The organism is Proteiniphilum saccharofermentans (assembly GCF_900095135.1).
Taxonomy (GTDB): Bacteria; Bacteroidota; Bacteroidia; order Bacteroidales; family Dysgonomonadaceae; genus Proteiniphilum; species Proteiniphilum saccharofermentans.
This window is the reverse complement of the sequence record NZ_LT605205.1, coordinates 1499454-1557124: the sequence shown is the minus strand read 5'-3', so window position 1 is coordinate 1557124 and position 57671 is coordinate 1499454. Positions and strand designations below refer to the sequence as shown.

The following is a 57671-nucleotide window of genomic DNA, read 5'->3' as shown; positions in this document are numbered from 1 at the left end:
TCGTTAAGAATATATAAATCGGAGATTTTTGATAAAAATAACCCGGTTTTATACGATGACAATAATAGTATTTTTACTACTTTTGAAGTATCGAGCAATAAGTAATTGCAACGATATATGAAAAAATACAAAGTAAAAGACGTGATAGATTAAAATGATTATCCGCAATAGTTCCTATTGTAAATTCTTGACTTGAAATCAGGAGCATACGTTACAGCGGCTATCAACAGTCTTTCAAACTGGTTTTCCCCGAAGTAACGCCTGTTGAATTTATAACAGAACTGGTTGAGATAATATTGCAAGTATTCCGGTTTTATCTTGTAATACACGCCCAAGAGCTGTCGTTTGGCATTGCTGATCGCGGTATGGACCCAGGGCAGCACATTGGAAAGATCCTCGTGTGGAATAACGGATGCCGTATGTGAATGGACATGCTCTTTCAATTTAGTGTAAGAAGTTGAGTCATCGGTGGTCAGGTCCGCCGTGCTTTCAACGTGCTCTTTGACATTCCTTGTAATTGTACCGGCTTTCAAGTCGTTGATGACTTTCATCTTCAGGTATCTGACCTTCTTGGGTTTCTTACCCGGTTTGGGGTTTTCAACGGTTTTGCTTTCAGCCATTACCAGCACTTTGGTCTTTTTTTGGCTCCCGCGGCCGCGCTTCAACGGTTTGTCCCTCTCTTGAAGGGATATTTCGGTGGAAAAGAAGGCGTCGTCCAACTCGATGGCTCCCTCAAGGGTGTACTCATCATCGCGTTTGCCCATCACGTCACGCAGTTTATTGACCATTTCCCATATGGGCTGGTAACGCTTGTGCCCCAGCTGGCGCTGCAGCTCCGCCGCGGAAAAGGAGCCCTTGGTCGCCGTGAGCAGGTGCATGGCCACGAACCAGTAACGGTAAGGCAGGTTGGAGTGCTGCATGACGGTGCCTGAACGCAAGGTTTGGCGTGCGCGACAACGCTTGCATTCATAGGTCTGCTTGTTTTCCAGCCAATAATGTTCTTTACAATTGCAATGCCGACAGGTTACTCCCATTTGGTCTCTTTGTTCTTTGAATTTTTTCCAACAGGATTCCTCATCGGGGTAATTTATAGCAAAATCCAGGATATTCATAGCTTGAATCTTTATATCGTTAGCGATGTAAATATAATGAATATCAGTGAATTGAACAAGTATTTTTGAAACTTATTTATAACTTTTTCCCGCTAAATTCTTTAGGAATAACTGCGGATAATCATATTAGACTATTCTTCGCCATGGCATAGCTCAAGCAAGCTTGGCTCTGCTCATTTGGATAAATAACTCATGCTCAGCAATGTTCAAGCAAGCTTGACGCTGCACTCGCTTACTCGTTATTTTGGCTTGACAGAATAGTTGATATCTTATGATATTAGGACACAAAGGTAGAAAAAATATAGAAACCGCGCAATGGCCCGGTATGAAAAAAAGTAGGCGATGAACGTGTTCGCGATACTACCGGCCGCGAGCAGAAGAGGAATTGGTTTGTTTTTGTCGGCTTTTTTCCTTATATTGGTGATCGCTTATTACAATATGAACTGTTCTGTTAAGCAATATGAGCAGCACCGAACTTGTTCGAGGGATGCCATTGCGCAGAAATAGTCTAAGTTTATTGAATCTTTGTGGTTTTTTAACGAAATCAAATCAATTTAGAATGTTTAATTAGGTATAATCCGTGGTCTATGGTGACGGCGGGTTATCGTGTAACTTTTTTAGCCAAAAAATATGAATAAGATCGCGTTGATTGGGAACTATCCTCCCCGTAAATGTGGTATTGCCACTTTTACAAAGGATTTGAATGACGGAATGAAGGAGAACGGCATCGACGCCGTGGTGGTGGCGATGAACGACGGGTTAAACCGCTACGATTACCCCGCCAAGGTGGTGTTCGAGGTTGAGCAAAACGTGATGGCATCGTACATCAACGCCGCGGAGTACCTGAACTCGAATAACTACGATGCGGTGATCCTGCAACACGAGTTCGGCATTTTTGGTGGCACCGACGGTATCCACATCCTTCAACTGCTCAAGCGATTGCGGATGCCCGTGGTGACTACCCTGCACACCATCGTGGACGATCCCACGGAGAACCAACGCCACGTGGTGACCGAGCTGGCCCGCCTCTCGCAAAAGCTCGTCAGCATATCGCATAAAGGAATCGAACTGCTCGCTTCCGTGTACGGGATCCCTGAATCCAAGTGCGTGCATATCCATCACGGGGTGCACCCGATCGGTGAGGTAGATACCGAAAGATTAAAAATGAAACTGGGCGTAACGGGAAAAAAGGTACTGCTTACTTTCGGGCTGCTTTCACGGAATAAATCCATCGAGGTGGTTATTAACGCGTTGCCGGAGGTGGTGAAGAAGCATCCCGACGTGGTCTATATCGTGTTGGGAGCCACGCACCCGCACGTGATAAAGCACGAGGGGGAAGATTATCGCCATTCGCTATTTCGATTGGTCAACAAGCTGAAGCTAGAGAAGAACGTGCTGTTTGTCAATCGTTTCGTGAGCAACGAGGAACTTTTTAGCTACCTGAAGATGTGCGATATCTACGTGATCCCCTACTTGGGGAAGAAGCAGATCTCGTCGGGTACGCTCATCTATACCATGGGCGCGGGCAAGCCCATTATATCCACTCCTTTCTGGTACGCGGAGGAGATGCTGGCAGACAACCGGGGCATGCTCTTCGATTTCAAGGACTCCCCCCAGCTGAGTCGCCGCGTTAACGAGTTGCTGGGCGACGAGGCGAAGCGACAGGCCATTGGGCGAAACGCGTACGACCTGGCCAAAGAGTGCTACTGGCCGAATATTGGAAAACAGTATTACGACCTGCTGGATAAAATGATCGCGGAAGTGGGAGTCCCTGCTCTCGAGGAAGGCGATGAGCCGGGTGATACGCCGTACGCCATCCCTCCGATCAAGCTGGATCACCTGCACGCGCTCACCGATTACACCGGTATCTTGCAGCACGCGAAATACAACGTGCCCGATCGGAGCCATGGCTACTGTACCGACGACAACGCGCGGGCATTGTTGCTTGCGGTGATGCTTCAAAACGAGGTGCAGAACGTGGACGAGGTGAACCAGCTCACCAGTATCTACCTATCGTTCCTTGATTACGCGTACAACGCCCAAAACGGGAAGTTTCGTAATTTCATGAACTACGAGCGCCAATGGCTCGAGAAAGAGGGATCGGAAGACAGCATTGGTAGGGCTATATGGGCACTGGGATACACGGCAGCGTATACCAACGTGTGCAATTTTCACCATCATTCCAACCACCTGTTCATGCAAGCGCTCGGGAGCGCGGAGGAGCTCACGCATCCCCGGTCTATCTCGTACGCTCTTCTGGGGCTGGTGCATCATAGCAAGGTACACGGTGATCCCCGGGTAATGGAGCGCGTCCGAAGCTTGTCGGGAAAACTTTTCTCGTTCTTTAACGAGACGATAGCGAACAAGTGGCCTTGGTTCGAAGGTAAAGTATCGTACGCCAACAGCCGCATCCCCCACGCGATGCTCTTCGCGGGGATGTACCTGAAAGACGACGCGATGATACACCGGGGATTGAGAATCCTGGATTGGCTTATCGAGCAACAGTTCACGGACGGCATCTTCTCCCCGATTGGCAACGAGGGGTGGCTCACCCCCGAACATAAGGCCCGGTACGACCAGCAGCCCCTCGAGGCGCACGGCATGATCGACGCCTGCCTCCAGGCCGAAGAGTTCACCAACGACAGCATGTATGCCGATTATGCCCTCAAGGCTTTTCACTGGTTTACCGGCGAGAACGACAGTTCTCAGCCGGTGTATGATTTCGCGACGGGCGGCTGTCGCGACGGGATCCACCCCCAGGGGGTGAACCTGAACCAAGGCGCCGAATCCACCTTGTCGTGGCTCATTTCACTTTTGGATATTTCATTCTATCTACGCAATAAAAACAGGTTACTTGTATGATTCAAATGAACCGATTACCCATTAAAATCCTGCCTTCGTCGCGACGGACGCTCGTCCGTCCTTTCGTGCCAAGCAGCGATTCCCAGGTGGAGCACATCCTGTTCCGCGTCTTCTCCACGTCGAAGGAAGATCGAAACCGTATCCTCGAAAGCATCTACGACCGGATCGAAGTGCCGCTGGAAATGACAAAGAATATTTTCAGGAGGCATTACGAACACGTCAAGCACCGGATACCTACCAATCTGGAGATGACGGACGAGGATAAGCAGTTCATCGGTGCCTTCTTCACCCAGCAATACTCGCTGGAATCGACCGCGCTGTTTAATCCTTCCATCGTTCCGCATCCCGTGCAGGACAAGGAGGGAGCCTTGCGGTTTATCATCAGCCTGCGGGCCATCGGCGAGGGGCACATCTCTTCCATCACCTTCATGGAAGGAGAGGTGGATGCCCGGTATAATATTACGCTTGCCGATAACTCCCCCGTGATTCACGAGCCGGAGCGAACGGAGCATCTTTACGATAGGGAGGTGGTCCTGAAGAAGTCCCACGAGCTGGGCATCCTCACCAACTTGAACCGGCCGTTGTTTGATATGCTGCCCGACGAGTTCTCGTTTGAAGACCTCACCGTGGCCATGCACAAGATCGTGCGCGGGAACACGTTCACCAGCCGGGAAGAACTGCAGGTTTCGTTGAACAACGTGCAGACACTGGTGCTCTCGAATTTCACGCTCCACTTCACGTCCGACGACATCACCGAGCGGGCTATCTACCCGGCGTCGCCCTCGCAAAGCAACGGCTTGGAAGATGCCCGCTTCGTGCAGTTCACGCGAGACGATGGCAGCAAGGTCTATTACGCGACCTTTACCGCCTACAACGGGAAGACCATCATGCCGGAGATGCTGGAGACCGAGGACTTCAAAGAGTTCAAGGTCTCCACCCTGAGCGGGCCGGCCGTAAAGAACAAGGGGATGGCGCTCTTTCCCCGCAAGGTGAACGGACACTACATGATGCTGGGGCGCCAAGACAACGAGTCGCTCTATATCATGAAATCCGACAACCTCTACTTCTGGTACGATTACCAGCCATTGTTGAAGCCCACCTACGACTGGGAACTGATCCAGATCGGGAACTGTGGTTCGCCCATCGAGATTGATGAAGGGTGGCTGGTATTGACCCACGGCGTGGGACCAGTCCGGACCTATTCCCTCGGCGCGGTGTTGCTGGATAAGGAGGATCCCCGCGTGGTGACGAGGCGGCTCAAGGAACCGCTGCTCACCCCGGCGAAGGAGGAACGGTCGGGCTACGTGCCCAACGTGATCTACACGTGCGGCGCGATGGTGGTAAACCGCACGCTGATACTCCCCTATGCCATCGCGGACGTGGTTACCACCTTTGCCACGGTCAGCGTGGATGAATTAATGGATAAAATGATTGAAATAAAATAAACAAGATGAAAATTGCAATGCTCTCCCCGATCGCCTGGCGGACACCCCCGGTGCACTACGGGCCATGGGAGCTGGTAACGTCGCTCCTCACCGAGGAGCTGGTAAAAAACGGGGTGGACGTCACCCTATTCGCCACGGGCGATTCAATCACCCAAGGCAAGTTGACCGCGGTAACTCCCCGGGGCTACGAGGAAGATCGCGCGATTGACCCCAAGGTGTGGGAATGCCTGCATATCTCGGAATGTTTCGAGCGTGCCGACGAGTTCGACATCATCCATAACCAGTTCGATTTTTTACCCCTCACCTACTCGGGGCTGGTGAAGACGCCGGTGGTCACCACCATCCATGGTTTCTCGTCCCCGCGCATCCTTCCTGTATACAAGAAGTACAACCCACATACCCGCTATGTCTCGATAAGCGATGCTGACCGGTCGCCCGAGCTCGATTACATCGCCACGGTATACCACGGGATCGATACCGGCAACTTCACGTTCAATCCAGACCCGGCGGGCGACTACCTGCTCTATTACGGGCGCATTCATCCCGACAAGGGAACCCGGGAGGCAGTGCAGATTGCCAAAGCATTGGATACCCGGCTTGTCATCGCCGGCATCATCCAGGATCAAGGGTATTTTGACCGGCACGTGAAGCCGTTCCTCGAAGAGGGTAAGGTAGAATATATCGGCAGCGTGGGTGCCGACCGGCGCGACCAATTGTTGGGCAATGCCCGCGTGCTGCTCCACCCGATCTCCTTCAGCGAGCCGTTCGGGCTCTCGGTGGTGGAAGCGATGGCGTGTGGCACGCCCGTGGTTGCCTTCAACAAGGGAAGCATGCCGGAGTTGATCGTTAACGGGAGGAATGGTTACCTCGCGCAAAACGTGGAAGAAGCCATCGAACAGGTGCGGAACGTGACGAACATCAACCGGCATTCTTGCCGGGAAAACGTGGAGCAGCACTTCACCAAGGAGGTGATGGCTCGCCGCTACATTGACGTGTATAAAACAATGCTAAACCAATAACGTTATGTCGATTATAAAACGATACCCGGGCAACCCCATCCTCACCCGCGAGCAGGTGCCCTACCCGGTTGCCACCGTGCACAACGCGGGGGTTACCCGTTTCAACGAAGAGTATATCATGCTGTTCCGGTCTCACCGGATGAACGGGAGGAGCATCCTCGGGCTGGCGCGTAGCAGCGACGGCTACCGGTTCACGGTAGACCCTGAGCCGTTCATGGTTCCCGCGCGGGAGGAACCATTTGCCGAGTACGAGGAGTACGGGGTGGAAGACCCGCGGATCACCTTTATCGACGGGGAGTTCTTAATCACCTACTCCGCCTACTCGCGACACGGGGTCCGGATCGGGCTGGCTAAAACCCGGGACTGGAAGGAGGTAGAGCGTGTCTCGCTCATCACCCAGGCAGACTACCGCAACACGGTCATCTTCCCCGAGAAGTTCAACGGCCTGTATGCCCGGCTGGATCGGCCCCACTCCGAGATCAGCCCGTGGTCCCTATGGATCAGCTACTCGCCCGACCTGCGGTACTGGGGCGACTCGAAAGTGATCATGAAGCCGGAAAAATACCACTGGGACGAGATGAAGATCGGCCCCGGAGCTCCACCCGTAAAGACCGATGAAGGGTGGTTGAATATCTACCACGGCGTTTTTCCCACCATGGACGGAAGCGTGTATCGATTGGGGGCGGCATTGCACGACTTGGAAGACCCCTCTCGCGTGATTGGCGTGGGTGACGACTGGATACTGCAGCCCGAGGAGCCCCACGAGATTACCGGCTATGTCCACAACGTGGTATTCACGTGCGGCGCGCTAAAGACAGGGGACGATACTATCCGGGTTTACTGGGGAGGAGCCGACACGGTGATGTGCGCCGGCGAAGCCTCCATCGCCGAGTTGCTGGACCTATGCCTGCACCGCGGCCGAAAACCGATGTAGGCGCGCGTTAAACCTTTTGCCGGGTAAATTGTTCATTTACATTAAACATTTTCTCGCAACGACATAATCCAAGTAAACTTGTCTTCTGTTCGTATTGCTTAACGAAAATGTTAAATAGCAACATCAATTGACGCAATAGCGGAAGTTTTAAAAAATTAAAATGATTATCCGCAATAGTTCCTATTGTAAATTCTTGACTTGAAATCAGGAGCATACGTTACAGCGGCTATCAACAGTCTTTCAAACTGGTTTTCCCCGAAGTAACGCCTGTTGAATTTATAACAGAACTGGTTGAGATAATATTGCAAGTATTCCGGTTTTATCTTGTAATACACGCCCAAGAGCTGTCGTTTGGCATTGCTGATCGCGGTATGGACCCAGGGCAGCACATTGGAAAGATCCTCGTGTGGAATAACGGATGCCGTATGTGAATGGACATGCTCTTTCAATTTAGTGTAAGAAGTTGAGTCATCGGTGGTCAGGTCCGCCGTGCTTTCAACGTGCTCTTTGACATTCCTTGTAATTGTACCGGCTTTCAAGTCGTTGATGACTTTCATCTTCAGGTATCTGACCTTCTTGGGTTTCTTACCCGGTTTGGGGTTTTCAACGGTTTTGCTTTCAGCCATTACCAGCACTTTGGTCTTTTTTTGGCTCCCGCGGCCGCGCTTCAACGGTTTGTCCCTCTCTTGAAGGGATATTTCGGTGGAAAAGAAGGCGTCGTCCAACTCGATGGCTCCCTCAAGGGTGTACTCATCATCGCGTTTGCCCATCACGTCACGCAGTTTATTGACCATTTCCCATATGGGCTGGTAACGCTTGTGCCCCAGCTGGCGCTGCAGCTCCGCCGCGGAAAAGGAGCCCTTGGTCGCCGTGAGCAGGTGCATGGCCACGAACCAGTAACGGTAAGGCAGGTTGGAGTGCTGCATGACGGTGCCTGAACGCAAGGTTTGGCGTGCGCGACAACGCTTGCATTCATAGGCCTGCTTGTTTTCCAGCCAATAATGTTCTTTACAATTGCAATGCCGACAGGTTACTCCCATTTGGTCTCTTTGTTCTTTGAATTTTTTCCGACAGGATTCCTCATCGGGGTAATTTATAGCAAAATCCAGGATATTCATAGCTTGAATCTTTATATCGTTATCGATGTAAATATAATGAATATCAGTGAATTGTATAAGTATTTTTGAAACTTATTTATAACTTTTTCCCGCTAAATTCTTTAGGAATAACTGCGGATAATCATATAGATTTATTATTGGAAGATGGCTGGTATGTCGCAAGGAAAAAGGGAAGTCACAGGCAATTTAAGCATAACGTAAAAAAGGGGACAGTGACTGTAAACGGAAAACCTAACGAGGTATTGGATCAATTTCTTTTAAATAGTATTTGGAAACAGGCAGGGTGGAGATAGTCTCCTGCATAAAATAACGACAAAATGGAAAAACTCATCGCCAGAATTGGATATGCTGAACATAATTATAGTGCCTTGGTTGAACTGCCGGACGAAGTGGTAGTGGTCACTCATAAAACATTTGAGGGTCTTAAAGAGGCTATTATTGAATCCCTCGAATTCTCTAAAGAGGGTCACTTGGAAGGTAATGAGCCTGCACCTGACTGGGTAAAAAATGGGTATGAGATTGAGTTTAGAATGGAGATTTCGGCTCTCTTGCAATATTTTGATGGCATTCTTACCCGCTCGGCACTCTCCCGGATAACTGGCATCAATGAACGCCAGTTGGGACATTATGCTACCGGATATCGCAAACCCAGACAAAAGCAACGTGAGAAAATCATAGAAGGGTTCCATAAATTAGGTAAGGAATTTTCATCCGTTGTGTTATTTTAATGATGTAAAGATAGTTGTGATTGGCTCTCAAAAGTTTGTACCTTTGGTATCTGGAACAACACCTGCATACCAGCAACGGTGTCATAATAAGTTGTGATTGGCTCTCAAAAGTTTGTACCTTTGGTATCTGGAACAACTGATGCAGTAAAGGTCGTTCGGTTGTGTCGTTGTGATTGGCTCTCAAAAGTTTGTACCTTTGGTATCTGGAACAACTAGGGTGACTGGGGCGAATGGCCGGAAGCAGTTGTGATTGGCTCTCAAAAGTTTGTACCTTTGGTATCTGGAACAACGAAGAACGATTAAACGTATTAAACACAGCCGTTGTGATTGGCTCTCAAAAGTTTGTACCTTTGGTATCTGGAACAACGTGGCGGTTATTCCTCCGCACCATCAATGGTTGTGATTGGCTCTCAAAAGTTTGTACCTTTGGTATCTGGAACAACGCTGTGTCTGCATTTCCAGATAACGCTCCTGTTGTGATTGGCTCTCAAAAGTTTGTACCTTTGGTATCTGGAACAACGATGACGGATTGGAGTATATGATGTGGCATGTTGTGATTGGCTCTCAAAAGTTTGTACCTTTGGTATCTGGAACAACGCTTGGAGTTGGGAGATGGCCTTCAGGTCGGTTGTGATTGGCTCTCAAAAGTTTGTACCTTTGGTATCTGGAACAACTCAACAATGGCTAACGAAAACTGCTTATCTGTTGTGATTGGCTCTCAAAAGTTTGTACCTTTGGTATCTGGAACAACACCTGCGATCCCCTGACTTAATCCAATCCGGTTGTGATTGGCTCTCAAAAGTTTGTACCTTTGGTATCTGGAACAACATAATGAAAAATCAAACATAGCTAAAGGGAGTTGTGATTGGCTCTCAAAAGTTTGTACCTTTGGTATCTGGAACAACTTATTCTGCGGATGGACGTAAGATGTTTCAGTTGTGATTGGCTCTCAAAAGTTTGTACCTTTGGTATCTGGAACAACGTTTTTCTGGTTGTCGAATGGGGATAAGTAGTTGTGATTGGCTCTCAAAAGTTTGTACCTTTGGTATCTGGAACAACAGTGTTCACATCCTTCGTTGTAAAGCAACTGTTGTGATTGGCTCTCAAAAGTTTGTACCTTTGGTATCTGGAACAACCAAAGCAGACAATGCCACAACCACAATTATGTTGTGATTGGCTCTCAAAAGTTTGTACCTTTGGTATCTGGAACAACCCAGTTTCCCGTCAGGATTTGTGCAGATTTGTTGTGATTGGCTCTCAAAAGTTTGTACCTTTGGTATCTGGAACAACTTTTGTCTGTTCGTCAAACCCCGCCCCATTGTTGTGATTGGCTCTCAAAAGTTTGTACCTTTGGTATCTGGAACAACTAATTGCCGATGCAATTTCCGCTATGTGCTGTTGTGATTGGCTCTCAAAAGTTTGTACCTTTGGTATCTGGAACAACTATGAAGTCGTTGTTTACTCTGTGGACTATGTTGTGATTGGCTCTCAAAAGTTTGTACCTTTGGTATCTGGAACAACTGCCGACGATAAACGCCAATGATCCATAACGTTGTGATTGGCTCTCAAAAGTTTGTACCTTTGGTATCTGGAACAACCTCCAGGCACAACTCAACAGGGTTGAAGAAGTTGTGATTGGCTCTCAAAAGTTTGTACCTTTGGTATCTGGAACAACCGTCCATGCTTGCATCACTTTCTGGATACTGTTGTGATTGGCTCTCAAAAGTTTGTACCTTTGGTATCTGGAACAACAGTTTCAGATTCCTGACCACAAGCGCAAACGTTGTGATTGGCTCTCAAAAGTTTGTACCTTTGGTATCTGGAACAACCTCTTGAAGAGAAATTACGTAGACTTAATCGTTGTGATTGGCTCTCAAAAGTTTGTACCTTTGGTATCTGGAACAACTAGATATTGTATTTCATAATGCGGCTTTCGGTTGTGATTGGCTCTCAAAAGTTTGTACCTTTGGTATCTGGAACAACCTTTAATCAAGAGTCTTCTCTGTATTTACAGTTGTGATTGGCTCTCAAAAGTTTGTACCTTTGGTATCTGGAACAACGCGAAGTTTCTTTCGTACGGTAAACATACTGTTGTGATTGGCTCTCAAAAGTTTGTACCTTTGGTATCTGGAACAACGGGTAGCATCGCCACCACAAGGTTATTCGGTTGTGATTGGCTCTCAAAAGTTTGTACCTTTGGTATCTGGAACAACTTTTGTTTCAATCTTTGTTTTCCAATCACTGTTGTGATTGGCTCTCAAAAGTTTGTACCTTTGGTATCTGGAACAACTAGTAATTTTTGATAAAACACTACAAGGTGTTGTGATTGGCTCTCAAAAGTTTGTACCTTTGGTATCTGGAACAACCTTGACAAACTTGGAGCTTTATTGGTAATAGTTGTGATTGGCTCTCAAAAGTTTGTACCTTTGGTATCTGGAACAACTTGCAGTTAAAGATAGGTTGGAGCAAGTCTGTTGTGATTGGCTCTCAAAAGTTTGTACCTTTGGTATCTGGAACAACCAAACAGAGACGCAAAAACGGAAGTATAGGTTGTGATTGGCTCTCAAAAGTTTGTACCTTTGGTATCTGGAACAACCGACCATCTCAATAGCCATCACGTCGAAGTGTTGTGATTGGCTCTCAAAAGTTTGTACCTTTGGTATCTGGAACAACTGACTCTAAGTTTAATATTCTCGCTCTCCAGTTGTGATTGGCTCTCAAAAGTTTGTACCTTTGGTATCTGGAACAACTTCTTCGTCGTCTTCATTTTGATTGTTGTTGTTGTGATTGGCTCTCAAAAGTTTGTACCTTTGGTATCTGGAACAACAGCCGCTTTACCAAAGCCAATTGGCTGATCGTTGTGATTGGCTCTCAAAAGTTTGTACCTTTGGTATCTGGAACAACTTTTTTACAAAGTTTAAAATTAATATTTTTGTTGTGATTGGCTCTCAAAAGTTTGTACCTTTGGTATCTGGAACAACTGGATTTGAACATTTCGCTATTTTCCAGTGGTTTATACCGAAAATTACAATTAAAAAAAGACGTTGTTCCGAACATGGAATCCTGCCGGTAAGGCGGGATTTCTATTTTCTAAAACAGTTCTAATTGCTGGTAGGGCGTGGTTACTTCTTTTTCTTTTTTTCCGATAAACAATTCCATGTTGCCAAATTGCTTATCGGTAATACACAGGATGCCGACTTGCCCATGTGGTGGAAGATTGTTTTTCACACGTTGAATATGCACATCGGCGTTTTCACGGCTGGCACAATGTCGTAAATAGATGGAAAACTGAAACATGGTAAAACCGTCTTTGATCAGTTTATCCCTAAAAACGGTATAGACCTTACGATCTTTCTTCGTCTCCGTCGGCAGGTCAAAAAATACGAGTACCCACATAATTCTATATTCGCTTAGTCGATTCATAAAACCTCTATTCTTTCAAATATATTTCCATATCTATTTTTAACCAGTTACCCTCCCACTCTTTATTTTTCACTTTGGCATAAAACCATTTGCCGGCATCCATCAGCCGTGCCAACATCTCATTTTTATCACGTGGAATATAACCTAATTTATCGCCTTGTGAATTGTAAATAGCTATAGTAAAACTGTCGTGTTTATTATCCAGCTCTCGTTTCCAATTGAATTTCGAGCAACTGCAACTGTTTATGACCGATCTTCACAACATATAACGCTTCTAACTGTGGTTTACCCCATTGCAACAAACTATCTTTGTCGGTCAATAATTTTACGTATTCTCCTTTCAAAAGGAAATACTTTTCCTTCAGGCTCTCTTTTTCCGGGATATTTGTCAAATTCAGGTTCATATTGCCTTTTACTCAAAATTCGGATATGCTATTTTCCGTATTTCACCTTTGTAGCATTTTGCCAAAGAAGCGGTAGTTTGCGATGCCGCAATCATAAGCGGGCTACGTTGCCCGTTGATGATAACATCCAATACGGGAATGTTTAATAGTCTCATTTTTATATTTTTGGATAATTCCTGATAATCCTCTTCACTTTCTATAATTTCAACGACCACTTTATCTACGAAGGGGCGATACGGTTCCATGATATCATCGGCCAGACAGTAAGCATTGTATTTGTTCCGGTGATGAATACCCAACGTAGGAAGTAGTCCACTGGCAACTAATGAGCGTGCCACAACTGCTCTTAAAATGGCATATCCATAATTCAGGAGATTGTTGGGTGGAATACCGTCCCTGTTCCTTGAAAATCCGGATATCTGCGGAAAGATATTCGCCCAATAATATACGGCGGCGCGAGCTTCATAATTGTCTGGATCGCCGCTTTTTACATCCGAAGCCCATATTTGCATGTTCTTTACCACCTCGCCGGTAGCAGAATGAAGCAAATGAGCCTGATTTTGTATCTTTGCCTGAACGGTTTGCTGCCACAACTGTTTTTTCAACGGAACCGATGCCCCCAGTTGATGTTTAAAGCGCTCGGTTTGGGTAGTATTGCCGGACAAGGGCAACATCAAACCCAGAGGCATCCGGCTACTGTCGCAGGTAATGAGTGCAACGTTGTTGGCCAACAGTTTTTCAATGACACCATGAGTAATGGTTATTTGCTTGTTATCCAGAATCACCACACCGATATCTTCTATGGGAACGGTTTTCACGGCGTCGTCTTTAAATGTTTCGGGCAGCGTTTCGTTTTTCACCACTTCCGGCAATTGAATAAGCAGTTGTTCTTTCCGGAGGGATAAATAGGCCGGATTACCGAAGTAAAGCGTGCGTTTAATCATGGTGATTCATTATAATATTCATAATATAGATCGGCAATTTCACTCGCAAAGCCATAACCGCAGGGTGAAGCCCAACGTACACATTGTTCGGCTCTCAACTTAAATTGTTCAAGCAAACCGTGTTTTTGCATAAACGCCAAGGCAGCCTTGTAATTGTTGTAAGTCGAATCATAGAATTGTTCCGAATAGTCACCGTAACAATAAGTCAGTTCACATGCGCTTTCAGGTAAATACAACATCACGTCTGCTAATGCTTCGGGTGAAGGTTGCAAACTACGAAAATCCGAAATAGCACGTTTGGCAACCGAAAATTTTTCACCGCCACGTTCGGGATGCTCTACATTAAATTCTTTACGGATAATTTTCTTATACTTTTCAGCCAAGGCCGTTTCATTCTTCGGATTGAGATAAAAATCGTAAAACTCTTTTACAGCTTTATTTTTTTCGTACAAATCCAGTATTTGCTCTACCAATTGTTCTTTGGTGAGGCGTTGGAGTTCTTTTTTCAACCGGGGTTTGGACATAGGGTTATCCTTTATCTGTTATTTTATATAAATAACTATCAATCACGTATTTTTCATACATTCTATCCTTAAATTCAAACCAAAGTTCACGATATTCCGATTGATGAATAAAATTGTTGAAATTTGCGAATGGTTTTTTGCCGTTGATGGCATTGTTCAATATGTTCTTCGCATGTCCCTTAGGCAGATTGTCTACAAAATATTCCATAATGCGATATGCTTCCGACGACTCCAAAGGTTCAATCGTTATAAAATCTTTCCATTTTCGAAAACTGAATATTTCATCAGAATACGTATCAGTGTCTGTCATTTCTTCTTCTTTCTTCATACTCTTCATCATCTTCTTCCAACGGTAAATCCGAGTAAATTTCTTTCGGCATTCCATCAACTTCCAATGTTTCCGTATTTACGAAACTAATCAACCCTGCTGACATATTACCAGCAACTTCGCTAATTAAGTTTCTGTATTTCGGAGGAACTTGTAATTTATAGTCTGGTATTTCAAAAAGATTGATTTCGTTGTTTTCAACAAATTCTTCTTTCATAAATCCAAGCAATTTTTCAAGACTTTTCCTGTCGTCTTTAATACTTCGCAAAATAACAAGGCATTCGTTTAATAATTGTTCTGTAGACATGCGCATCTTTATTATTTGTAATTTTTTACGGCTTTGTTTGTTGTACGAGGCTTTGATATTCTTTTTTAATAAAGATTTTGATATGGTGCTATGCAAATTGTATATTCCCCAATCTATCTACTTGTAATTTCCTACATACTTGTTTTATCATTATTCCGTCGATTGATTTTTCCATCTTGTTTAATACTGAATACTCCACCTTATTAACAATAGGATTTGCAACCTCGCTTTTGACAAAGAAACATTGGTTCCCGCTTGAACTTACCATTTTATAAATTCTATTTCGATCTAATTGATGATTTAATGAAGTAGTTAGCTCTTCTTCCCCCGGCACATACACCAAATCATTCGGAGATAAAGAAAATAAAAGATTATGCCCTTTTTCATTTCTTTCAGGCACTTCTTTTAGTCCCTGCTTCAAGCGTTCAATAACGATGTTCAGCGGAATTGTTTCATAGCTCCGCTTGCCCTCATCATCTACATAAATAGCAAAAAACAAGTTTGTTCCCTTTGCGGCTTCAACGTATTTAGTTTTTTTATTGCCAACATATCCGACATTGAATTTATTACCTTTGGGTTCATAGGTTCGGACTTTAAAAATTGGCTGATGGAATTTACCATTGTTGAGCAAAATGATATTTTTATTCATCTCGTCGATTCCTTCGGGAGTGAAAGCCAAACTTTCGGGGACAATTTCTTTTCCTTGATCGTCCAATCTGCCTTTGTAGTTTTCTAAATGATTTAGTAAAATCATTTGGATACCTGTATCAGTTATTGTTTCTATTATTCGTTTTTCATTAAACGAGGTGTCTAAACTTACCCTCGAAGCCACATTGTCGTTTTCCCAATAATAAATAGCGACTTTCGTTATATCTATTCCATTCCATTGGTTCTCCCTTTCTTTAAAATATCTCACAAGTTTTTTCTTATCGTAATTTTGACTGACCAACGAAATAATATGTTTTCGCAAACTTTTATCAACAATATCAAGATAATTATCTAACGCCGCATTTAATGAAACAGTTTTTGTTTTTCGCAATCGCACTAATCCCGATACCGTATCTTTATGCAAAGGCTTCCGTATCGCCCAGTTATCACCTTTGGTTTGTTTGTCAACCACTTTCTCACCATCTATGTACCGTTGGTAATAATTGACACTTTTATTTATCACACGAAGATTCTGCTTGAAACTGACAATGATTTTTTCCAATTCATTGCGGGCATCAACGGTAAAATTACCCCAAGGTTTGAAAAACTGCCAGTTATAATTGCCTTTATCATCTCCCTTATTTTTGAAACACAATTTATTACGCAAGTCGAATCGACTTTTGTCTTTTTCTTCTTTTGTTTTCTTCTTGTCCAACGCATGTTGATTGTTAAGGAAATTCACATGATCGCGCGTAGCGCACGCAACAACCAAAGCGTCCATGGCATGATGACGGTGATCGATACGCTTTTTCTGAAAGTTTTTTGCGAATTCGAGCGGAACTGTCGGCAGATATTTCTGATAACGTTCATTGTAAGCCGTGAAGTCTTTAGAACCGGTCAGTTCGTTCATCCTTTCAAAACGAGGCAATATCAAATCGTTCCAAACATCGTTCAGTCCCCAATCCTGCTTTAACCGACCGGTTATTTTACCATTCAGTGGAACAATATTTTTTGAATTAATTCCGTCGTCATTTGTTTCCGAACGAACAATATTGGATAAAACGGAAGAAATAAACTTACTGATATAACGTGTGTCATTCATCTGGCGATCAATCATTTTCTCAGGAATTTCATCCATCAATAATTTATTCCGTTTGGAGCGATTTTTCGCATAATGTTCTTTCACGAATTTTTGATACTCTTCTTCTTCAAAAATTCTGACCGTTTTGCCAAAACCTACTTCAACGATTTCGCTATGGTGGTTTTTTATAAACTCAAAACTGGTCTGATTGTCTTTCAGTTTATTGACAGCCGACTCACATATCACTTTATTGTTGAAACTATCATCGAAATAACGGCTTTGTGGAATGATGTGCTCTATCTCGTAATCGGCAGTAAATAATCTGTTCAAAGGAATGACTTGCCCGGTATACGGAGATCGGTATTTTTGCTCTAACCATAATTTATAGCGTCTTAATTCCGAGGAAGAAGGTTGAGCGGTCTTACTTATTTTAAGGATATCATCGTCTATTTCGATATTAGAACTTAACACTCCATCTTCAAATATTTTCAGGGCTTCTTGTTGCATAGGTGAGTATGGCCGCACGTTTTCCACTTCCGGATAATGCAACATTTCTGCAAGTAAGGCTTTGATACGAAGGTTTGTTTTTTCGTTTTCGAGCACTTGATCGCTTAATTTTTTCCGGTCTTCGGCAGGTAGTTTCATTTGCCGGCCTAACTCGATATGAATTTCCGAAAAGAAATCTTTCACTCCGTTACCATAATGCGCCCAAATATCTCTTATCACTCTCAATGCTTCGGTAACAATTTGTTCGACAATCGGATTACGCAATGAGTGTTGTTTGAATTCATGCAGGTACTTTTCCAAATCATTGACAGAATTCCATTTTCCGGCAATGCCTGGCTCGGAATGGCGACCATAAACGATATAACTTGCCAACCAAAGTTGCAAGCCTTGAAAATATCCCTCTTCTTTCAAATGAATGGCTTTCTCCCGGACTCTCTCTTTTATATTTTCATCATACTCTCCTGTTATAATTTTATCAATACGTTTTTTCGTACTTTCGTCAATTTTCCCCCAATCCCAGTACTTTCCAGTCCGTATCAAAGGCAATAATTTTTTAATGGCTTTTTCCGAGAATGAACCATATTCGCTTTTGAAAGGCGGAAACTTTTTAAAATTTTCCACAAATGATGCTACATCCAATCCATGTCTTTCGGCAAACGATTTCAATGCTTTTTCGTATTCATCCTTGTCAGTAACGGAGTAGATAATATGCCAGAGTTGTTGTTCAGTTTCCCTTTTCAAGAAACCGTCAGGCAGGTTTTCAACTTTCGCCAGCCGGGATACAATCAAAGCTTTTGTTTCGTTACATGGATATACTTTTTCCTTGTCATCCACAAAGTTCCAACGATATTTTGATGCTTCGTTAGCCAACATTTTTCCCTTAAAACCTTTTTGCTCCAACAGGAACTTTATCAACGTGTCTTGCCTAATTTCCTTTCTGTTATCCAGAAAATCAAACAAAGTCTCATAATCTTCCACGCTGTTCAAGAATTCTTGGGTTACATTCGTATCGTCATTCCTCCTGTAAATAGTTAAATTATAGAGCCATTGCCACAAACGGAATTCCTGGTAATAAGGATTTGACTTAGGCGCCGCTTTCAAGTATTCGATATGTTCCACTCCTTCCTTATCACGGTACTTCCTATATTCCAACGAACAATTCCCAATGGACGATTTTTTGCTTCGCAACGGACGTTGATAGAAAATAATATCTTCCAAAAAAAGATGCGTGAAGTCTCTTTTACCAAGAGCGAGTTGATGGGATTCATTGCTACGATACAACTCACGAACAGCCTCGTTATACAAATCCTCATCCTGTAATTCGGGATGAAACTCCTGTTGTTTTTGAAGAATCTGTTTCAGTTCTTCTTTGTAAAACTTCCGTTCGATGGTGCGTACTAATTTCCCTTTTATTTTTTGTGATGGATTTTCCAACAAAGCATCATAAATGTATGTTCCGACAGTTTTCTTGCTTTTATCAATGTCTGCTTCGGTTTTCTTTTTTAATAAAGTCCAATCATCTTCCGCCGGTGCCCGAAACGAACGCCTGACATTACCCTCTTTATCGGTTTTTATCGTACCATCATCATTTAAATCTGTCGTGACAATAAAATCACGGACTTTATCTTTCCAATCAAAAAGAGGTGTTTTACTCGAACGCCGATAAATCCAACCATTTTCCAAATGAAGAGAATACCATGTTTCGCCTTTGCTATTAGCACTTTCGTCCGGCACGACATCAATCACTTTCAACGAATGGAATTCAACTAATTTGTTTGGATTTTCTTCGTCCACCTCATCACGCAACTGATAATAACCCCGTTTCTGATTAAAATTCAATAAAATCCAAGCCAATTCTTCTTTTTTTATTTTTTGAGATAAGGCTTTTTTACGCAAATAGTAAATAGTCCAATCATAAGGAATCAACTTTCCGTTTTCAAATAAATAAGGTTGAGCTTTTTTGAATTCGGAGACCATTTCATTGAACGAAGACTGAAAAATAAATTCATATTTTCCATTCGCATTTTCTTTCCAAGCCAATTTAGGTTCTAGGTCAGTAAAGAATTTCCCCAAGTGTTTCTCAAAATCAATCTGATTCATATAATGTTCAGGCAAAAAGCCTAACACATTCAGCACTCTATGCAAACGTTCCCTACGCAACAAATGACGCTCACGCAATCTTCTTGTTCCGCGATAAGCAGTTCTTTCTGCTGTTTGTGAAATAGAATTTCCACTTTCAAAATTTCCCAATATATCCTGACTCATTGGTATAATCCGACTTCCCATACCTTCTATACTGCATGGTTTATTGTTTTCATCAACCTCCACCAATGCCCATCCAATACTGTTGGTACCCAGATCTAAACCCAGAATATGCTTTTTCATGTCGTATACAATTAAACACGTTATTTTATTGCCCGTAAAGTTAAAATGAATATTTTATTTAACAAATCATTTTGCATATTAAATTTATTTTCATACATTTGCCGTTACAACTTTTGAAAGCAAATCACAATAAGGATTATTCCGTTGTGAAAACATGTAAGGCGGGGCAACTCGCCTTTTTTATTCTGTACGTCAAAGAGATTGGGGAAAATATTAAAAAAGAGGGAATTAGGTCCCTCTCTCAAATTCAAATGATTTCTTCGATCAATCTTATTGTCTCTTTCTTGTATGCACAACGGTTATAAATTTCTCCTCGACACATCCTACAACTACACGGAGTCCTAACGGACTTATAGACCGGACTCCAGTTCGCCTTGTACAGTTCAATCCACCGGGGATTAGTTACTCTTTCGTTATTAAGAATAAAAATACCGCCATAAGAGGCGAATAACTTCATTTTAGCTTTGTAAACCCTGTTCCGTTGTTCAATTCTCCAATGTTTGTTTCTTCTCTCCATCGTCACGTTCAATTAAAATTAGCATGAACGTGGATGTAATTAAATTCTCACTGGTATCTCTATTTCTGCTATTCATTTCCTTAATACTATTTCAATTAAACTATGATCAATCGACACAAAAATAATAAAAAAACAACTATCTTTACAACACATTCAAGAAAGCCATGTTCTTTCACGTCAAACAAACTGGCCGTTCCGTCTGGACATATGGTTTTTTCAAAGAAAATCATGTAAATTTGCACTGCAAGGAAAAACAGAAAACAGATATTAAATTTATTCACCAAAGTATAAAAGTATATACACATGAAGTCATTTTCTTATATTATTTTTTTAACAATGTTGATGCATATAGCATTTATCCATGCGCAGGATCAGGGTTCAGGAAGAGTTCAGGCACAGGATAAGGCTCCTGATTGGGAAAATCCGGAAATTTTCGCGGTAAATACCGAAAAAACAAGGGCTACGGCTATTCCTTATGCTGACGAACAGACTGCCATCGCCGATGAATATGAACGTTCACCTTATTATCAGTCCCTCAACGGAACCTGGAAATTTCATTGGGTGCCGAAAGTTGATGAAGTTCCTGTAGGTTTTTTCAATGAAAACTACGATGACAGCGCCTGGGGCAAAATGCCCGTTCCCGGAAACTGGGAATTCAATGGATACGGTATTCCTATGTATGTGAATATCGGCTTCGGATTCCCGAAAAATCCTCCTCATATCGACCGGAATGATTCGCCGGTAGGCGCCTACCGTCAGACATTTACTATTCCCGAGACATGGAACGGTAGAAGGGTATTCCTCCATTTTGAGGGGGGTACCAATTTCATGGTTGTCTTTGTAAACGGGAAACAAGTAGGTATCAATAAAAACGCCAAAAGTCCGGCGGAGTTCGATATTACACCCTATATTCGTCCGGGTAAGAACCTGTTGGCGTGCCAGGTACATAAATTCAGCGACGGCTCTTACCTGGAAGACCAGGATATGTGGCGTTTGGGAGGGATTAACCGCAGCGTTTACCTGTACAGCACAGATGATACCCGCATACAGGACTTCTTCGCTCATCCCGATCTGGATGACTCCTACAGGCATGGACAGTTCAGTATTGAAGTAGAGTTGAAAAACTATACCGATCAGATCCAAAATCGTAAACTGGAGATTTCCATCCTGGATAAAAACGGAAAAAATGTTTTCCAACAGACAAAGGACGCAACGATAGGCGCTTCTCTTTCTGAAGAGATCAGCCTGTCGGGAAGAGTACCCAATCCGGACAAATGGACGGCAGAAACACCGAACCTCTATACCCTTCTGCTAACCCTTAAAGACGAAAGAGGCAACCTGATTGAAGCAACCTCTTCCAAAATCGGATTCCGCAGAGTGGAAATTAAAGACGGACAACTTCTGGTGAACGGGCAAAAAATATTCCTGAAGGGCGTCAACCTACACGAATTCAATACCAATAAAGGGCAGGTAGTAGACAAAGAGATCATGATGCGAAACCTGCAATTGATGAAAGAACTGAATATCAATGCTGTCCGCACATCTCATTATCCTCAACAACCTTTATGGTATAAACTCTGCGATGAATATGGTATCTACCTCGTGGATGAAACCAATCTGGAGTCACACGGGCTGGGTTACGGCCCCGACAATGTTTCCAACTTCCCGGAGTGGCACGGACAACATATGGATCGCGTCACCCGTTTAGTGGAAAGGGATAAAAATCATCCCTCTGTGATTATCTGGTCACTGGGTAACGAGGCAAGCAACGGAAAAGCGTTCTTCGATATGTATGACTGGGCCAAGCAACGCGATCCGAGCCGCCCGGTACAGTATGAACAAGCCGGACGTAACAGGAATACTGATATTATCTGCCCGATGTATCCCTCCTGGGAAAGTATGAAGCGTGATGCTGCCCAGGACCTGGGGCGTCCCTATATTATGTGCGAATATGCACATGCGATGGGCAACAGTATGGGTAATTTCCCGGAATACTGGGAACTGATGCGCAGCAGCAAGAATATGCAGGGAGGCTTCATTTGGGAATGGTACAATCACGGATATCCTGCCCATGACGAACAGGGACGCTTCTACTGGGCATACGGAGGAGACCTGAAGGGATACAACAAACAAAACGACGGCAATTTCTGCATGGACGGACTTGTTACTCCCGACCAGAATTATATGCCCCATACCCATATAGTGAAAAAGGTTTATCAGAACATTCTTTTTGAGGCAAAAGACCTCAACAAAGGTCTTATCACTGTGATCAATGATTTTAAATTCACCAATCTGACCAACGATGGGTTCGGCTATAAGTGGGTGTTATTGAAAAACGGTGAAAAAGTTGCCGAAGGAGATTTCGCCGTAGAAGTCCCGGTAAATTCCGGCAAGGATGTTCAATTGAAACTCCCTTCAATACAACCTGAAAAGGGCACGGAGTATTTCCTCCATCTGTTCGCTTATGACAAAAAAGGAAATGAATTTATTAAACCCGGTTTTGAAGTGGCCAAAGAAGAATTTGCTTTCGAAGCCAATAACTATTTTGTTTCCGGTGAACATACGGGAACTCTTAATGTATCCCGAAAGGATGAAAACGTAACCGTAACATCGGGCAACAAAGAGTACGTCTTTTCGGTAAGAGATGGCAGGTCATTGACCAGTGCAAAAGTAAACGGGAAAAATATCTTTAAGGAACTGCCCCGCCTGAATTTCTGGAGGGCTCCGGTCGACAATGACTTCGGTTCGGGAGAGCAATATAATCTTCGTCTCTGGGACGCAGCAAGTCATAATGTGATTTACAGTTACCGCGATATGAAAGAAAACAACAACGGCGTATCATTTATGTACCGCGCCAAACTCAGAGGGATAGAAGCCTTTGTGGATATTACTTACACCGTCAATAACGACGGGAGCTTTACCACTGATCTCCATTATCAGGCACAGAGCAACGAGCTTCCGGAGATGATGCGTTTCGGTATGCTGATGGTTCTGCCGGAAGAATACAATCAATTCCGCTGGTACGGGCGCGGGCCGTGGGAGAATTACATCGACCGCAATACCGATACATTTATGGGTATCTGGGAAGGTCTTGTAAAGAATCAGGCCTATACCTATTATCGTCCACAGGAAACCGGGAATAAAACCGATGTCCGCTGGCTGACACTCCAGAATGAAGCAGGTAAAGGCATAAGGGTGGACGGACCTCAACCGTTGTCGGTAAGTGCGACCAACTACCGTCCGGAAGACCTTGATCCGGGAATGACCAAGAAACAACAACACTGGTCGGATGTACTTCCCCGTAAAGAGACTGTTCTCTGTGTCGATCTGTTCCAACGCGGCGTAGCCGGACTAAATTCATGGGGAGCTAAACCGCTGAACGAGTACAGGTTCTCAGACAAAGAATACAGATACAGTTATACTATTAGCCTGGATAACTTGTAAAGTCTTGAGTATGAAAAGAAGAAGTCTATTATCCATTGTACTGATATTTACACTTATATCTGCTTATGCCCAGAAAAAACCTATTATCGGTGTATCTTCAGTCGCAACCGAAAGTTCTGCATCTGCTCCACTTACCTATATCAACTCGATTAAAAGAGCAGGGGGTGTTCCTCTTGTTATCCCTATGACCTCCGATAAGGAGGAGCTTACGCGTGTTCTGGAAGTAATCGATGGTCTTGTTATGACCGGAGGAGAAGATATTGACCCGCTAAAATGGTTTAACGAAGAGCCTGTACGTGCCATGGGCGGTATTGCCCCGAAAAGAGACGAGTTCGATATAACTCTTATCAGAATGGCCGTAGAAAAGGGATTACCTGTATTGGGAATCTGTCGTGGAGAACAAGCTATGAATGTTGCCTTTGGCGGGACACTTTATCAGGACATCCCATCCCAGGTCGAAGGTACATTTGTGAAGCACTCTCAAAATGCTCCAAGCAGCTACGGAACGCATACTATCGATATTGATAAGAACTCAAAACTCTATAAAATACTCGGCAGAGAGTCGGTAGTAGTTAACTCTTTTCACCATCAGGCGGTAAAAGATATTGCCAAAGGGTTTAAGATCAGTGCAAGAGCAAAAGACGGAGTGGTAGAGGCTATTGAAAAAGAGGGAGACCAATTCGTTGTAGGAGTACAATTCCACCCCGAAGGATTTGTATCCAAAGGAGACGACACATTCCTGCCGCTCTTTAGAGCACTCACAGAAGCATCAAAATAAAGAAGACATTCAAACTTTGAACTCTCTTACGACACTGTTCTCGTAAGGGAGTTTTTAGTTAAGTAGATATCCAGAGCCCAGAACCCAGGGCAAAAACAAAATCGTAATAACCGGCCAATGTAATATTATTCTAATTTTATAAATTTTCCAAAATAAGTACCGGGTCAATATTGAATTCCGAGTACAATTTCTTAGCCATTATCTTTGGAACAGACCGCTTTCCTTTCATAATTTGGCTGAATGTTGATTCTTTGACATCCAACAGTTCTGCCGCTTGACGTTGTTTTAATTGCCTCTTGTCGAGTTCATTTTCGATTGAGATAATCAAAGGAGATTTAAACTTCAAATTCTTCGCGGGAAAATGTAACCTTTCATACGCATATACTATTTTGCCTATACGGTCTAATTCTTTGATATATTCATTATCAGCATCCTGCACTTCCAGAGCTCCGGTTTCCGTAGCTTTCTGCAATATATCTTCATAATATGCTTTTATCTCTGTGAATTGAGATAAATCCTTTATTTCTTTCAGATCTAAATATTTCATTTTCATAACTCATCTCCTTTTTTAAACAGATTCTGCATTAATTTTATCATACTCAGCATGAGTACCTATAAAACGGACAATTAATTGACCTGCTACGAAAACAACAACCACGATCAACCGGTATTTATTACCCCGAATATTGAATACATATCGTCCGTTTTTCACATAATCGGCAGAAGGAAAGTCCATCTTTAAGTCGGTATGCGATTTCCATTCAGCATCTTCCACTTTATTAATCCAGTTTTGGACTGCTTTCCGACAATCGGCATGCTTCTCTACAAATTCATCGAGTATTTGACTCTCAATTATAATCATTATCTTCTACTGATCTTCTGGTCATATATGCAAATATATGGAAAACTTTACATTTTGCAAAGTTTTCGCATGATTATTTTGAGGAATTATGATTATTAAGTAATTTAGAGCCTCACCTATCTGCGAGGCATTTTTTATAATATAGACAACTAGTCGTTTGTATAGTTTAGTATCTTGATTAATTTCGATAGGATAGATACTCGATCTTACACCAACCCAAAATGTTGTAATGCCTTTAGTACACCATCATCATCGACAGTGTCGGTCACATAATCTGCCGCCTGTTTGATCTCTTCCTTTGCATTTCCCATTGCCACGCCTATACCCGCATGACGAAGCATTTCAATATCGTTTCCTCCATCACCGAAAGCCATCGTCTCTTCCAGGGAGAATCCATAATAATTACAGAATTGGTCTATTCCGACACCTTTATCCACCCCTTTAGCTATGACATCGGCAAAAGTCGGATACCATCGCATAGCTGAACAGTTCGGCAACAGACTCATCACTTCCTCTTCCTGAGAATCTTTGAAAAACGCCGTTAATTGGAATAATTCCTTGTCCCGGTAATAATCAAGATCATTTATCTGAGGCATTTCCTGTTTCAACAGGCTCATCAGAAATTTCACATCTTCATCGATATAATTAAAAGAAAGACGGTGTTCTTCTACAAAGAGGCAGGGAAGTTCCCTTTTCTGTTGTATATAATCGATAAAGCTATTGACATCTGCCTGGTCGATACTTTTTTTAAATATAACATTATCGTTACCTTGCAGGCAGTAACATCCATTCATCGTGATATATCCGTCGAACTCCATGTCGTCCAGATTATTGATCACTGAAGAGTGCCTGCCGGTGGCGATAAATACTTTAATCCCCTTATTCCTGATCATCTCGATCGATTTCCGGGCGGAATCGGGTATCCGATGTGTTTTGAAACTGACCAATGTACCGTCAATATCAAAAAATATTGCTTTAACCATAAAATGCTTATAACCTAACTTTTGCACAAAAGTACAAAATTTATGACAGATAATAGGTGTAAATATCAGAGTAATAATAAATTTAGGGCATGAACAGGTAGAATTTACCTTGCTCATGCCCTTTAAGTACTTAATTTATAATCTTCTCTACATCATCAATCCAATTGAATTTTTTCCGAAGGAGAATACAATAATTGGCCTATACCCTCTGTCTCCACTCCTATTCTTGCATATAGGAACTTTTCAGTATGGGAATCCGGTATAGTAACGGTTAACGTAACCGCTGTACCGAGTGTAACTTCGGATGCCGGTTTTTCTGCACTCGCAATATTATACCCATTATCGGTAATAATAGTTCTTCCCAGGAAAAGACGAACCGCCCTCAACTCTCTCTGATTACTTACCCTGTTGACCGTAAATGTGGCTGTTATCTGTTTGGCATTTCTGGAATAAGCAGCATTACTTATCGTGAAATAAGGGACAACGGGAACATCCACTACAGTATTTCCTTTAACTACCACATCTATAGAGTCTGTATTGTTTTCCCACGGAGCCCCGTTCATACGGACTAATTTATAATTCCCATCAAACAACATGGCGGAGAAAGTTCCATCCTGATCGATATGTACGGGAATTTTCGTGAAATTCTGATAACCATGTTGCCACAACTCTAATTGCAGGGCGTTTGACCTGACACCTATTGATTCGTCGTTATAAGTTATTTTCCCGGATAACATGGACTCCGGAGCACTAAAATTATCTTTCTCACAACTAAAAAGCAGCAGAAGGAGAATAGCGCTGATATATGTTGTCAAAAATATTTTCGTTTTCATCGTTTTCATTTTTTTATTGAAATGGATTTGGAACAATTTTAGGATTATTATCCCTTGCATGTTGAGGAATAAATGTATAGTAATTAGCCAATTGAAAATATCTCGGATTCCTGAAACGCGGTGCGATCATTTTATCGAATACATATTTTCCATCATTAGGGCCACCTACTACCCGGTAAGGATAAAGGGCATAAATCATTGTATTGGGATTATTTGCATCGCCATTCCAAACAGTATGTGCTTTTCTCCATCTCTTCAGGTCGAAATAGCGGTGATCTTCAAACGCCAACTCTATTCGTCTCTCATTCATCAGGATATCCAAATTCAAATCCGAAAGACTGTTAGCAGGATGTCCTGCTCTTTCCCTCAATTCATTCACGTACCTGACCGCATCCGGAAGGCCCAGCTCCATCATAGCTTCCGCGGCATTCAGGTATATCTCTGCAAGACGGAAATGTATCCACCAGTTATCGCTCAAAATACCACGGGTACTTGTCCCTGCCCCTGATTGGATGAGTTTCCTCAAATAAAAGCCAGTATTGGAAACTTCCTGCATGGAGCGGTGAGGTCCTGAATTTCCGACCAATACTCCACCATCGGTATACATTGTTCCGATGTCTTCCCCTTCAACAGTATTGTATGATGTGCCATTCCAGACTTTCACTCCGGCCTGAATACCTGCCGACAAACCTTTGAACGATGCTCCCGAGAAGAGAACAGTTCCATACAAGCGCCAGTCTTTATTGGCATAAATATCCGACAGATCATCGTAATATATGTAATCGGAGTTATCATTGGTTCTGTTTTTCAGCGTACCGGCTGTTCCGTCGAGATAAGGATAGCTTTCCACCAGATTCAACGATGGGGTTACACAAGAAGAAGCCAGATTATCCTCTCTTAATCCGCGGGCAATATTATCGTAAGAAAACCAGTGTCTTTTATCGGGTGCTTTATAATCTTTTACCCAAATCACTTCATTGTTACCTGTTTTCTTATCAAAGATTTCATAATAGTTCTCACCTAAATGAGGGTTGCCTCTGTATAATGAATATTTCCCTGAATTAATAATTGCCAACGAAGCCTCTAAAGAAGCATTGTAGTATTCCTCAATTTTAGAAGCCGGTATCCCGACCTCCCCACCGGGAGTTGTAACGGGCACGGCCATAAGGTTATTGTATTTTGCCAAGGATGCGGCATACAGCATAGCCCTGCTCTTCAATGCGAGTGCAATAAACTCGTTGGCTCTCGTCGTACTCCCTTCATTGCCGAGTTGATCTTTGATTTCATCCATTTCATTGGCAATAAATTCATAAACAGCCGCTTCCGTAGCCCGGGGATGTTGTAAATAAGTAGGATCGCCACTAAAATCATATACCAGTTGTTCGGTAATCAGCGGTATTCCTCCCATTCTCCTTACCATTTCGAAGTAATAATACGCTCTTATGAACCTCAATTCTGCTTTGTAAAGGTTTTTTTCACTCTCACTGAGTGCTGTACTATATTCGTCAATACCTTCAAGTGAAAGATTAATATCACGTACCAGTCCATAATCCCATATTTCTCCCAGATTGTTCCCGTAAGACGACATCTGATTCCTCCACTCCTCTCCTGAATAACCGGACCACATAGCGTCATCAAACATTGTCATATCTCTCCAATTGCCTTCGAGTCCGGTAAATACCGGCAATCGGTTATAGAAATTGGCCAGCAGACCCACGATTTGCTTCGGATCGTTCCAAACCTGTTCTTCCATAATGATCGTTTTAGGATTCCTGTCAAGCCAATCCCCATGACACGATACAAGAATAACAGATAATAAAGCTATTATGCTATAGTATTGAATATCTTTTTTCATACGACTAAAATTATTTATTTTCAATGGTGTCGTATGGAACTCGCATTTAGTGATGAACTCGGATGAGAACAGTTATCATGCTCGTTTCATACGATTATTTTTAAAACGTTAGATTAACACCGAATAAAAGCATTTTCTGAAGCGGATAAACCAGTCCGTTTTCCGAAGCTATTTCCGGATCGATTTCAAATCTCCCTACATTATCCAATGAGAATATGTTTGTTCCGTTGACATATAAACGGACATGGGAAGAACCTATTTTTTCACTCCAGTTCTTAGGCAGGACATATCCCAACTCCACATTCTTCAACCGGAAATAATTCACATTGGTTACCCAAAAGTCATTTGTCCAATAGATCGGGTGATCACCTCTCAGGTTTTGCCTGATGGCCGGATACGTTCCCGAGACCCAATTGCTATTGGGATTGTAAGGGTCTTCCCTGTGCCAACGGTCTTCAAACATATAGTGCGGTGCGCTGCCGTTGTTCTGGAATGGGAACTTAAGTTCCCAGTTTCTCCTGTAACTCTGCATGGTTGCACCGGCGAAATCGGCAGTGAGAGACCAGTTCTTCCAATTCAACCCGATATTCAATCCATAACTGATATATGGCTGGGCACCTAAAGCATAACCTATCGGCCTCTCATCAAGAGAATTGATAATACCGTCATTATTTACGTCTTTATAGATAAAATCGCCGGGCAACAGATCCGTATTACCCCTGCCATCAATATTTACGGGATAGTTAGCAATCTCTTCTGCTGACTTGAAACGTCCTATAATTTGATACCCCCATGTAATGCCCGTCCACCGGTCTTCGCTGGAATTCCGGTATTCATTCCAGGAATTACCGAATCTGGGTTTATAGGCCTCCAGCCATCTTCTCCTTGCAAGGGAAGCATTTGCCGCAACCTTGTACTGAAGATCTCCAATATGATCCGTATAAGAAACCAGACCTTCAATACCCCGGTGTGCATCCGATTCCAGGTTCTCCCTCGGCAGGCTATAACCCACCTCAGAAGGTAATTTAACATCATAACGGGCAGCGGGCAACCCTGTACGTCTTCTTTCGAACAGGTCGAAACTGGCAGTCAGCTTATAGTTTAACAGGGAAATGTCAATCCCTACATTGGTTGTCTTATTCTCTACCCATGACAGATTACGCACCGGCAATCCTCTTGGTCTTAACCCGTTGACAAAATTTCCATCCAAAACGGAGTTCCCGTCTCCAAAATTGAACCCTCCCAGATAACTAAACATGGGGAAAGGTTCATTGAAGTTAGCCGTGTTCCATATCTCACTTCCTGTAACACCATAAGAAGCTCTGAATTTCAGATCACTCACAGCACTTTTAAGAGGAGCAAAGAAACTCTCGTCGGAAATTCTCCATGCTGCAGATATCCCCGGGAAGAAGCCAAACTGACTGTCCGTATAGTAAAGATAAGATCCATCATAACGCCCAAGCACTTCAAGGATATATCTTTCCTTATAATTATAGTTTATCCTCCCTATATAACCTGCACGCGCCTGATAACTCCAGTCGTCCGCAAGGTAATCCTGTTCGTCCAGATACATTTTTTCAATGTAATTGTTGGAAGGAACAGTGTGGATAACCAGGTAGGTGTTATCATAGTCCGACTGTTCATAAGCTAATACGGCCGACACAGTGTGATCACCAAAGACTTTGTCGTATGAAGCTGAAAACTGTTGGAAACGCTGTACTACATTTCTTTTGTGCTTTTCACGCCAGGGGTTTTGATTACCCCATCCGGGTTGTGTGTAATAGGTATCCGTCTGGGGATCGTACCTATAGGCATCGTATGTATATTCAAATCCGTCAAAATCATCATTCCTATAGTTATAAGCGTACATTCCTTTCAATGTCAACCCGAAATTAAATTTATATTGTGCATAGAGGTTTACATTCATAGTCCGGTTAATCTGGTCGACCCAACCGGTCACGTCATCTTTATATGTAGCCGGATTCACATTTACATTATGTGTCTGGTGAATATAGTTGGGATTATCATTGGCATAAGGACTTTCTATAGGCCACATCGTGAAAACACTCAACAAGGGGTTAAAATAGTCATCTAATCCGGGTACACCCACATTATGTGTAGTTTCCAATATGGCGCTCATCTGCGTACCTACTGTTAATCCACTTGTCAAATTAGCTTCCAGATTGGCCTGTACATTAGATCTCTTATAATAGAAATCTCTCAGTATCGCATCCTGATCCGTATGCGCCACAGACAGGTAATAGGTCGCCCTATTTGTTCCACCCGAAACATTCGCATTCAAATAATACTGGGGAACATTCCTACGTGTAACAATATCCAGATAATCATAACTCTTGTACCCCGGTTCAGTCCCCGCTTGCCACTTAGCCAATTCTTCCGGACTGTAAAGGGCTGCCGGATTCCTACCGTAATTCTGCTCGGACTCCACCCTTGCCCTCACAAATTGATATGCATTTGCGGGTTGGGGATATCTGGTAAAATTCTGAAGGCCATAATAACCATTTATATTCACATTTATGTTATCATCTTTTCTACCTTTCTTTGTTGTAACCAAAACAACCCCGTTCGCTGCTCTAAGTCCGTAAACAGCTGCAGAAGCATCTTTCAGGATTGAAATACTTTCAATATCCTCTAACGACAAATTATTAAAGATATCTTCTCCAGACCCTTGCGACATACCAAAGGCATCGGCGCCGGTAATCCCTCCATAGGGAACACCATCGATCACATACAACGGATTTCCCATATTCCTGATTTGCAGATTCACTCCCCTACCGGGCCTTGCATCTGCAGCCCTGGTGGTTATACCTTGTACCTTACCGGCCAGGGCACCACTTAAAGTTGTGGATGTCGACCGAATAATATCTTCGGATTTTATACTGCTGATAGAACCTGAAATATTCCTTTTTGATTGTGTTCCATAACCTACCACCACAACTTCTTCGAGCATTTCCGTATCTTCAAGGAGAACTACATCCAATTTTCTGCCGGATACAACAACTTCCTGTGTTATATAACCAATGTAGCTGAAAACTAAAGTTGCACCATTATCAACATTGAGAGTAAAATTACCGTCAACATCCGTCACGGTTCCGTTTGTAGTTCCTTTTTCAATAACATTCACCCCGATTAATGGCGTATTATTTCCATCAACCACATTACCGACAACAGCATTTTGTGCCATTATCTCCAAACTGAATATCAATAAGATAAACAGTGAAAATAAAAAAATAATTAATTTTTTTGTTTGCATATTGAACTAAAGATTAAAAAAATTAAATAATTCCTCACAATCATTCTCTCTTTCACGATAAAACAGACGAGCACTCTAAAGCTGATCTACTATAACAGATACTTATTTAATAGTCAAAAAACACAAGGTAGTTCAGCAAAACGCCGGGCATATAAATTCCACAACATACCCAAACATAATTTTACTTTAAATTTAGATAACTTATTTAAGGTAGAAATATCTTTTTTCCTGGAATAAACAAGGTGGACAAATGATAAAATAAAGTGGATAAATGACCAAACAGGTGTTTTTAACAAAAAAAGCCAGGGTTCAATGACCCTGGACTTAATCTCTCTATAAAAAAGTAAATGGAGCAAAGCTCACTTCGAATTTTTGCTATTCCATTCCGTTGCTTTTACATTCAAAAGATGCTTCATAAAAAAATCGCGCCGTTTTCTTTCTCCGTATTTTTCACCTAAAGTATGTCTGGCACCCGGGAGCATCACAAACTCAAACTCTTTATCATGTTTAATCAATTTATCCACGAGTTGCAATGTACTCGACGGATCTACATTATTATCCATCTCCCCAAGGATCAACATTAACTTCCCTTTCAGGAGATGTGCATTCTCCACATTCGAATTCTCTTCATATTCTTTTCCAATAGGATATCCCAGCCACTGCTCGTTCCACCATATCTTATCCATTCGGTTATCATAACAACCGCAAGAGGCCACACCCACTTTGTAAAAGTCGGGATATGACAAAAGTCCCCACATGGTGTTCTGTCCCCCGGCTGACACTCCGTAAATTCCCATCCGTTCGATATCCATCTCCGGATATTTCTCTGCAGCCGCCTTTATCCAGGCAATCCTGTCGGGAAAGCCGGCATCTTTCAGGTTTTTCCAGCATACGTCGTGAAAAGCCTTGGACCGGTTTGCCGTTCCCATTCCGTCGATCATCACCGTGATAAATCCCAGTTCAGCCAGGGCACTGGGTCGGTATTCCACTGCAAATGATTTGGGCACGTGAGAATCGTGTGGTCCGGCATAAATGTATTCGATGACAGGATATTTTTTTGCCGGATCGAAATTGGACGGACGAATGATCATTCCCCAGATATCGGTCTCACCGTCCCGTCCCTTTGCAGAGAAGACTTCCGGCATCCGCCATCCGGATGCGGTAACTCCGGAGATATCCGGCTGCATAGCAGGTTTATATACTATTTTTCCTCCATCCTCAACAGAACGGATTACAAGTGCAGGAGGTAAGTCTACTCTTGAGTACACATCGAACATATACCGGTGATCCTGCGAAAAAGTAACGTTGTGATGGGCATTCTCAGGAGTAAGCGGCGTTATTTTCCCACTACGAATATCCAAAGTATAATATTTTTCCAGGTAGGGATCTTCATTCTTATCCATACCGCACGCCTTGAAAAGAATCCGTCTCTTTTTTTCATCCACATTCACAATCGTTTTTACAACCCAGTCTCCTTTCGTCAGCTGTTCCTTTACTTTTCCCGACGGGACATCGTAGAGATAGATATGCCGCCATCCGTCACGTTCCGAAATCCACAACAGTTCATCGCTCTCCTTAAACCAATATTGATAAAGATTATAGTAATGAATAAACGTAGGACTTTCTTCCTTTACTACCGGATGCAGTGTTCCGGAAAGAATATCTCCAGCATATACGATGAATTGCTGATGTCCTCTTTTATTGAAATCGAACGTAAAGAAATCGCTTTTCTTATTCCATTTTATGTTGGTCAGATCATACTGGGAGTCAACATCCGGCACATCAAAATGAATTACTTTTTCTTCATCAATCAAAAAAGCAACCGGACGTCTTACAGGCAGTGCATCTCCCGGTTTCAGATAATCATATGTCTCTGTTTTAGGCTGTAATTGATCCTTTGGAGAAGAAGAGATCAACAACAATTTGCGATCCCCTCCGGGGCGATATTTGCAACACACGATCTTTCTCGAATCGGGCGACCAATAGATATTCGACGAGTAATATTCGTAAGGTGAACCATCGTTACTTAATTTCCGTATATTTCCTGTTTCTTTATCTTCTACCCAGAGATTCCCTTCCGAGATATAGGCTTCTTTTTTTCCGTCCGGAGAGGGGACCCTTTCCCTGGAATCTTCTTTGAATACATTGCCCCAATAGGGCTCTTCACGGAAGCTCTGAACCGGATTCTTAGAAACTTCATAATCTGTCAACAGGGCATAATAATCGGTTGTTTCAACGCGAAAAAAAATGGAATCCCGCCGATCACTCAATCGGATCTGCCGGAAAGGAAGATTATATGCATCTGTTTTTTTATCCAATACTTTTGACAAGGAAGCGGCCAGACGTTCCTGATCGAATGCATTTTTTTGTGTTTTCTGTTCAGGATCGATCAAATAAAATTCTCTCCCTTTAGGGGTTTGTGTCATATAGACAAAACAATGTGAATCATTTACAGCCTGAACATTTGTTGCATTGTAATAAAATTTTGAGGTGAACCGTTCATTATAACGATCTGCCAATTGGTATAAACTATCTGCGTTTTGTGCTCCAACAGATGATACAAAAATCTGGAATAAAAAAAAGTAAGCGAGCAGAGTTTTCATTTTATGAAATATTTATAGGAATATTATTTATCCGGTTTTATTTTTTGTTTCCCGTAATACATGCCTGGAAGAATAGAATGGTGTCAGGCCCAAAAAATCTTCAAAAAATTTAGTCGTTTTCTCGCAATAGCATAATCCAAGCAGGCTTGTCTTCTGCTCATATTGCTTAACGAAAACGTTCTATTTCGTACGGTCTGTTTTGTCGAGTGCTGCCGTAAGTTTAACCAACGCACTTTCTATCATATCGTGTGTCCCGCTTCCGTCACCTACATATTCCACTACCATCTCCGCATATTGAATCGCTTCGGTCAGGACACTTGTACGGCCGGATTGTTTCACAGCCCTGGCATCGGTAAGCAAACTCAACAAATCGCCCAGATCTTCCAACTCCGGCAGGTTACCCGGTCTCATTGTATTGATAGCTGCATTAAGCGCTGATGCTGCTTCATTTATTTCTGTTTGATTATAATTCTTATCCGTATCGCTGAGGATATTCTGCGCCAGCTCAAGCTGTTTCATTAGACGGGAAAAACCATGTGGTGCCCAAGGAGCATATTCCGGTATTTTCACGGTAAGCGCATTCCACTTTTCCTGTGCGGATTTCCTCTCCATAGCCACATGCAGATATTCTTTCAACATACTTTTATCTATGGTCATTTGAGCTGTTTCCAATCCGACGTTTGGATCACCGGGCAGATTGATTCTGAAATAGTGGGTTGTATTATCATGTCGGTAATAATCAGGCTGAAATGTTTTGTCCCCCAGCGTCAGGGTATAAAGGTTACCATTCACACCTGTTTTGGTTCCAACAGGTCTGTTTTGCACGATATTTCCCAAATCAGAGTCCACATCTATAGTAGCCTGTTCCCAATTGTCTATACCGGTTGCCGTCATTGCCAAAGGTCCATACATCAGTGTACCGACCCACATGGGAGTGAACGGAGTATTTGTTTCGTTTATACCCGTAGCAGCTGTTTCTAACTTGTCAGGGCCAAAATCAATATGTCTGGTAAAAGGCATGATAACCTCCACCACATCGGAAGTTGTCCAGGTACGCGCCGGAATAGTAACATATGTGCCTGGCTGATAGGAAGAAGCGATTGAAACGCCGTTCAGTTTCACATCAAAACCTTCTGTAGCCCAATAGGGAACACGTAATTTCATAGCAAAGCCAGCGGTTCCCTGCGTCAACCGGATGGTTGAATTCTCAGCAGGCCACAAACAATCCTGCTGAATGGTCACGTTCATTGCATCCCACGAGAGAGTGGTCGGCATATATAAAGCGACCCAGATAGTGTTCTCCGAAACAAAATAAGCCGCTTCCTGGTACTTCACATGATTTTCGGAGCCCGTACCACCGCAACAGGTAGATTGTGGCGTCCTGTTGCCCCAGGGTTTGGATGCATTCAAACCGACCGCGTACTGATAGGTCGTCTGATAGCAGGTGTGGTGTAACGACCCAATGAGTTGATTGTACAATACCCTTTCATAATAATCCATATACCTGGCATCGTCAGGGTTAAAACTGTTCAGATCCTTGGTCAGTTTAGCCAGGTTATAGGCACAACAGGTTTCGTTGATATTAGGTGCGGGATGCAGATTGCGTTGATTGTCGGATGTTACATTGGTCGCCATACTCAGTATCTGGGTATAGGGTTGCCTGAACATCTCACCATTACCTACTCCTCCTGTTGAATAACGGTAACGACCTTGTATCATATTCCAGAAGTTTTCGGACAGATGATAATAGTAGGGATTACCATTACCTCTGAAACTACGAAGCGCACTGGTTATTTTCGGGATATGCTGGTTGGCATGACGGGTACGGATATCATCGATATTCTTAGCCAGCGGATCGTAAAATGCCGGACTGTCGAAATAATTGGATGCTTCGAGCAGGCGTGCTTTCTCAATCGGGTCCGTTACCATTTCTGAAAGCCGTGCCAGCGACTCACCGGTTCCACCATCTTCCCCGGCAATATAAATATTCCACATTTCATACCGGTTACCCGGGTTGGCTCTGCGTTCTTCCTGTGTTCCATCCGTCTTGACAAATGTCCGGTAATGCAATCGGTTCCAGATCCATAATCCCATATCTTTGGCAATAAGCAGGGCTTTATCGGCAATCCCGGAATCATCCACGTAGGTTGCTATATCAATTAAACCGGCAAGTTGTTTATGGATTGAATAGTATGGCGCCCACACCCAGTCGGAGTTATTATACCCACGATACATTTCAATCAGCGCCGGGTGATGGGCCGGAATAGCATTAAGATATCCGTAACCATATTTTTCCCACTGGGTTTTATACATATCGAAGTCCTCCCAGGTCCCTTTCATGGTACGCAGTTCGGCTTCGGGTGCAAAATCCCGTGCTTCCCAATACCTGCCTAACTGTTCATTCCAGACAAATGTACGTTCCTGGCACTCACGTAATTCATTGACCATCCGTCGCATGTTATCACGTAACTGACTCTTATGCTCCGGATGGACAGCACTTGCAAAAGCAAAAGCCAGCGCAGACATATAATGACCTGACCCATGTCCCTTGAGTTTAGTGGTAGGAGAATCCCACCCATCGGCTATTGTATATCCTTCGGTACTTAACCCGTATGTATCCCGGTAGTTATACAACTGTTGGGAAACATCCCAACTAAGGATCTGCAGAATAGCCAGATCCCGGTTGGAAGTCAGCCTGTTGTCCCCATCAATAACCACTTTGTCCAATGGAACGGGGTTGGCAACCGGAATATGGGAAGGCGTTGCATAGGTCTCATCCACCACTTTGACAGTAGCCGTAACTGGATACCCATATTGAGTAGTGTTATCTCCAATGATGAAACCTTTTACGGCATATTCATGCCCTACAGGGTTTTTCTCCGGATCTGCCTGTTCCAGTTCTGTGGCAAGTGCCGAATTCGACCATCGGGTTTGGCGGTATTCGGACTTGCCATCTGAATAGGTTACCCATACCTGATAAGGTAATCGGGGCACGGTACCTACCGGACAATCCACATGGATGGGTTCGATTCCGGTAATGATCCGAATGTCCGCAGAATTTGCATTTGACTGCAGTTTTTCCACTTTCTCGATTTTAAAACGTAGTGTATTCTCTTTTCCTTTTGTCGATTTAATTACATAATAGCCTCTTTCCTCTTTGGTTATTTCTTTTGGAAGGACTATTTCCCTGTCATCCGGGACAGTCAAATCGAGTAATGCATTCCCGTCAAATGTAATGACTACTTCTTTGGTTACAGGATTATAATCAATCTGCTCCATTTGTCCGGCGACAGTCGTCAGGTGAAGAGATTCCGATGCAATAAAAACACGGTTCCTACCTGCCGTGGTAATTTCGGTCTTGATCCATTCTCCCTGTTTTTCAATATTGCCACTGAAAGCAACCCATCCGAATTCAGGATGATTGTAGATATAGGTACCTGCATTGACTGCATAGCCATAAAATCCGCTACCGTAATCACCTGCATAACCATCGATATCCAGTGTGGAAGGATAGGAATGAAAAGCAGCCGGGCCAAAACCATCTTCGGTCACATTGGCCAATGGCCCCATCGAGCCGGCATATCCTACCCTCAACAGGTAGAAATCCTCCGGATTATCCCTATAGGCAGCGAGTACCGGTATCGCATTCAATCCCGAACCATAATGGTGTAGCTGGCGTTCAATTCTTGCCAGTTTACCTCCATATACAAAATCCCAGTACCTGCGGGCACTGCCGTTGTAACCCCAGTGGGGCAGTGCAGGCATATAGGCGAGGATCGCATTGAGGGTAACATCCGCCTTGTCGGCATAACCGAAGTAGGATGTCCACATATACACTTCCTCCTGTCCGGTGGAGTCCCAGGGCATTTCACTGCCAAACGGATAGTTTAACGAACGCCAGTGATCCGCCCGTTTTTTCATTTCTGCCTCCAGAGTAACAGCCATTTCCGTAAATCCTTCCCGTTGCAGATCCAGAAGGATATAGAGGAAAACAGAACCTTCCATCTGCCCGAATTGTGCATAGTAAGGAGCAAATTTCATCATCGCAATGGCCGTATAACAAGCATTTTCAAGACTTTGTTTCCAATCTATTCCCTGAATGCCACGGTTTCGACCAAGATGATACATCACCCAATGAGCCGCCGCTACATGCGGGTAGTTATAGGAACGTCCAAGATCTTCGGCATTTTCTTTCGACCAGGCTTCCCAGCCACTGAACCGGATTGAATCGCTATAGGTACCTTCCGGCATCAGCTCCGGTTCATAGTAAAACAGGCTCTTCCTCACACCATATTTGGTAGAGTCGGAACTATGCTGTATCCCACCCCACATCGTCTCATTGATGAATCTTTTTATTTTCTGAATCTCCTGATGATCGGGCCGCACAAGTTGCTTCATCACGGCTGCCAGCCAGCTTCCGGCACCGGCTTCGTCACTTAGGCCTACAAACCAGGAGCGTCTCTCCTGGGTAAGGATCTGTTTCCTGTCATAATCATAGTTCATGATGGAGGGTGAACGGCCGAAAGCATCGTCCTTGTTCTCATACCATTGCTTCGTGGTAAGGAAGTTCCCCAGATCATCTACCACCTCCTGTTGCGACTTAATCACTTTATAATGAATAGTCTGCTGTACTCCATCCGCATAGTTGACAGTGACTCTGGCTCTACCCCAACTATTCCCTTTTACTTCATATTCCGACCATCTGCTGGGGGTATCATCTTTTTTAGTCAGTGTCAGCGCATTTTCAGGATAGACGGAAATGTTTCTTATCCTCTCCGGATATTTTATAAAGAGCCTTCCTTTTTCGTTGGCAGGTAAAACATAGCCGGGAAGCCCTATTGCAACGGGTCTCCGGCGGCAGATCAATTCATCTTCTATTCCTCTGATAGACGGAGCAAGGACAAACTTGATAGAAAAGTTTTTCGACTCTCCCGGAACCAGATTGGTCGAGGTCGGTTCGTTCCATGGCTCCACATCTTTCCATTCCGTCTCCGCATTTGCTTTACTATGGATAAGCCACTCATGGAATCCCTCAAACACCACACCTTTCGGGGTTGGGTCATCATTGAGCGGATTGTATGCCTCGAATGCAGCATTATCCTGAGGTAACACTAACAAACTGGCACCTTTGCCATGCAAGCGGTTTACCTGAAGATAGCCCGCATCTTTTCCTATATAGGGATCAAAAAACACATTGTCATGGTGTGCCTGATCCAGATTTTTCCCTTCCAGTATATTATTAAAAATAAGGGGAATACCCAAGGATCCTATTTCCACATTATCCGAAGAGCGATTCGTAATCTCAAACCGCAGCACCAGATCCCCTTTATCGGTCTCCCAGAATCTCTTTACGCCTACAGGTATATCTTCAGGTAAAGTGGCGGCAAGGTCGGCAGCAGCAATTATATTGCCGTTCACGGCCAATTGCTGTACCGGCTTACGATTATATGCAGTAGAATATTGTTTCCAGCTCCCATCTACTGATTTTCTCAGAGTAATATTTATATCTCCCAAATGGTACAGCCCGTCTTTATCCCTTTGTTCTATTCTGTCACTGGGTGTATAATCAAAGGACATATCTGAAAGCGGAGTCAGATGTTTCACCGTTTGAGAGGCATTTACCAAAGTCAAAGAAAAAGATTTTGTTGTAAATGTCTCCTCCCCCATCCCCATAAATAGCGTGGAGGGTTTTTGGCCAATTCTATCCCAGGGTGACTGGGCAAAAGAGGGAAAAAGGGTTAGAACAGATACAATGCAAGCTGTTATTATCAGTCGTTTCATAAGATATAATTTTAGATACAAGAACCAGGACACAAGACTTTTTAAATTTGCGATTTGGAATTTCATGATTTCAAAATTCTGATATTCTGGATTTAGCAATGTTGATTTTTAATAAAAAATCATGAATTGAAAATTGACACATCAACCTTCGCGCTTTCCCACCTAATCACCTTCCCACCTTTTTTCAAAATCACATCTATCCACAAGAGTCTGGTGCCCATATATACATATAATTAATTTTTAATTTTTCACTATTAACTATTCACTCACTTATTTTTTGAGATTTCCCAATTATACAAATTTTCCGTTTTATGACGGCTGAACCTTTGGCCTGTTACGGGAAAGTATTCAGATAATATCTCATACAATCCGGGATCATACACTTTCAGTTCTTCCCGGGTATTCACTTTATTATGCTTCCCGTCACCCCCGTCGTTATCGACTTCGGCATTGACATTAAACCAACTCTGCACGCCTTCCGCCCAATATTCCCAGATATTGGTCGCAGCATATGTATTCATCCATCGTCCGTTTTCCAGAGCGCTATCCAGCAGTACTTTCAGACGATCATTGAATTCAGGGTTTATCGGCGAAATACCTACATCGTGTATCGTATGCGCGAATTCATGGATCAGAATATCTTCCGCATGGTATTTATCGATCTGATACGCCAGAATATTCTCTTCCGCACAGGTGGTCAATGGTAAATCGAGCGTCCCTCCCAATCCGCGTGCACGCACATCCCAGTTCAGTGAAGTATCATTGGCGAGATAGGCATGTTCGGGTATATCGGTAGTTCCTTCGTAACGCGCCATGATCCCGATCCGGGTATCCCGACTCGTCATCGACTCCAACACCTCCGCGGGTAACATATCTGTCAGCGCTTTAATAGTTATATATGCGGCGTAAAAACAGGAATCGGGAACCCGCCATGAACTGATTACATGGATCCCGTTTACATTCATGTATTTTTTGTAAAACGGATCAAGGTTCAAAGCGGCCGGTGGCGTTGCTATCTCGGGTGTATCCACCAATTGAATCAGGGCATTTGCTTCGCTTAACTGTGTTGATCTTTGCAATTGCGCAGATTTTTGACTTCCCTGATTTTGACAACTCATAATGAGTAAAACCACGCAAATAATTCCTACTGTTCGTTTCATACGCTTATATATTTAAATTCTAATTACTATAGTTACCATCACATAAACCCAGATCCGATTCGGGAAAATAGCGCAAAAGCAATTCATACATCTCCGGATCATATGTTTTCAGTTTTTCACGGGTATTGATAGCATTGTGCACTCCGTTGGGGATTTCCGAATAACGGTTACAGTCGAAAAAGGTCTGAACGGATTCGGCAAAATATTCCTCTTTATTGGTGATGGCGTAGGTGTTTTCCCAACGTCCTTTTTCAATGGCATGTTGGCGAAGCATCTCCAACTCGGTATCGAAATCGGGATTTATGCCAACAATGCCGACCATATGAATAAGATGGGCAAATTCATGTACCAGAATACTTTCGCCCTTATACCGGTCGCCCTCCAGACAAAGCATGTTTTCCTCCCCAAAGCTTGCGCTGAACGTATCTTCGGGCGCACCGCCAAAACCTCGTGCCCGCTTGTTCCAATAAGATCTATTTTCAGGTGTATCACAGATATGTGCATATTCCGGTAAATCACACACCTCTTCATTCCGGCCGATGATCATAACCTTACAACCATTCTCCACCATAGCCTGTTTTACATCGGGACGTTTGGAAAGCATGACCGTGATTATGCGTTGCGTCTGAATCAATGCCTCATCGGAAACATTTTCCGATGAAACGACGGTAATACCACCGGCATCAAGATATTTCTTATAAAAGGGATCGATTCCCAATTCCGGCGGAACAGTACCAACCTTATACCATAGTTCAGCATAAAAAAGGGACTGTGCAAATTCCGATCCGCAGAAAAATAATAAAAACACTACAAGTAAAACCGTCTTCATACGATTACTAAACAATTAATTATTCACCTTCCATTCAATAATACCTCCCGAATAACCTTTGAAGTCTTGATCTTGGGACACACCTTCTTTGTTACGCTGTAATTGGGCTACCAGTTTTAATTCCGTGGTGGTAACAGGATCGAATGTGACTTTATTGTATTGATCCGGTTCAACTCCGTAAGCGGACGGATTTTTCACTTCCCTCCATGTATTACCCTCTTTGTACAGCAGTTTCCATGATTCCGGCGCTCTGTACGAGACATCATAATGATCAAAGACCAGCCAATAGACCTCCACATTCGAAATCGTCTCGGGTTTATTGAATTGATATCCGACAGATTCTTCGCTGCCTTGTTTCAACCACCAATAGTGATAGGGCGTATTGAGGTCAGATGATGATTTTGGTTCGAACTGGTCATTATATCCCCAACCGCCAACCTGTTCAGCTTGTGAAGCAATAGTCGGTTCCGGTCTTAAAATAGCATATTCCGCTTTTTCGGGTGTCCATACAACCAATTGTCCCCGTCCCCGGTTGTTCCAGGTGCTGTAAGGAACTGCTTTAAATGTAAAAGGTGTTCCCAATAATTGTCCGCTAACAGAATCCCTGCTGACCATGAATGCTTCGCCTTCCAGTACGACAACACCATTCAGCAGTGCTTTATCGAAACGGGACAAAATTCTGGCATCTCTGGGTATAACAATATTGAAAAGAAAATCTTCGGGCTGGTCAACACTTTCCAGGGCATACAGTACAGGTCCCCGTTCCATCGACAATAATCCTTCGTTATAGTACACGTTATCATGCGCTTGTGTCCTTCTTACCGGCATATCCATATGCAAAGAAACTTTATCTCCTTCTTCCCATTTTCTATCGATAACCACATATCCATGTACCGGTTTAACTTCTATCGTTTTCCCGTTGACCGTTAAGGAAACGTGTGGTTTCTCATCATCCACATACCGGTAGAGATCAGTCGGTACCGGTCGGTTTACTGCCCATCCGGGAATCCGGACATGTATCGCAAATTCTTTCGAAATGGCTCTATTGAGCTTGATTTCCACATTTCCTTCCCACGGATATTTCGTTATCTGCTCCAACTCGATCTCACCCTTTTCAAGAGTTATCTTTGCATTTCCGCTCACGAAGAGATTGACATATACATCATTTTTATGAGTAGCATACACATACCCCGGAACAGATGCCATAAAACGGGTGACATTTCCCGGACAACAGGCACATCCGAACCACTCCTGACGTTGGTGTACGCCGTGTGAAGCCAAAGGATTGTCATAGAAAAATTTATCACCGCTCAACGAAACACCCGAAAGAACCCCGTTATAAAGCGTCCTTTCCAGTACGTCAATATACTTAGAATTGCCCGTTGCTAAAAACATCCGTTGATTCCAGTACACATTGGCAATGGACGCACAAGTCTCACAATAATTATTGAAATTATTGAGTTCGTAATCCGGGCCAAATCCTTCTCCCTGCGCCCGAGAACCAATCCCCCCATTGATATAGAGCTTCTTTCCTGCCATATTTTCCCAGACGCGGCTGACGGCATCGAACAATTCCCGGTCATGCTGCAAAGAGGCTACGTCCGTTACTCCCGAATAAAAATACCCGGCCCGGACAGCATGGCCGACAATTTCATCCTGTTCAAGCACCGGTTTATGATCCTGGCTATAAATACCCGGTTTCCTTCCGTTGGATAAACGACCGGCTTCATCCACAAAATAATGTGCCTGATCGAGGTATTTCTTATTTCCCGTCACATGATACAGTTTCACAAGCGCCATTTCTATAATAGGATGTCCCGACGGATATTTTATCTGTCCTTCTCCAAGCCCGAAAACGTCACACACCAGATCGGCATTTTTTATGGCCACATCCAGTAATGTTCGCTTTCCGGTCGCTTTATAATGAGCAACCGCCGCTTCATAAAGATGCCCGCAGTTGTACAACTCATGACTGTTGATCTTTTCCCAACGGGAACTACCCCACCAACGTGAAAGGCGGGTACAATTATTGGTGACACAGGTAGTGAGATATCCATCTTCCTCCTGAGCGGCAGTAATCAATGTAATAACACTGTCCATGTATGCATCTAACTCCGGATCGTATTTTACAGCCAATGCATAAGATGCACCTTCGATGATTTTATACGGATCGGTGTCGTCGAACGAGAAATCACCCTGATGTTCTCCTTGTATCAACCCTCCGGCTAATGCAAAATTATCGAACCGCCCATTTATTTCACACTGATAAAACGCCGACGGGATCGAAACCGTCCTATTGATTTCCATTCTCGGCGCCCAGAATTCGTCATTAAAACGGACGTCGGTAAACGGAACTTCGCTGATTTCACCGAGCTGTATCTGTATATGCTTTTCCGACGGTTTATTACAGCCGAGAAGCCATATAACACCCAAATAGAGTAAAAAGGTTCGTTTCATACGATTAAAACTGATTATTTTCATACGGATCATCGTATGGATATGTTTCATACATGATTTCCTTGATCTGCTGCCCGGTAGAAAAACCATCATAAAGCCTTACTCCGGTAATGGATCCGGTAAAATTTTCCGAAATCTCACCCGAGGCCCCTATCTTTATCTGTTCGGTCTTAACAAACAACATCAATGGGAATTGCCGGTCTAATTGTCCGTTCACGTAAATATACTCGCACATGCCATCAAATGTAATTGCCAAATGATGCCATTTTCCGGCCTCAGGTACTTCATTGAAAGCGACATCCACGTATCCGTCGCCATGGGCCACTGCACCGTATGGGCCTGTACCATACATCAGGGCGGCATAAGAAGCTTGTAACATATTCCTCCTTGAATTCCACGACACGACACACTCACCAAATTCAATTTCAGGATTATAGACCCATACCGACACAGTGAAAGGCGCATTCCAGTCAAGTGTTTTTGGCGCGGGTTTAGTAAGCAATAAATAACTCTCTCCGTCGAGAGAAATCGATCTCACATTATCCGTAACAGTCAATAGCGGTTCTCCGACAGGAGTGAACTCTCCTTCTAATTCTCCCTGATTAGATATGCTCCCGTTAATTTTCCCAACTGTCAAATCTCTCACATCGAGATCTACAAGCAGCCGCCTCTCTCCCATTTCTCCAGGACCTTCTGCCATTTCACTGTTACTGAATGAAGGTATCTCAAAAAGGCGGTCATACACCTTGACATTCCATATGGCAGCATACATACCCGTCTTTTCGGTACTTGTGACGGTGATCCGGACATAGCGGGCACCGGTGTCACCATCGTCGATCATGGGCGAACCGCTTCTTCTATTGGATCTTTTATCTGAAAAAAGCGACCAGCTTATACTATCCTCCGACACCTCCCATTTATATTGATAATAGAATGTGGGATATTCGAACTGAGTCATTATCCTTCTGATTCGCCTCGTTTTTCCCAGATCGATTGTCAATGTTTGCGGCAAGGCACCGCTTCCGGATTTCCATAATGTCCCGTTATTGTCATCGGTAGCATATTCTGGCAGATAGGCATGATCCACCCCGTTTTTTTCGAACCGGGTGGGAGGTGATAACAGATGATAAAAAGACGATGCATGGGTTTTAGCCTTAAAAGCCCTGTTTTTATATGGAATGCTGTTTTCTGCTAAATAGTCGATCCCGGTATGAGAGGGTTCTATTTTCCCGATGGTGTAAGCATCGGAAAAGATCAATCTATCGGCACATACCTGTCTGAATTCGCCCCCGGAACTGTGTGGATTATCATGTCGATGATATAAAATGTAATACTCTCCATTTTCTTCAATTACCGAATTATGTCCGGGGCTGTCTATGGTTCCATCTTCAGAGGAAGAGAGGATTGGATTATTCTCTCCATACCGGTATGGGCCGTAAATACTATCGGCCCATGCATAATGTACGACATAGTCGCTCAACCGGCAATCCCCGGAGGAGTACATCATAAACCATCTACCCTTTCTTTTTAAAGGGTATGGAGCTTCAAATACGTCAGGAAGTTGTTCCAAAGGGATATATCCATCCCTTTCAATACTCAGATCGTCAGAATTCAATTCCGCCCAGCCTAACCCTCCGAATGATGTACACCAGGTTCCGAACCATGCGGAGATTTTGCCATCTTCCGTTTGCACAAACTGAGCGTCAAGGGCAGGAAGATGCTCTTTTCCTGTTCCTACAGGTATTACCGGTTTCCCGTCATTCACAGGCTTCCAGGGTCCCATAGGCGAATTCGAGACATATCCGTAAATATTGCATCCGAACTGGCAGTTTCCCATGAAATAATAATATTTCCCGTCCTTTCCTTTCAGGACATCAGGCGCCCAGCAGTTCGTCAGACCGGAAGGAAGATCAATCTCCATTTCATAATTATACCAATTCACAAAATCTTTGCTGATCCATACCTGGGGCTCACCGGATGCCAGTTTTATGCCATCCGTTGTTGCATATAAATAGTACGTATCTCCAAACTTCTTGATCGTTGGATCCGCGAAATATCCAGGGACAAGGGGGTTTCCCATGCCCGGTGCATTATATTGCGGTTCCTGTCTATAGACACATGACAACATAATTGCAGAAAATACAATAGATAAAATTTGCCTCATTTTTGCTGGACCTTATTCGTGAATTATGTATATTTCAATTACGACTGCATTATCTCTCATTGAACAAAAGCAATGTTTCCTGAAAAATGTTTTATAAAATGGTTATATTAAAAATAAATGTCACTCGGTACTGTTTCCCCTCTCTCATATAGATAAGTGCCTCTTTGAGGGTATATTTATCCCCGGATTTACACTTCCCTGGATATTGACCAATGGTAAATTCGAAGCTACTTCCCGAAAATTCTGAGAACACTTTGCTATCGTTTTCACTACCCCAACTGATAACATTCCCATCACCGTCAAACCAAAATCCGTGTCCGTTAGCCGTAGTGTTGTAATTAAGAGAACCGTCGGACTGAACGGCGGCAAAAGCGATCTTTCCTTCCTGTGACGTCTGCTTGGCAGCCAGCAATATACCTGAAATAACCGATGGCTGCATGACAAATGCCTTCGCAACTTTTGAGATATCACCGTTGTCGATCAAATTAACCGTAGTTCCCGAATATGCAGAAGCATCGGCAGGAAATGACAGGTCATAGGTCAGCGTGATGTCTTGAGGGGTTGCATTAGGATCGATTTCAATATTTCCTAATATATCCGTACCGAAAAATTTCACGGTATACGGCCACTGATCATCGTTCGTTTCCATCTCATCCCACGCATGGGCTTTATAAGTCGACGGCGCTCCCAAAACTACAAACCAAAGTTTTTCGCAGTTCTCAGGAATAGTAAATTCAACATTTGCGCTGGCTTCCCTGTTCATATCACCGTAAATGCGTTGCCCGTCCTTAAGCAGAGCCACGTAACCATAACGCCATCCGGCTCTCGTTAAATCAGAACGATTGTATGCTGTAACAGTAACGCTTGTTCCGTTCTCGTTACTTTGTCCCGGATCATCGGGGGCAAGCGAAGACCCCGGCTGCAATGCGGTAAATACGGTTGAAACGGTTGTTCCGGCTTCAGACACATTCAACGGTACAGCATTATATCCGGTTGTTCCCGGACAATGACTGTAAGCCACCTGATAAGTACCGTCAGCAAGAATATAGAACTTATATGTTTGTTTCCCGATATATTGGCTTCCATTTGTACGTATCTCATCTATATCCCAGGTCACGAAGCGAGTGGCTGCGTCATACATCTCCGCATTAAACTGATCGACAGTAAGACCGGTTATCCGCATATAGGCTTCCATCGGATCTTCCGGGCTTACAGCTTCGCGCCACAGTTTGCCTATAAAATCGATGCCGTGTTTATCCGTCCAGTAATAATGGATAAAGTAGCTGGCATAGCGTTGCCATTCATGACAAATATGGCGATGACAGTTTCCGGTATATACGCCGAAATTGTATGTCTCGAACGCTTCCATGGGATATGATTGAAAAGACTGCCATTGTGCGGTCTGTTCCCAGAAAGCATTACCGCCGTTACCTCCGAATCCGTAACGAAACCCGCGGGAAAAGTCGTTTTCAGTTTTTCCCGTTACCAGTAAGTCCGCATATACCTGATATTGGAAACTATGTCCGATCTCGTGAGCGATAGTCGATCCCACCGGTTTGCATGTACTTGGGTTGACCCACAGCGCGCCGATCACATCGTCATATCCGCCGCCGGTCGCCAACCATTCGGTCTGGTATAACAGATAAATCTGCATTTTGTATTTATCCAGATTGGATGCATTGTTGTTGATTTCCGCAAATTTTAACCTATTTGTATTGACACTGAAAAATGTTTCGGCTTTTTCCAGTAAATCATCTATATCCACACGTAAGGCTTCCGGCACTTCTACAGCGTTGGGGTTGTTTCCAAAACCTTTTTCCCAGAATACAATAAAATGCCCGGATTGTTTGGAACGGACAAAAGACCATTTACTGTCCTCCCTGAGCCAGTCCATACTACTGAACTCCTGCGGTTTATATATTTTCGCATAATCCTGAATATCGGAAGGATCGAGGATCAGCACATCAGTTTCATCCGGTTGTTCTGTCTTTCCGTTCTCTTCCGGTTTTTCCGGCTTAATCAGTGGTTCATCTGAACTACAGTTATGAAAACTGATAAAGAGACAGAATAAAAGATAATATGTAAGCCGTTTTTTCACAAAAAATCAATCAATTTAAATATCTATACAGGAGGATAAATGCTTGTAGGCGTATATCCTCCTGCTTGTTTTTTATTATGCCAAAGTAGCGGTAATGATAAAGCGGAAGAAATAATTTGGACTCTCCCTATTTCGGTAACCGATACTTATCGTATACTTATTTCCGGCAGTTAATCCCGGAGCTCTGCCTATATAGAGCATCTGGTCGCCTGTATTCAGCTCAGCATAGGTAGTAAAACCTGCTTCTCCCCAATTACAAACAGCTCCCAAATTGTTTATCCAGTATCCCGGGGCATTAGCCGTATAATTGCTGGTTTCATCCCATACGCCACTTTGAGGATTGACAACATACATACGAATTTCTCCACCGTTCGTATCTATATTTGCAAGGAATTCCTCCACCGTCATCTCCATACAAAGAGCGATCGTTCCAGCGTAATTATTCAAGTCTATACCGTAGGATGCATAATCGCCGGCAGGAATCGTTATGCTTAACATTACGATTGTTGGGTCAGTATAAGAAACCTGAAATGAGAAACGAACATAGTCGTCATAATCGGGCCCATTGACTGCAAACCCCACATTGAAACTGACAGATGTTCCGACCATCACATTCTCCACGGGATTAACAGTAAGGGTTTTGTTGTTGGTATCGATATCCAGGCTGACCGTTTTGGTGTTGTCGGATTCAGTGGTTACCCCACCGGCCGTATTATAATACCAGCCGGTGCTTCCTTTTGTCTTTTCTGCCTTATTCCAATGATTACGGGTGGTATTGATATTATAAAATACCACTGATCCATTACTTAAACCACTGATCACCTGATCAACGCTCATCCCCATTTTTTCCTGAAACAATTCACTATAATCTTCCAGATTGACAATATAAGATTCCAGCCGCTCCACTGCAAACTCAATATTCGTAGTAATGGTTGCCTCCTGGTCTATCCGCAAATAAGGACTTTCGTTCTCACCGTATACATGCTTACTCGTGGCATCTTCGTAGCTGTCACTACATGCTGAAAGAGCAAACGACAGTGAAATAGCAAGTATATAAATTATATTTCTTTTCATACGATTATTTTATTTTTTGTGTATGGAATTATTCTCGTTAAACTTACTTAAACTAATTTACTAATTCCCATCCTCATAACCCGGATTTTGTTTCAGTTTAGGATTTCCATCCATAAAATCTTTCGGCAACGGGAAGATGTCACAATGGTTATCCAACGGATCCGTTTTCGCCCTTTTACAAAACCAGGACTTCCCGTTATATACATTTTGGTTTTTCCCTTTGATTCGGAAACGGATCAGATCCTGTCGGCGGTGATGCTCCGCTACAAATTCCCAGGCCAGGTCGTCCAACAATCCTCCTAACTCGACATCGTCGCCGCCTTCATGCGTCACAACCCATTTATCTTCTTCACCCATTTTCCCCTGGTTTTCCCTGTATCCGTAAGCATACACGCTTCCGCCTTTCAATTGTTCTACCGTACGAACCGCTTTTGCCGGATTATTCTTAAAGGCGCGTTGGCGTACAGCCGTTACCAGATCTGCAGCAGTCTGTTCCGTTTCCCCTTTATATCCGCCTAAACGAAGTAAACATTCGGCTTTCATCATATAGGCATCTGCCAGACGGAAGAAAGGAATATCATCATAGGCAGAACCAAAATCACCCGACAAGATCTCATATTTTATCAAACGTCCTCCTTCAAACGGATAGCATCCCGGGTTATCAATACTATGGATCTCTTTGGAATAACTCAATGGTTCCCCTTCTACCATAATCGGAGAACCGCTCCGGTCATACTGTTGCCCTAATGTCCAACATGCCGTGTAGCGTCCGTCGTCTTCATCATAGGTATCGAGGAACTGAGGTAATACGGTACTCCCCCCGGTAGCCCAGCCATTGAAATCCCAGACGGCTCTTCCGGCAACGTGTATCCACTTGTTGGCATAGTAATTTCCACTTGCATACTTATTTTCGAAAGGGATACCAAAGATAATTTCGGGATTACCGGAAATATCTTCTTTAAAGCAGTCGGAATAATTGGCTGCCAAAGAAAAACGTCCGCTATTGATCACTTCATTGAGTTCATCAATGGCTTTTCCGTACCAGGAATTGTCCGAATGATCATTAAACCAGGCATTGTGATTCAGGTACATTTTTGCAAGAAGCATATTGACGGCATAATCGTTAATCTGCCCCATTCCATTGTCCGGTCCGCATTTCCCCTTAATATCGTTCAGTTCATCAATGATGAAATCCCACGTTTCCTGCGGATCAGCCTGTTCCGGCATCCACCCTGCCGGGTGATCATATGTTGTATCCAATGGAATATTACGGAACAAATCAAACAAAATATAATAATACAAAGCACGGTAGGCTCTCAATTGCGCGGTAGCCGGCTCTGATGCCTGCACAGCCTTATCTGCCAATAGTTTATTACAGGCATTGATACCGGCATACGAATAATTCCACTCTGTCCAGAAATGCCCGATCTGGGAATGAAACTGATGTTTATGTAAAGAGACGTATAAGTCTCCCCATCCAATACCTATACGGTAAGGGGTACACCAAAGGTCTGAGGATTCGTCCTGAATATCGCAATACCCGTTCCATCCCCAATATACGGATCTTAAACTGCTATATACCGGAGCAAACATACTGGCGGCATCTTTCTCCGTAAATTCATATTTCTCTGCAGCAAGGGTATCATAAATGGTCTCACTTAAATCAGTACAACTGTCGAATGATAGCACAGAAGCCCCTATGACTAGAGCTAAAATGGATTTATATATTTTCATAATCATTTTATTTTTTAGAATGTAATATTAACCCCAAACGTAAACGAACGAATAGATGGGTACCTATCGCGCCAGTCGATACCGGCAGAGCGCGGGTCACTATTTGATAGCTCAGGATCTAATCCGCTATATCCGGTGATAGTAAACAGGTTATCCCCTGATATATAAACCCGCATACCCTTCACATAGGCAGTACTTCGTAAAGGAACGTTATATCCCAGTGTAAAATTGGTCAACTTCACAAAATCGCCTTTTTCCATGTAATAACTTACAATGGTCTGTTTTTGCGCTGTTGAAAGTGTGTATTGTCCGCCATAAGGTGGCTTTTCAACTGATTTCAGACGGTTATAGGCGATGGAATTATTTTCATAAAAAGCACGCGGTTCATTGAGTATGTCGAATCCGAATTGTCCGGTAAACTGCACGGATAGGTCAAAATTCTTGTAATAGAAGCTATTGTTCCATCCCAGATATACCTTAGGAAGAGAATTTCCCAAATACTGGCGATAGTTATCGTTATTGAGCATGTTATCGGTAAACTCTTCCGCTTCTCCTGTTCCCGGATTTTCAATCAACCAAAGTCCGTTTTCCGATACTCCTACCGATTTCAGGCCAAAGAATTGTCCGACGGTCTTACCCACGATCAATCGTTGGGTCGCAATTGTAATAGGTTCACCCAACCAGGCATCATCTATCTCGTTGGCCGTTTCATATAAATCATTAGAGAGACTTAACAGTTTATTTGTGGTGTAAGATCCCGTAAGTGTGGTTTTCCATTCAAAATTTCTTGTACGTACAGGCACCCCATTGATTGCTACTTCGATTCCTTTATTAACCATTTCTCCTACATTGGCCAGTGTTTGCGTATAGAGATTGGGAGGAGCGGGTACCGAGTACCACCATAACAAATCGTTGGTCTGTTTGTTATAGAGGTCGACAGATGCACCCAACCGATCATTCAACACACTTACATCGACTCCGATATTGATCTCTGCTGATTTTTCCCATTTCAGATCCGGATTGGGATTGGAAGCAACCACCAAACCCGGTTTCCACACGCCATTTTCATAATAATAAGAAGATCCCAATGCATATCTTGTCAATGATTGATATGAATCATTGGGTATTACTCCGGTAACACCATATCCGGCACGTAGTTTCAGATGATTCAACCAAGTAAGGTCCTTCATAAACTCTTCATTGCTTACTGTCCAGCCCAATGAAGCGGAAGGGAAAGTACCCCATTTGTGATTTTCACCGAATTTGGATGAACCTTCCTGGCGAACACTTAGCAACACGTTATATTTATCGGCGTAACCATAACTGATACGACCGAAGAAACCTATCAGTTTATTGTCGTTCTTATAACTTCCCATTCCGGCTTTCCCGTCTTTGAGCGCTGCTCCTACACCCAGATTATTATACTGAAAAAAGTCGTTCTGGAAATCATAGTTATTGGCATTGAATCCCTCATTTACATTATACTGGTAACTATACCCTACAAGTCCGTCTACACGATGCTGTCCAAGAAAGTTGTGGTATTTTGAAGTTACCTCCAGATTGTCTGTGCGGCTTCCTGAGAAAGAATGATACGCGTACCCTGTATGGTTTTCCATCTTTTGGCTGTAATATTCAGAGGTATAATACCCTTTATTGTGGGCATTGGATTGACGGGTAGCTAGCATCAGATTTGTCTGCCAACCGGAGATCGGCTCAAAGGTAATATTGCCGGTCATTCGGGTCCATTCAGTGTTGTATGAGCCGGTACGTTCCTTGATCATTCCTACGGGATTATAGTAATAGTTGACCTGAAAATTCTCGAAGTAAGTACCGTCATTGTTCCATATCGGTTCTGTGGGATTGTGGATAATAGCCTGGCGGTAGATATTAGAGGCATCTGCATTGCTCGCGTTCGTTGCACTGTTTTTGTGTAACCCCTTTACCACGTTTAGCTGAATCTTCAGCATATCATTGAACATCCAATGAGACAGGTCAAGATTTGCTTTTATATCTCTGCTGTAGGTATCCATGATAACTCCATCTTCATTGCGAAAGGTAAAATCGGCGGAATAGGTTGTTTTATCCGTTCCACCGCGCATGTTGATGTTGTGATTATGGGTCATAGCAGTTCGCGTGACGGCATCCAACCAATCGGTATCATACCCTTTATCTACGAAGTTAGTTTTTCCCAGCCTGATATCTTCCGGACCGTAAAAATCCAGCGTTTTACCGAACTGAGAAAGGGAGGTATAACCTGAATAATTAGCGATCGTCTCTGCTCTTCTATTACCCGATTTCGTGGTAATTAGAATTACTCCATTCGCTCCTCTGGTACCATAAATTGCCGCGGCGGAAGCATCTTTCAAAACATCGATTGATGCAATATTTTCGGGTGCGACAGTGCCTAAGTTACCCTCGATTCCGTCGATCAGCACTAAAGGGGTGGAACTACCGTGCAGCGATATCACACCGCGCAGACGAATAGTAGAAGAGTGATTCGGATCACCGGATCCTTTGGCAATGTTTAACCCTGCTACTTTACCCTTGATTAGATCTGCGGCATCCCCAATCTTCCCTACTAAAAAATCTTCCGATTTAATACTCGAAATAGCACTTGTCACATCGCCCTTTCGTTGCGTACCATATCCAATCACTACCAGTTCATCGATCAATTCCGTATCTTCGGTGAGTGAAATATTCAGATTATCCGAAGCCTGTATCTCCACCGTTTGATAACCGATATAGGATATGACCAGCAAAGCACGATAATTCTGCACTGACAATAGGAATGAGCCGTCGCTGTTTGTCACGGTACCGTTCGATGTCCCTTTTTCAATCACGTTTGCCCCGATCAGCGGCTCCCCGCTCGAAGCATCAGTTACCACGCCTCTTACGGAAACTTGCTGTTGCTCTATCTCTTCGTAAAAATAATTTGCATGAATATTTCCGGAAGAGTAAACGGTTTCAAAACTATTCAGAAAAGTTAATACTGAAACCATAAACAGGAATAATCCAATTTTCCTATTCGAGGAAAAAAGGAAATGAATCAATGTGTTCATTTTCATAGTTTTTTAATCATTTTTTCATTACTCACTTTATTGTTTAACTCACGTAATATAACAACACCACCATTATAGAAAGACCTCTCAACACATCACTTATAACAGGGTTTATCAGCCCCCTTAACACATAATTAGACTTACCTCGACAAATTAACACAAAGTGGAGGAGCCCGGATAGAAATTTTCTCCGAAAAAGTAGAAATATCCTCTATAATTGTCATTTTAACTGTTATGACGCCTGTACCTGATTGGTTTTACCCTCATTTCAGACCCGGTTATTTAGAAAAATAAGTAAATTTGCAAAGAATAAACAATCAAAAGTTAAACGGAAGGTATGCATTCGAACCACTTGAAATATTTCATGTTACTGCTGTTCGTTTTATACTGTCTGAGATCCTTTTCCATTGAGCTGAATTTCAAATATTATAAAGCAGAGGACGGTCTGTCTTCGAATACGGTGTATGCGGTTCTCCAGGACTCCAAAGGATTTATGTGGTTCGGAACCGAGAACGGATTGAATCGCTTCGACGGTTACACATTTACCGCCTACCGGAATATACCCCGAAATGAAAATTCCCTGATAAACAATTATGTATATTGTCTTATTGAAGATGGGGATCAAACACTCTGGATCGGAACTGAACGAGGAGTATGTACGTTTGACCTGGGAAAAGACGGGTTCAATCCGTTTATATTAAAAACCGAAAAAGGCATTCAGGTCTCAGGAAGAATTCAGAATCTGGTTCCCGATAACGGGAAAATATGGATTACGTCTGCAAGACAGGGGGTTTTTGTGTATGAAAATAATAAGCTATCCCTGCATTCTTTCGAGGAATTCAAAACAAATCCGGACGAACAGATCTGGGTAACATCGATCTATAAAGACAAGGATAATATAATCTGGGCTTCGGTTGATAACACGCAGCACCAGATATACAGGTTTGACCGGGAATCGCGTCAATTTATTCCCGGATTTCCGGAGATGCCTTTCAACGAACAAAAGGAGTTACGTGCTTACAGTATGCTGGAAGATACTTTCGGCACATTGTGGTTCGGAACATGGACCAATGGCCTGATCGCGGTAGATAAAAACAAAGGGATCATCACCGAAAGACATGTATATACTCCCGACAAAGAGAGAATACTGCATATCCATCAATTAACAGAATACGATCCCAGCACAATACTGATCGGATCGAATGGCGGACTTACCTCTTTTAAACTCTCTCCCATAGCCGGGAACCGACCGGAACAACACTTCCGGGAACCAAAGCTTTCCAACTGTTTTGTGTATCCTATCTATAAAGATAATGAAGGAGGACTTTGGATCGGAACCTATTATGGAGGGATCAATTATGCGTCACCCAACAGGAATTACTTCACAGGATATACCCATAGCAGGTACGAAAACTCCATTACGGGAAACGTAGTCAGCTGCTTTTGTGAAGACCCCTCCGGAAATATATGGATCGGGACGGAAGACGGCGGACTGAACGAATTGGAGGTAAAAACCGGGAAATTCCAGGCATATAGCTACAAAGACGAAACAGACGGCCTGTCATTTGATAATGTGCATGCTCTCCTGATCGATAACGATCAACTCTGGATCGGCACTTATACGGGAGGATTGAATGTAATGGATCTTCGCACTAAGAAAATCAAACATTATGTTTCCGATCATGCGGATAAAAACTCATTGGATGCGAATAACATCTATTCGCTATACCGTGATTCGCTGGAAAACATCTGGATAGGCACCACATCGGGAATAAACGTGTATAACCGGCAATCGGATAATTTCACACGGGTGCGGAATTTGAATGAAATAGTGATGGATATTCTGCAGACAGGGAAGCATATCTGGTTTGCGACGATCAACAGGGGATTACAAAAACTCAATCTCGAATCCGGTAAATGGACGGAATACACTTTCGAATACGACAACGAACATTCATTGATCAGTAACGACGTGATATCCCTATGCATCGATGAAGAACAACAACTATGGATCGGGACAAACCATGGGCTATGCCGGTATGATGCCGAAAAGGATATATTTATCGATGAAAAAGTAGAATTTCAAAGCAATTATATTTGCAAGATCTTCGCAGAAAACGGAAACCTATGGATTGCCACACTGAAAGGATTAATCTGTTACACCCCTTCCACCAGACAGTACCGGCAGTTTACCAAAAGCGACGGCCTGCTGAGCGATCTGTTTACACCGAATTCCGGCTTCAAATCCTCCTCCGGAAAAATTTACCTCGGCACACCCAATGGATTTAATACTTTCTATCCCAAACAAATACCGAAGAACATGCACATGCCTCTTATCGCAATAACAGATTTTCAATTGTTCAACAAACCGGTGAATATGGATGGTTTTGTGGCTGA

General features: G+C 43.2%; 35 protein-coding genes and 1 CRISPR repeat array (1 of these 36 only partly in view). Of the genes, 9 read left to right on the top strand and 26 right to left on the bottom strand.

Annotated elements, in window-relative coordinates; translation table 11 throughout:
* Positions 1-158: 158 nt before the first annotated feature.
* The gene (locus tag PSM36_RS05970) at positions 159-1112 is read right to left on the bottom strand and encodes an IS1595 family transposase (RefSeq protein WP_076929714.1); all 954 of its coding nucleotides are present in this window, start codon (positions 1110-1112) and stop codon (positions 159-161) included.
* A gap of 630 nt (positions 1113-1742) precedes the next feature.
* On the opposite strand from PSM36_RS05970, the gene PSM36_RS05965 reads away from it, so the two are divergent.
* From PSM36_RS05965 to PSM36_RS05950, 4 genes are read left to right on the top strand one after another with little or no spacing between them, the layout of a single operon-like run.
* On the top strand, positions 1743-3974 hold the full coding sequence (locus PSM36_RS05965) for a glycosyltransferase family 4 protein (RefSeq protein ID WP_076929712.1): 2232 nt from the start codon (positions 1743-1745) through the stop codon (positions 3972-3974).
* Positions 3971-5419, top strand: coding sequence for a glycoside hydrolase family 130 protein (locus PSM36_RS05960; RefSeq protein WP_083710951.1), 1449 nt, complete (start codon positions 3971-3973; stop codon positions 5417-5419). Before PSM36_RS05965 ends, PSM36_RS05960 begins: the two co-directional genes overlap by 4 nt.
* 5 nt (positions 5420-5424) lie before the next feature.
* Complete coding sequence (locus tag PSM36_RS05955) at positions 5425-6438, top strand: glycosyltransferase family 4 protein (protein WP_076929710.1); 1014 nt, start codon at positions 5425-5427, stop codon at positions 6436-6438.
* A 4-nt stretch (positions 6439-6442) separates the two neighbouring features.
* Positions 6443-7372, top strand: coding sequence for a glycoside hydrolase family 130 protein (locus PSM36_RS05950; RefSeq protein ID WP_076929708.1), 930 nt, complete (start codon positions 6443-6445; stop codon positions 7370-7372).
* Between the two features lie 164 nt (positions 7373-7536).
* Here the strand turns inward: PSM36_RS05950 and PSM36_RS05945 are convergent, their stop codons facing one another.
* Positions 7537-8490: an IS1595 family transposase gene (locus PSM36_RS05945; protein ID WP_076929706.1), complete on the bottom strand. Its 954-nt coding sequence runs from the start codon at positions 8488-8490 to the stop codon at positions 7537-7539.
* A gap of 65 nt (positions 8491-8555) precedes the next feature.
* On the opposite strand from PSM36_RS05945, the gene PSM36_RS05940 reads away from it, so the two are divergent.
* Positions 8556-8783, top strand: a complete 228-nt coding sequence (locus PSM36_RS05940) for a type II toxin-antitoxin system HicA family toxin (protein ID WP_317042237.1) — start codon at positions 8556-8558, stop codon at positions 8781-8783.
* A 24-nt stretch (positions 8784-8807) separates the two neighbouring features.
* On the top strand, positions 8808-9218 hold the full coding sequence (locus PSM36_RS05935; RefSeq protein WP_076929704.1) for a hypothetical protein: 411 nt from the start codon (positions 8808-8810) through the stop codon (positions 9216-9218).
* Between the two features lie 13 nt (positions 9219-9231).
* A CRISPR array of direct repeats spans positions 9232-12199; the repeat unit is 47 nt; unit sequence GTTGTGATTGGCTCTCAAAAGTTTGTACCTTTGGTATCTGGAACAAC.
* Positions 12200-12308: 109 nt separating this feature from the next.
* Here PSM36_RS05935 and cas2 read toward each other — a convergent pair.
* The 8 genes from cas2 to cas9 form a co-directional block, all read right to left on the bottom strand.
* On the bottom strand, positions 12309-12641 hold the full coding sequence (cas2, locus tag PSM36_RS05930) for a CRISPR-associated endonuclease Cas2 (protein WP_076929702.1): 333 nt from the start codon (positions 12639-12641) through the stop codon (positions 12309-12311).
* 7 nt (positions 12642-12648) lie between these two features.
* Entirely contained in the window at positions 12649-12813 is a 165-nt protein-coding gene (locus PSM36_RS05925; RefSeq protein WP_232001557.1) for an HIRAN domain-containing protein, read from the bottom strand.
* 25 nt (positions 12814-12838) lie between these two features.
* Positions 12839-13045: a hypothetical protein gene (locus PSM36_RS05920; protein WP_076929699.1), complete on the bottom strand. Its 207-nt coding sequence runs from the start codon at positions 13043-13045 to the stop codon at positions 12839-12841.
* Between the two features lie 8 nt (positions 13046-13053).
* Positions 13054-13989: a type II CRISPR-associated endonuclease Cas1 gene (gene cas1, locus PSM36_RS05915; protein ID WP_076929697.1), complete on the bottom strand. Its 936-nt coding sequence runs from the start codon at positions 13987-13989 to the stop codon at positions 13054-13056.
* Positions 13986-14513 (bottom strand): DUF6155 family protein, encoded by a 528-nt coding sequence (locus PSM36_RS05910; protein ID WP_076929694.1) that lies wholly within the window; start codon positions 14511-14513, stop codon positions 13986-13988. The genes cas1 and PSM36_RS05910 overlap by 4 nt, the downstream gene beginning before the upstream one ends.
* 4 nt (positions 14514-14517) lie before the next feature.
* Positions 14518-14841, bottom strand: a complete 324-nt coding sequence (locus PSM36_RS05905) for a UPF0158 family protein (protein ID WP_076929691.1) — start codon at positions 14839-14841, stop codon at positions 14518-14520.
* Positions 14810-15148, bottom strand: coding sequence for a hypothetical protein (locus PSM36_RS17295; protein ID WP_139298098.1), 339 nt, complete (start codon positions 15146-15148; stop codon positions 14810-14812). Before PSM36_RS17295 ends, PSM36_RS05905 begins: the two co-directional genes overlap by 32 nt.
* An 88-nt stretch (positions 15149-15236) precedes the next feature.
* Positions 15237-19769: a type II CRISPR RNA-guided endonuclease Cas9 gene (cas9, locus tag PSM36_RS05895; RefSeq protein WP_076929686.1), complete on the bottom strand. Its 4533-nt coding sequence runs from the start codon at positions 19767-19769 to the stop codon at positions 15237-15239.
* Between the two features lie 820 nt (positions 19770-20589).
* Here cas9 and PSM36_RS05880 point away from each other — a divergent pair.
* Both PSM36_RS05880 and PSM36_RS05875 read left to right on the top strand, forming a co-directional pair.
* Complete coding sequence (locus PSM36_RS05880) at positions 20590-23730, top strand: glycoside hydrolase family 2 TIM barrel-domain containing protein (RefSeq protein WP_083710947.1); 3141 nt, start codon at positions 20590-20592, stop codon at positions 23728-23730.
* A 10-nt stretch (positions 23731-23740) separates the two neighbouring features.
* Entirely contained in the window at positions 23741-24508 is a 768-nt protein-coding gene (locus PSM36_RS05875; protein WP_076929682.1) for a gamma-glutamyl-gamma-aminobutyrate hydrolase family protein, read from the top strand.
* A 136-nt stretch (positions 24509-24644) separates the two neighbouring features.
* Here PSM36_RS05875 and PSM36_RS05870 read toward each other — a convergent pair whose 3' ends face one another.
* The 16 genes from PSM36_RS05870 to PSM36_RS05790 form a co-directional block, all read right to left on the bottom strand.
* Entirely contained in the window at positions 24645-25061 is a 417-nt protein-coding gene (locus PSM36_RS05870) for an XRE family transcriptional regulator (RefSeq protein WP_076929680.1), read from the bottom strand.
* Positions 25062-25076: 15 nt separating this feature from the next.
* On the bottom strand, positions 25077-25370 hold the full coding sequence (locus PSM36_RS05865; protein ID WP_019539881.1) for a type II toxin-antitoxin system HigB family toxin: 294 nt from the start codon (positions 25368-25370) through the stop codon (positions 25077-25079).
* A 206-nt stretch (positions 25371-25576) separates the two neighbouring features.
* Complete coding sequence (locus tag PSM36_RS05860; RefSeq protein ID WP_076929678.1) at positions 25577-26353, bottom strand: Cof-type HAD-IIB family hydrolase; 777 nt, start codon at positions 26351-26353, stop codon at positions 25577-25579.
* A gap of 155 nt (positions 26354-26508) precedes the next feature.
* Complete coding sequence (locus PSM36_RS05855) at positions 26509-27186, bottom strand: DUF3823 domain-containing protein (protein WP_232001527.1); 678 nt, start codon at positions 27184-27186, stop codon at positions 26509-26511.
* A gap of 13 nt (positions 27187-27199) precedes the next feature.
* Positions 27200-29041, bottom strand: a complete 1842-nt coding sequence (locus PSM36_RS05850) for a RagB/SusD family nutrient uptake outer membrane protein (RefSeq protein WP_076929673.1) — start codon at positions 29039-29041, stop codon at positions 27200-27202.
* Positions 29042-29141: 100 nt separating this feature from the next.
* Positions 29142-32246, bottom strand: a complete 3105-nt coding sequence (locus PSM36_RS05845) for a SusC/RagA family TonB-linked outer membrane protein (RefSeq protein WP_232001526.1) — start codon at positions 32244-32246, stop codon at positions 29142-29144.
* A 428-nt stretch (positions 32247-32674) separates the two neighbouring features.
* The gene (locus PSM36_RS05840) at positions 32675-34741 is read right to left on the bottom strand and encodes a S9 family peptidase (protein ID WP_232001525.1); all 2067 of its coding nucleotides are present in this window, start codon (positions 34739-34741) and stop codon (positions 32675-32677) included.
* 357 nt (positions 34742-35098) lie between these two features.
* The gene (locus PSM36_RS17715; RefSeq protein WP_232001556.1) at positions 35099-40591 is read right to left on the bottom strand and encodes a DUF5695 domain-containing protein; all 5493 of its coding nucleotides are present in this window, start codon (positions 40589-40591) and stop codon (positions 35099-35101) included.
* Between the two features lie 374 nt (positions 40592-40965).
* Positions 40966-41859 (bottom strand): hypothetical protein, encoded by an 894-nt coding sequence (locus PSM36_RS05825; RefSeq protein ID WP_232001524.1) that lies wholly within the window; start codon positions 41857-41859, stop codon positions 40966-40968.
* A gap of 19 nt (positions 41860-41878) precedes the next feature.
* The gene (locus tag PSM36_RS05820) at positions 41879-42688 is read right to left on the bottom strand and encodes a M90 metallopeptidase family protein (RefSeq protein ID WP_076929662.1); all 810 of its coding nucleotides are present in this window, start codon (positions 42686-42688) and stop codon (positions 41879-41881) included.
* Between the two features lie 15 nt (positions 42689-42703).
* Entirely contained in the window at positions 42704-45145 is a 2442-nt protein-coding gene (locus tag PSM36_RS05815; RefSeq protein ID WP_076932091.1) for a glycoside hydrolase family 127 protein, read from the bottom strand.
* Between the two features lie 4 nt (positions 45146-45149).
* Positions 45150-47273: a family 43 glycosylhydrolase gene (locus tag PSM36_RS05810; protein WP_161947550.1), complete on the bottom strand. Its 2124-nt coding sequence runs from the start codon at positions 47271-47273 to the stop codon at positions 45150-45152.
* Positions 47274-47400: 127 nt separating this feature from the next.
* Positions 47401-49407: a DUF4859 domain-containing protein gene (locus PSM36_RS05805; protein ID WP_076929655.1), complete on the bottom strand. Its 2007-nt coding sequence runs from the start codon at positions 49405-49407 to the stop codon at positions 47401-47403.
* Positions 49408-49482: 75 nt separating this feature from the next.
* A complete protein-coding gene (locus PSM36_RS05800; protein WP_076929652.1) occupies positions 49483-50481 on the bottom strand; it encodes a DUF4859 domain-containing protein in 999 nt (332 codons plus the stop codon).
* A 60-nt stretch (positions 50482-50541) separates the two neighbouring features.
* The gene (locus PSM36_RS05795; protein ID WP_076929650.1) at positions 50542-52221 is read right to left on the bottom strand and encodes a RagB/SusD family nutrient uptake outer membrane protein; all 1680 of its coding nucleotides are present in this window, start codon (positions 52219-52221) and stop codon (positions 50542-50544) included.
* A gap of 8 nt (positions 52222-52229) precedes the next feature.
* Complete coding sequence (locus PSM36_RS05790; RefSeq protein ID WP_232001523.1) at positions 52230-55274, bottom strand: SusC/RagA family TonB-linked outer membrane protein; 3045 nt, start codon at positions 55272-55274, stop codon at positions 52230-52232.
* Positions 55275-55638: 364 nt separating this feature from the next.
* On the opposite strand from PSM36_RS05790, the gene PSM36_RS05785 reads away from it, so the two are divergent.
* Positions 55639-57671: the 5' portion of a hybrid sensor histidine kinase/response regulator transcription factor gene (locus PSM36_RS05785; protein WP_154671078.1), read on the top strand. It continues 1963 nt past the right edge of the window; the window shows 2033 of its 3996 coding nt (coding positions 1-2033); it begins with the start codon at positions 55639-55641; the stop codon falls past the right edge of the window.

Excerpts from the sequence above, each read along its gene's own strand:
- PSM36_RS05970 (WP_076929714.1), bottom strand. The coding sequence starts at position 1,112 with ATGAATATCCTGGATTTTGCTATAAATTACCCCGATGAGGAATCCTGT.
- PSM36_RS05965 (WP_076929712.1), top strand. The coding sequence starts at position 1,743 with ATGAATAAGATCGCGTTGATTGGGAACTATCCTCCCCGTAAATGTGGT.
- PSM36_RS05960 (WP_083710951.1), top strand. The coding sequence starts at position 3,971 with ATGATTCAAATGAACCGATTACCCATTAAAATCCTGCCTTCGTCGCGA.
- PSM36_RS05955 (WP_076929710.1), top strand. The coding sequence starts at position 5,425 with ATGAAAATTGCAATGCTCTCCCCGATCGCCTGGCGGACACCCCCGGTG.
- PSM36_RS05950 (WP_076929708.1), top strand. The coding sequence starts at position 6,443 with ATGTCGATTATAAAACGATACCCGGGCAACCCCATCCTCACCCGCGAG.
- PSM36_RS05945 (WP_076929706.1), bottom strand. The coding sequence starts at position 8,490 with ATGAATATCCTGGATTTTGCTATAAATTACCCCGATGAGGAATCCTGT.
- PSM36_RS05935 (WP_076929704.1), top strand. The coding sequence starts at position 8,808 with ATGGAAAAACTCATCGCCAGAATTGGATATGCTGAACATAATTATAGT.
- cas2 (WP_076929702.1), bottom strand. The coding sequence starts at position 12,641 with ATGAATCGACTAAGCGAATATAGAATTATGTGGGTACTCGTATTTTTT.
- PSM36_RS05920 (WP_076929699.1), bottom strand. The coding sequence starts at position 13,045 with ATGAACCTGAATTTGACAAATATCCCGGAAAAAGAGAGCCTGAAGGAA.
- cas1 (WP_076929697.1), bottom strand. The coding sequence starts at position 13,989 with ATGATTAAACGCACGCTTTACTTCGGTAATCCGGCCTATTTATCCCTC.
- PSM36_RS05910 (WP_076929694.1), bottom strand. The coding sequence starts at position 14,513 with ATGTCCAAACCCCGGTTGAAAAAAGAACTCCAACGCCTCACCAAAGAA.
- PSM36_RS05905 (WP_076929691.1), bottom strand. The coding sequence starts at position 14,841 with ATGAAGAAAGAAGAAGAAATGACAGACACTGATACGTATTCTGATGAA.
- PSM36_RS17295 (WP_139298098.1), bottom strand. The coding sequence starts at position 15,148 with ATGTCTACAGAACAATTATTAAACGAATGCCTTGTTATTTTGCGAAGT.
- cas9 (WP_076929686.1), bottom strand. The coding sequence starts at position 19,769 with ATGAAAAAGCATATTCTGGGTTTAGATCTGGGTACCAACAGTATTGGA.
- PSM36_RS05880 (WP_083710947.1), top strand. The coding sequence starts at position 20,590 with ATGAAGTCATTTTCTTATATTATTTTTTTAACAATGTTGATGCATATA.
- PSM36_RS05875 (WP_076929682.1), top strand. The coding sequence starts at position 23,741 with ATGAAAAGAAGAAGTCTATTATCCATTGTACTGATATTTACACTTATA.
- PSM36_RS05870 (WP_076929680.1), bottom strand. The coding sequence starts at position 25,061 with ATGAAAATGAAATATTTAGATCTGAAAGAAATAAAGGATTTATCTCAA.
- PSM36_RS05865 (WP_019539881.1), bottom strand. The coding sequence starts at position 25,370 with ATGATTATAATTGAGAGTCAAATACTCGATGAATTTGTAGAGAAGCAT.
- PSM36_RS05860 (WP_076929678.1), bottom strand. The coding sequence starts at position 26,353 with ATGGTTAAAGCAATATTTTTTGATATTGACGGTACATTGGTCAGTTTC.
- PSM36_RS05855 (WP_232001527.1), bottom strand. The coding sequence starts at position 27,186 with ATGAAAACGAAAATATTTTTGACAACATATATCAGCGCTATTCTCCTT.
- PSM36_RS05850 (WP_076929673.1), bottom strand. The coding sequence starts at position 29,041 with ATGAAAAAAGATATTCAATACTATAGCATAATAGCTTTATTATCTGTT.
- PSM36_RS05845 (WP_232001526.1), bottom strand. The coding sequence starts at position 32,246 with ATGGCACAAAATGCTGTTGTCGGTAATGTGGTTGATGGAAATAATACG.
- PSM36_RS05840 (WP_232001525.1), bottom strand. The coding sequence starts at position 34,741 with ATGACACAAACCCCTAAAGGGAGAGAATTTTATTTGATCGATCCTGAA.
- PSM36_RS17715 (WP_232001556.1), bottom strand. The coding sequence starts at position 40,591 with ATGGGGATGGGGGAGGAGACATTTACAACAAAATCTTTTTCTTTGACT.
- PSM36_RS05825 (WP_232001524.1), bottom strand. The coding sequence starts at position 41,859 with ATGAAACGAACAGTAGGAATTATTTGCGTGGTTTTACTCATTATGAGT.
- PSM36_RS05820 (WP_076929662.1), bottom strand. The coding sequence starts at position 42,688 with ATGAAGACGGTTTTACTTGTAGTGTTTTTATTATTTTTCTGCGGATCG.
- PSM36_RS05815 (WP_076932091.1), bottom strand. The coding sequence starts at position 45,145 with ATGAAACGAACCTTTTTACTCTATTTGGGTGTTATATGGCTTCTCGGC.
- PSM36_RS05810 (WP_161947550.1), bottom strand. The coding sequence starts at position 47,273 with ATGTTGTCATGTGTCTATAGACAGGAACCGCAATATAATGCACCGGGC.
- PSM36_RS05800 (WP_076929652.1), bottom strand. The coding sequence starts at position 50,481 with ATGAAAAGAAATATAATTTATATACTTGCTATTTCACTGTCGTTTGCT.
- PSM36_RS05795 (WP_076929650.1), bottom strand. The coding sequence starts at position 52,221 with ATGATTATGAAAATATATAAATCCATTTTAGCTCTAGTCATAGGGGCT.
- PSM36_RS05790 (WP_232001523.1), bottom strand. The coding sequence starts at position 55,274 with ATGAACACATTGATTCATTTCCTTTTTTCCTCGAATAGGAAAATTGGA.